We start from the raw sequence: 55727 nt of genomic DNA, 5'->3' as shown, positions 1-55727 counted from the left end.
CCGCCGAGCTATCTTGGCAATCTCGACCCCAATCTGATCTGGGAAGTCCTGATCGGCGGCATTGTCGTCTGCGCGTTCCTGGCCGCCATCGCGCTGTGGATCCATTCCGCGCTGCGCCGGAGCAAGCGTTCGCAGTTGCGGCGCAACGCCTTCGTCTCCTCCGCCATGAACAATCTCAACCAGGGCGTGGTGATGACGGATGCGCAGCGGCGCATCATCTTCTGCAACGACCGCTATCTCGAGATCTACGGCTTGACGCGCTCGGACCTGTGGACCGGCATGACCGGCTACGACATCCTCGAGCTGCGGCGCCAGCGCGGCGTCCTCGCCGTCTCCGACGACGACTTCTACGAGAAGGCGTCAAGCTCCAACGGCCTGATCAGCGAACTGCCGGACGGCCGCGCCATCCTGGTCAAATATTTCATTCTGCCGAACGGCGGCTCGGTGGGGACCCATCTCGACGTCAGCGAGCAGCGCAAGCTGTCGCGGCAGCTGGCCTCGACCAAGCAATTCCTGGAAACGGTGCTGGACAACGTGCCGGCCTGCGTGGCCGCGAAGAACATCGAGGACGGCCGCTACATCTTCGCCAACCGCGCCTATGAGCGGTTCTGGGGCTTTTCGCGCGACCAGGTCGTCGGCAAGAATGCGCGCGAGCTGTTCGGCCCGAAATCGGCGGCGAGCATCGAGGCGACCGACCGGGCCGCGCTGCTGGCGCCGGAAGGACAGTATCGCAACGAATTCGAGGTCGACGTCCAGCGCGATCAGGCCCGGCGCATGGTGGCCTCGATCCGCATTGTGGTCCGCAACGAGAGCAACAAGCCGGAATTCCTGCTGGTGGTGTTCGAGGACATCACCGATCGGCAATCGCTGTCGATGGAGCTGGAAAGCACCAAGAAATTCCTCGAGCTCGTGGTCGACAACATCCCGGTGGCGCTGATCGTGGAGCAGGTCAAGGATGGCCGCTATCTGCTCGCCAACCGCAGTGCCGAGACGATCCTCAACCGCAGGCGGGAGGAAGCCACCGGCCTGACCGCCTCCGATATCTTCAATGCCAAGGAAGCCAAGCTGATCATCGCGCGCGACGAGGCCGCGATCAAGAAGCGCGGGATGATCACCGAGGAGCATCCGATCTCCACCAAGGACGGCCTGCGCCTGTTCCTGACCCGGCGCGCCACGGTGCTCAACGACGCCGGCGAGCCGCAATATCTGATCAAGACCCACGAGGATGTCACCAACCGCCGGCAGACCGAGTCGCGGATGGCGCACATGGCCTATCATGACGGCCTCACCGATTTGCCGAACCGCGCCGCCTTCCTTCAGGCGCTGAACCAGATGATCGAGGCCTGCGAGGGGACCGACGAGGAATTTGCGGTCCTTTGCGTCGATCTCGACGGCCTCAAGGAAGTCAACGACGTGTTCGGCCATGCGCTTGGCGACAAGCTGCTGATCGAGGTGGCCCAGCGGTTCCAGGACACCGCGCGTGGCGGCCTGGTGGCGCGCCTCTCCGGCGACGAATTCGGCCTGATCATCGACGGCAAGCAGCCCGATGCCGGCCTCGCGCTGGCGCAGCAGCTCGGCGAGGCGCTCGCGCCCGAATTCCACATCGACGGCCGCGCGGTCCGCGCCGGCATCACCACCGGCATGTCGATCTTCCCGCACAACGGCCCCGACGGTGCCTCGCTGCTCGCCAATGCCGGCGCCGCCCTGTTCCGCGCCAAGCAGAAATCGCGCGGCACGATTAGCCTCTATCAGCCCGAGATGGACCAGCAGATCCGCGACCGCCGCGTGCTGCACCAGGATCTGTCGAAGGCGATCAAGAACGGCGAGCTGTCGCTGGCCTTCCAGCCCCAGGGCATCGCGCGCAACAGCGTCGCCGAGAGCGAGATCATCGGCTTCGAGGCCCTGGCGCGCTGGGCGCATCCGGTGCGTGGCCAGGTCTCGCCGGCCGAATTCATCCCGATCGCGGAAGAAAGCGGCCTGATCGTCGAGATGGGCGAATGGATCCTGCGCGAGGCCTGCCGCGAGGCTGCGTCGTGGCCGAAGCCGATGCAGGTTGCGGTCAATCTGTCGCCGGCGCAGTTCATGCACGGCGACGTGGTCGGGCTCGTCCATGCGATCCTGATCGAGACCGGGCTTGCCCCCGGCCGGCTCGAGCTCGAAATCACCGAGGGCGTGCTGATCGAGGACTTCGATCGCGGCCTGGCACTGCTGCGCCGCCTGAAGGCGCTGGGCGTCCGTATCTCGATGGACGATTTCGGCAGCGGCTATTCCTCGCTGAGCTATCTCCAGGCGTTCCCGTTCGACAAGATCAAGATCGACCGCACCTTCATCATGAATCTCGGTCGCAATCCGCAATCGGCCGCGATCGTTCGCGCCGTGATCGACCTCGGTCACGGCCTCGAAATGTCGATCATCGCCGAGGGCGTCGAGACCATCGACCAGCTCGCTTTCCTTGCCAGGGAAGGCTGTGACGGCGTGCAGGGCTATTTGCTCGGCAAGCCGTTGCCCATCGGGAAATATGCCGGCCTCGTCGGCCGCGTCGAGGCCATGGAGCTTGCGCTCAAGACCGGCTAGTGATGTGGCGCGTTTGCTTCGCTTCCACTCGACGGCTTCATGGCGGATTACGACCTCGCGATCATTGGTGGCGGCCTGAACGGTGTCAGCCTCGCGCGCGATGCCGCAGGCCGCGGGCTGCGGGTGATCCTGGTCGAGCAGGGCGATCTCGCCGGTGCTGCCTCGTCGGCGACACCGCGATTGATCCATGGCGATTTGTCCGTGCTGGAGCGGCGTCGCTTCTGGCGGGTGCGCCGGGCATTGGCAGAGCGGGCGACCTGGCTCCGGATCGCGCCGCATCTGGTGCGGCCGATGAGTTTCGTGATCCCCGCCCATTCCGACGAACGCCCGCCATGGCTGTTGCGCGCGGGCTTGTATATTTATGACGCTCTCACGAACCGCGGCGGCCTGCCCGGATCGACCACGCTAGACATCACGCATCATCCGGTCGGCAACGCGCTGAAACGGCCGTTCGGCGTCGCGTTCGAATATTCCGACTGCGTCGTCGACGATTCACGCCTGGTGGTGCTCACGGCGCTGGATGCCGCCGAGCGCGGCGCCGCGATCCGGACCGGGGCGCGTTGCGTGCGCGCCGACAGGACCGAGATCTGGCGGCTCGCGCTGGTTGATCGCGGCCATCGCCGCGTCGTCACGGCACGTGCGCTGGCCAATGCCACCGGCGGCTGGACGTCGATGGTCGCAGAGACCGTGCTGCGGCAGCCGCAGCCGGCCATGGCGGCCATGCAGATGAGCCAGATCGTCGTGCCCAGGCTGTTCGAGTCCGATAACGTCTATGTGTTCCAGAACAGCGACGGACGGCTGATTTTTGCCGGCCCGTTCGAGCGTGATTTCACGCTGGTCGGCACGGTCACGCACGATTTCACCGGCGATCCCGCAATCGTCGCGATGTCGGGCGCCGATGTCAGCTATCTCTGCGAGGCCGTGAGCCGCTATTTCCGCGAGCGCGTTGCTCCGACCGACGTGGTGCGCACGGTCTCGGGCGTCAATTTGACGCCCGCGTCCGCTCGGCGACGCGACGGCACGACGCTGTTCCACGCACGCCGCCGCAAGGCGCCGCTGCTCACGATGTTCGGCGGCGACGTCACCACCTCGCGGCTGCGCGCCGAGCAGGCGGTGACGCGGCTGACGCCGTTCTATCCAATGTCGCCGCGCTGGACCGCCAGAGCAGCGCTCCCCGGCGGAGATTTTGCCTGGGATCGTTTCGAGACCGAAATCGACCTCGCGCGCCACCGCTGGCGCTTTCTCTCCGAGCCGCAGGCCCGGCGCCTGGTTGCGGCCTATGGCTCGCGATTGCCGGCCGTGCTGGGCGACGCGAAGACGCGCGATGAGCTGGGACCGGCCTTTGGCCCCGACCTGACCGGCGCCGAGGTACGCTATCTCATGGGCCGCGAATGGGCGCGCTTCCCGGAGGACGTCCTGTGGCGCCGCTCCAAGCTCGGCCTGACCATGCCGGCCGCGGACCGTGAGGCGCTGGCTGCGTTCATGGACGATCCGCATCGAACCGGTTGAGCAAAGGCCGATCCGCCGCTAGCGTGCGGCGGCATTGGGGTTGGCAGGGACGATGACTGACGAGTTGCCCAGGACGGATACCGCGGCCAATGCGGCTGGAGATGCGCATCCGGCCGCCGGCGAACCGCTGCTGCGCATCGAGGGCGTGGCCAAGACGTTCGGGACGTTCCGCGCGGTCGACGGCGTATCGCTCGACATCAAGGCCGGTGAGTTTTTTGCGCTGCTTGGCCCCAGCGGTTGCGGCAAGACCACGTTGTTGCGCATGCTCGCGGGCTTCGAGGCGCCGGACGAGGGGCGCATCCTGCTCGGCGGCAAGGACATCGCGCAGGCGCTGCCGCATCAGCGCCCCATCAACATGATGTTCCAGAACTACGCGCTGTTTCCGCATCTCGCGGTGCGCGACAACATCGCCTTTGGCCTCAGGCGCGCCGGCATGGCGCGTGCCGACATCGCAACGCGCGTCGCGGAGATGGTTGCGCTGGTGAAGCTCGACGGGCTGGAGAAGCGCAAGCCCGACCAGCTCTCCGGCGGCCAGCGGCAGCGTGTCGCGCTGGCCCGCGCGCTGGCGCGGCGGCCGCAATTGTTGCTGCTCGACGAGCCGCTCGCAGCCCTCGACAAGAAGTTGCGCGAAAGCACGCAGGGCGAGCTGATGGAGCTGCAGCGCCGGCTCGGCATGACCTTCATCATCGTCACCCACGACCAGGAAGAAGCGATGACGATGGCTGATAGAATCGGCGTGATGAATGCCGGCAAGCTCGTCCAGGTCGCTGGCCCCCGCGAGCTCTACGAGGCGCCGCGTTCGCGCTGGATCGCGCAGTTCGTCGGCGACATCAATCTGTTCGACGCCGAGTCCAAATTGCGCGACGGTCATCGCCTGGTCATTGGCACGCGCGATGCAGGCACGCTGGTGGTGGCCGAGCCGCGCCAGCCCGTCGGCGAGAGCAGGTTTTCAGTCGCGATCCGGCCCGAGAAGGTCAAGCTGTCGCGTCGTGGTCCCGCGAGCGAGGCCGGCCATGAAACCGCGATCAACCGGCTGGACGGTGTGATCGCCGACATCTGCTATCTCGGCGGCACCACCACCTACAAGGTGAAGCTCGATGCCGGCGGCGTGGTGCAGGCGTCCGTCGCCAACAGCGCGCGCCTCGATGTCGATGCCTATAGCCTGAACCAGCAAATCGTCGCCTGGTTCTCGCCGGACGACTGCGTGGTGCTGCCGTCATGAGCGCGCGCCGGATTTTCGCGCGACCGGCGCGCTTCGCCGCGATCGCGCCCTACATCTGGATGCTGCTGTTCTTCCTGGTGCCGTTCGGCTTCGTGCTGAAGATCAGCCTGTCGCAGACGGCAATCGCGCAGCCGCCTTACGAGCCGGTGTTCGACCTGACGGCCGGGTGGACGGCGATCCGGGCGGCCTTTGCCGCGCTGGGGATCGACAATTTCAAGCTGCTCTCTTCCGACGACCTTTATGTGTTCGCCTATCTGCGCAGCCTCACCGTTGCGGTGACGGCGACCGCGTTGCTGCTGCTGATCGGCTATCCCATCGCGTACGGCATGGCGCGGCTGCCGAAGCGCCGGCAGGCGGTCGCGATGGTGCTGGTGATCGTGCCGTTCTGGACCTCGTTCCTGATCCGCATCTATGCCTGGATCAACATCCTCCAGCACGACGGCCTGCTCAACCGGATCCTGCTGGCGCTGCATCTGGTCAGTGAGCCGGTGGTGTGGCTGTCCACCGACACTGCGATGTATATCGGCATCGTCTATTCCTATCTGCCGTTCATGATCCTGCCGCTCTACGCCACGCTCGCCAAGATGGAGCCGGCGCTGGAGGAGGCGGCCAGCGATCTCGGCGCACCGCCATGGCAGGTGTTCTGGCTGGTGACTTTCCCGCTGTCGCTGCCCGGCGTCGGCGCCGGCGTGCTCTTGTGCTTCATCCCGATCGTCGGCGAGTTCGTGATCCCGGATCTTCTCGCCGGCTCCAATTCGCTGATGATCGGCCAGACGCTATGGCTCGAATTCTTCACCAACAAGGATTGGCCGGTTGCGTCCGCCGCGGCGATCATGTTGCTCGTGGTGCTGCTGCTGCCGCTCCTGCTCTATGAGCGGCTGCAGCGGCGGCAGCTGGAGGAGCGGTGAGATGCGCAAAATCTCTCGCCTGTCCCGCTTCAACATCGCCTCGCTCGGGCTCGGGCTCGCCTTCCTCTACCTGCCGATCCTCATTCTCGTCATCTATTCCTTCAACGCCTCGCGACTGGTGACCGTGTGGGGCGGCTGGTCGCTGCGCTGGTACCACGAGTTCTTTGGCGACCGGGCCATGATCGAGGCGTCCTGGATGAGCCTGCGGGTCGCGGTTGCGTCCGCGACGATCGCCACGCTGATCGGTACGCTCGCCGCGGTGGCGCTGTCGCGCGGCGAGGGCTTTCGCGGGCGTACGCTGTTCTCCGGCATGCTCTATGCGCCGCTGGTGATGCCGGAGGTGATCACGGGATTGTCGCTGCTGCTGCTGTTCGTCGCGCTGAACGCCGAGCGCGGCTTCTGGACGGTGACGATCGCCCATACCACGCTGACGATGTGCTTCGTCGCCGTCGTCGTGCAGTCGCGCCTGGGCTCGCTCGACCGCTCGCTGGAGGAGGCGGCGATGGACCTCGGCTGCGCCCCCGTCCGCGCCTTCCTGTCGGTGACATTGCCGTTGATCGCGCCGGCGATCGTTGCCGGATGGATGCTCGCCTTCACCCTCTCGCTCGACGATCTCGTGATTGCGAGCTTCACCACGGGGCCTGGATCGGCAACCTTGCCGATCCGGATCTATTCCGAGGTGCGACTGGGGGTGAAGCCCGAGATCAATGCGATCTGCACGCTGGTGATCGCCCTGATCGCGGTCGTCATCGTCATTGCCTCGCTCGCCTCAAAGCTGTCGAGCTCGCAGGGCGAGAGCGCGGCGCCGCTGTGAGCGGAGGTCGTCATGACGTTCGTCTATCAGATCCTGATCCACACCCCGCCCTGGGTCTGGATCCTGTTCGCCTATCTGGTCTGGCAGGGCATCAAGGCAATGCAGCCGCGCACGATTCCGATCTGGCGTGCGCTGATCGTGCCGGTCGTCTTCATCGCCTGGGGAATCTCGCGGATCGGATTCGGGCATCAGAGCAATGCGTGGCCGCTGGTCGCCTGGATCGTGGCAGCATTGGTGCTGTTGCCTCTTGGCGTGCTGACGCCGCGTCCGTTCGAGGTCGATCACACCAGCGGACTGATGATCCGTCCGGGGAGCGCGTCTGCCCTGATCCGCAACCTCATCGTATTCTCGGCGCAATATGCCGTCGGGGTGATCTCGGCGATCGACGCCAGCGATCGCGCGATGGCCATCATCGCCGGACGCGCCATCTCCGGCGCCACTGCCGGTTACTTCATCGGCTCGACGATCGCGCTGCTGCTCGCGTATCGGCGCAAGAGCGCGGAGAGCTGACTTGCGGTGCTCGGGCACCGCCTCAATCTAGGTTAACAATTCATATAGCTAATCTGGTTATCGTCGCCTCGTTTGGGGAGAGGGCGATGAAGCGGCTTTATATTGGTGTGGCCAGCACTGCGCTGGCATTGTTTTGTGTTGCCGTTCGGCCGTCGGCTGGCGCGACGCAGATGGTGTCGCTGCTGTACAACGGCGCGCCGCAGTCGCCGCAACAAATTGGCTCGGACGAATTTCGCCGCAAGCTCGTCGAGATAGCGCCGGGCCGCATCATCCTCGATGAACGTGGTGGCATCACGCTGGGCAGCGAGACAGCGATCCTTGCCGCAATGCGCAGTGGCGTCGTCGACATGGCGACGTTGTCTGGCTCGGTGGTCAGCTCCGCCGTGCCGGAATTCGGCGTATTCGACGTGCCGTTTCTGTTCCGCGATGCTGCGCAAGCCAAGGCGGTCGCGGAGGGGCCGGTCGGGGCTCTCTTCGCCAAGCATTTCGCCGACAAGGGGTTGGTCCTGCTCGCGATCGGCAAGCAGGGCTTTCGCAACGTCACCAATTCGAAGCGGCCGATTCATTCTCCCGCAGACCTCCAGGGATTGAAGATTCGGGTCCTGCCGAACGACGTCTATCAGATGACCTTCAAGGCGCTGGGTGCCGAGGTCGTGCCGATGGAGTTCACGCAGGTGTATTCCGCATTGAAGGATGGCCGAATCGACGGGCAGGAAAACCCGATCATGACGATCGCCACCAGCCATCTCGACGAGGTGCAGAAGTACGCCAGCCTGACCGGACATTTCTTCGCGCCCATCGCCTTCGTCGCCAATCGCGATGTGTTCCAGGCCCTCAAGCCTGCCGACCAGGCGGCCATCATTGCTGCAGCCAAGGCCGGTGCGGAAGCGACCTGGCAGAGCGGCGTCGCGGACGAGACGAAGAAGCTCGAGGAGCTGCGCAAGGGCGGCATGGAGATCATCGAAAAGGTCGATCGCCAGCCCTTCATCGATGCCGTTAAGCCCTTGGAGCCTGAATTCGAGAAGCGCTTCGGCAAGGATCTGCTCGCCCGGATCCGGGCTACGCCGTAATCTTCCAGGAAACATCATGAACCTGTCATTGCTTCTGTCGCGCATCGGCGTCCGCCCACGCATCTTCGGCGGCTTCGCGCTGGTTCTGGGTTTCCTCTGCGTATTGGCGCTGCTCGCCGTGCTGCGGCTGGCTGAGATCGGTGGCACCGTCGGCGAGCTCGTCACCAGCGCCGACGGCGATGCCGGCATGGCGAAGGTGCACGCCGCGCTGCTCTCGGCGAACGTCAACGTCGAGAAATTCATCCGGACGCGCAATCTCGGCGACCGCGATAGCGCAATGAAGGCGATCGACGGCTTTGGCGCGACGTTTGATCAGGTCGATCAGCAATTTTCTCGTCTGCCGGCGATCGCCTCCGGCCGAGGTGCGCTGGTGGATGCGCTTGGAACCTATCGAAAATCCTTCACGGCGGTCGCCGGCGCTGTCGATCGTCTGCGCAATGCGAGCACCAAGGCCGAGGCGCTTGGCGCTTCGGCTGGCCTCGACGTCGGTGCGATCAATGCGACGCTCGCCAACCAGCCCGACCGCCTGCTCCAGCCGCTGCGTCTGGCTGGCACGGTGGATGCGATGCGCGTCGCGGTGCTGCGTTTTACCATGACTCAGGTCCAGGGCGATGCTGATGATGCTGCGCTGACGGTCGGCTATGTGTTGACCGCGATTGCCGACAGCGAGGCTGAGATCGCCGAGGTCGAGGCGCCGCGATTGAAGAGCCTGATTGCAGCCTTGAAGAAGGTCATTGCCGACCAATCGGCGACGTTGACGGAACTTTCGGCGGCGATGGGCGAGCTTCGCAAGGCGCAAGCCGACCTCATCAAATCCAGCAGTGCAATCGACGCCAAGGCCGCCGAGATCAGCAAGGCCCTCGGTGCGATGCGCACCGAGCAGAGCCGGCTGACGGCGGAATCGGTCGATCATACGCGCAATCTCGTGTTCACCGTCGCCGCGTCCGCGCTGGCCTTGGGCGCATTGCTGGCCTGGCTGATCGGGCGCAGCGTGTCGCGGCCGATCGGCCAGATGACCTTGCGCATGCAGAGCCTCGCGGCGGGCGAGCTCGATGAGGCAATCCCGGGTGGCGAGCGCGGCGACGAAATTGGCCGCATGGCTGAAGCGGTCGAAGTGTTCCGCCAGAACGCGCAGACTGTCCGGCGGATGGAGCAGAGCACTGCCGCGCAGCGCGCCGCAGCCGAGACGGAACGTGCATCGATGATGGCTCAGCTTGCCGATCGCTTCGATAGCGGCATGGAGGGCGTTATTGGTGGCGTCTCGAGCCGCGCCGAGGAGATGGGGCATAGCGCCCAGAGTCTCGCCCGCGTCGCCGAGCGCGGCCGCTCGCTCGCCGAGCAGGTCGCCGCGACTTCGGCCCAGGCGTCCTCGAATGTGCAGACCGTTGCCGCCGCGACCCACCAACTCGCTGCCTCGATCAGGGAGATTTCGGGCCAGGTCGCGCGCTCCGTATCGGTCTCGGACAAGGCCAAAGAGGAAGCGTCCCGCACCGAGGCGTTGATGCGCGCGCTGTCGGATTCCGCCGAGCGGATCGGGACGGTGGTTCAGCTGATCCAGGCGATCGCGAGCCAGACCAACCTCCTGGCTCTCAATGCCACGATCGAGTCGGCACGCGCCGGCGATGCAGGCAAGGGTTTTGCCGTCGTCGCGAACGAGGTGAAGAGCCTTGCAACCCAGACCGCGCGCGCCACCGAGGAGATCGCAGGGCTCGTCGCCGAGATCCAGGGCTCGACCGGACAGTCCGTCGCCGCGATCGGTCAGATCGGAAAAACCATCTCCGAGATGACGGAGATCGCGACAACGATCGCCTCGGCCGTCGAGGAGCAGGGGGCCGCGACCAACGAGATCGCTCGCAATGTCGAGCAGGCGGCGAATGGCACAGCGGCGGTGACCGACCAGGTCGGTGCGGTCCGCACCGTGGCCGGAGAGACCGACGCCGGCGCCGAAGCCACGCTTTCAGCGGCCTCAGCATTGCAGGATCAAGCGCGCGCGCTCAAGCAAGCCGTCGCGGAGTTTCTGCAGACTGTACGCAAAGCGGCCTGAGGGCCTCTGCGCGCCGACGTCCTTCGTCAGGTGCAGCGCGCAGCCGGTGTTCAGGACTTCACGGCGCCCGCTGTCAGCCCGCCCACCATGTAGCGGCGGAAGGCGTAATAGACCGCAGCCGGCGGCAATGCGTAGATGAAGCCGGTGGTCATCAGCAGCTCCCAGGGCGAGTCGTCCGCAGCGAGGAAGTTGCCGAGTGCGACGGGGAGCGTGATCTCTTGGTCGTTCGAGAGCAGCAGGAACGCGTAGAGATATTCGTTCCACGCGAGCAGCACCGCATAGGTACCGATCGCGACCAGCGAGGGCATCATCAGCGGCAGGTAGACCAGGCGGAAGATCTGCAGCGTGGTGGCGCCGTCCATCACCGCGGCTTCATCCAGCTCAACCGGCAGCTTGTCGGAGGCCTGCTTCAGCACCCAGATCGCATACGGACTGGCGATCGTCACCATCGCCAGGATCAGCGCCCAGTGATTGTTGAGCAGGCCGTAATTGCCCATGGTGCGGTACATCGGCACGGCAAGGAACGCCGCCGGGATGAAATAGGTGAACAGCGCAAGGTTCAGCACCATGCGCCCGCCCGGCACCTTCAGCCGCGAGATCGAGAATGCCGCGGCCGTGGCGATGACCAGCGTCAGCGCGCCGACCGCCGCCGCGATCACCAGCGAATTCCAGAACTGGACGTAGAAGTCGCGCAGGAAATAATGCTGCTGCTTGAACACGATCTCGAAGTTGTGCAGCGTCGGATGGTCCGGCCACAGCTTGCCCGAGAACGCGTCCTCCTTCGGGGAAATCGCGAACAGGAACATGTGGTAGATCGGGATCATCGTCCACAGGAAGACGGGAATGCCGATCAGCAAGAGCCGCGCTTCGGTCGCGACGTCGCGCCAGGAAAATTCGCTTACGCCGGGGAGCTTCATCGCGACAACCGTTTCATCATGAAGTACACGAGCGGCAGGACGAACGGCATCGCGCAGACGATGGAGGCCATCGCGAGCGAGAGCTGGTCGAGCCGGAGATAGCGGATACCGAGCGTCGACAGCACATGCGTGAGGTCGGCAGGTCCCCCACCGGTGAGCAGATAGACGCTGTTGAAATCGCCGAGCGTCCAGATCATCGAGAGCAGCGTGCAGGTCACGTAGAGCGTCTGCATCGACGGCCAGGTGATGAAGCGGAATTTCTGCCACCAGCTCGCGCCGTCGACTTCGGCGGCCTCGAACAGATCGTGCGCGATCGCAAGCCGTCCGGTGATCAGGATCAGCGTCCAGAACGGCAGCGACTTCCAGATGTGGACAGCGATCGCCATGCTCAGCGCCACGGTCGGATCGTTCAGCCAGTTCGGGCCGTCGTCGCCTGTCAAGGTGAAGATCAAGTGGTTGACCATGCCCCATTCGGGATTGAGCATGAAGCGCACCGACAGGATGGTCGGGATCGACGGCACCGCCCAGGGCAGGATGAAGATCACCGAGAGCCATTTGATCCAGGTGCGCTGCTGGGCGAAGAAGCCGGACAGGAACAGCGCGATCAGCATCTTGATGTTGATGCCGATGACCAGGAAGATCAGCGTGTTGACCGCGGCGCGCGCGAAGATCGGGTCGTTATAGAGCGCGACATAGTTCGACGGGGCCCGCGCCAGCCACAGCCCGTAGCAGACGGGATAGACCACGAAGGCGAGGAAAACCAGCAGATAGGGCGCGAGCAGCACGATGCCCCAGACCTGCGCCGGGGTCAGCCGCGGCGACAGGGGCGGGGCGGGGATCGACTGATCGCGAGAGAGAGTGATCGCCATTCTTCTAGGACTCTTCTTGAACCTTAAACCTCTCCCCGCTTGCGGGGAGAGGTCGGATCGCTCTCGGGCGATCCGGGTGAGGGGGTACAGGACTCACCGCAAGCGCGACTCGCGGATAGAGCCCCTCACCCCGACCCTCTCCCCGTGAAGAACGCGGAGAGGGAGGGGATCGAACTTAGCCCGCAACCTGCTTGATGCGGGCGATCAGTTCGTCGACGGCCTTGTCGACCGGGACCTTCTCGCTGACGACCCGGTTCATCGCCTTGGCCCAGACGTTCTCGTTGTTGAGGATCGTGAACTTCCAGTTTTTGGTGAAGTCGAACGGTGCGGTGCCGCCGGTGAACTGAGCGTAGACCGCCTTGCGGTGCTTATCGGCCTGCCAGAACGGGCTCGCCTGGCTTTCCTTCGTCACCGGGAACCAGCGGCCGAGCGCGCCCTCGATATAGGGGCGGACGTTGTCTTCCTGCAGCAGGAAGCTGATGAACTGCTTGGCCTCGGCCTTGTTCTTGGCCGCGGTGAAGATCAGCCCGGTCTTGACGTCGGAGCGGTAGCGGATGGTCGAACCGTCCGGGGCCTTCGGGAAGGACGCCGTGATGATGTCCTGCTCATAGGCCTTCTTGCCGGCCTCGCGCTGCTCAGGCGTCAGGGCCTGATTCTGGGAGTCCTCGTACCACTTCGCTGCGATCGAAATCGTGAAGTTGTGGGTCATCACGATCGTCTTGTTGTGGAAGGCGACGTTGTTGTCCGGATCCTTCCAGGTCGTGGAGGACGGCGGGGTGCAGCCCTTGATGTAGGTGTCGGTGTAGTCCTTCAGCGCGTGAATCAGGCCGTCGCGGACCTTGGGATCGTCGACCAGCAACTTGCCGTCGTCGTCGACGAGCTTGACGTGGTAGGCGTCCATAAAAGTGTAGAACGACTGGAAGGCGTCGGTGGATTCCACGCCCATCGGCTGTCCGACAGCATAGATGCGCTGGCCGGTGGCTTTGCGGATCCCCGGCTGGACCTTGTCGCACCAGAACGTCCAATAGCCCGCCCAGTCGGTCGGGATGTCGCTCTGCTTGAAGCCGGCCTTCTCGAGCATGTCGTTCCAGATCTGGACGTGCATGCTCTGCTGCTTCAGCGGGAAGCCGTAATAGGCCTTCTTCTTGGTGACGTCATTATAGAGGATCGAGGCGTCCAGCGTGTTCTGCACGAACCGGCCCTTGATCGGCTCCATGACGTCGGTCAGGTCCTCGAGCTTGCCCTCATAGGCCCACTTGCCCTGCGCCTGCACGTCATAGGAATCGGAATAGGCGACATCGGGCACGGTGCCGGCGTCGAGTGCGGCGACCGTCTTCGGAATCATGTCCTGGATCGCGTACTGCGACAATTCGACCTTGATGCCGGTCTTGGCTTCGAACTTCTTGATCGTATCGAGCAGCGCGTCGTCTTCGGAGCGATAGAAGCCCTTGCCCCACCACACCGTAATCGTCTTTTGCTGCGCAAATGCGGGTGCAGCGGCTGCAAACAGCCCGGCCGCAGCGACCGCCAGTGATACTGCGCCAATTACCTTGAATTTCACGTTTTTCTCCCTCAAGCCGCCGGTGTTTTAACCGGTCGGATAAAACACTAGCGCATGGTCGCTATCCGATCTAGCGGCTTCTTGTCAGACATAGGTCGTGGGCTGAGGGCTGTGAAGATGCTTAATCCGGCATCGATCTAAACGCTGCATCAATTCGTGGCAATCAATTCGCCTTGTGCGCGCTTGCTTCGCCCCACCATCCGCCACACCACACGCCGGATTGCAGAAAGATCGGCTGTTGTAAGCGGTGTGAGGACCGAACGCAATGCAAGCGGCCGCGCCGCGGTGCTCCGGCGGAGATCTGGAAATCCTTTGAGAACACGACAGGGGGCAGGAACAGTCCGGCACCGCGACGGGCGAGTTGTCAGCGTTTCCGCTTCAGGCCTATCGAAGCGGCATTCGAGCTTGCCCCGGCGGATGAGGGGCGCGGCCTGCCTTGCCCGCTCGTTCGCAGGGGTGAGCGCCATGCCTCGAGAAGCATTTTCAGAAGTTGGCTTGCATGCGGAGATAGCGTTGCTCCGCGCCTGCGCACGATTCCGATCGTCCGCGATACCTCCGGCTCGATCAACCGAATGGTGTGAATGATCGGATGGCCGGCGGCTGGCGTCGCGAGCCTCGGTAGCACAGCAACGCCCAGTCCCGCTTCGACCAAGCCAAGCGAACCGGAGAGGTGAGCGACTTCGTAGGTCCAGTTGAGCTGCAAGCCGTGCCGCGCCATCGCATTGTCGATCAACGCGCGATTGCCGCTGTTGCGACCCACCGTGATGACACGGTGCGGCACAATCTCCGACCAGCTCACCTGTTTGCGCGATGCCAATGGATGGTCATGGCGGCAGGCCAGCACGAAAGGGTCTTCGACCAGTTTCTCGAATTCAATTTCGGCATGCGAAGCGCCAATGAAATTGATGCCGAAGTCGGCTTCTCCGCGCGCGACCGCTTCCAATCCTTCATTGGCGCCGATGTCGAGAATCCGGACGCGAATGCGCGGATATGCTTCGGCGAACCGGCCGATCGCCCGCGGCAGGAAATAGAATACCGCTGTCGGCACCGCAGCCACCGAGACCAAACCTGAACTTCGCGCGCCGATATCCTGGATCGCCAGCACCGAGGTTTCGAACTCGTCGATGAGGCGGCGCACTTTCGGCAGGAAGTCGCGGCCCGTCATGGTGAGATTGACGTGGCGCGTGGACCGCTCGAGCAACGGCGCGCCCAGGCTTTCCTCCAGCTTCTGAATGCGTCGGCTCAGCGCCGGCTGAGACAGGTTCAGCGCCTTCGCTGTTCGGACGAAGCTGCCCATCTCCGCGACGGTGATGAACGCCTTCAGGTCGAGAAGTTCGGCATTCATGGCTGGGCTCCCGTTATGTTGATAATCGGAATAATACATCAAATCTTTGCATTTTACAAAAGAGTGGGATCGCGGGATCGTGGGGCCGAGCGAAAATGTCGCCCGAAGGAAGAGCCCAGATGAACGATCAGATTGCTATTCCCTGCGTGGTGATGCGCGGGGGTACCTCGCGCGGGCCGTTCTTTCTGGCCAGCGACCTTCCGGCCGAACCCACGCTGCGCGATGCGATCCTGCTGTCCGTCATGGGAGGGGGACACGATCTTGGAATCGACGGCATCGGCGGTGGCAACGCCGTTATCAACAAGGTCGCGATCGTCGGACCGGCATCGGTAGCGGGTGCGGATGTCGACTACCTCTTCGCCCAGGTGCGGGTCCGTGAGGGGATCGTCGATACCGCGCCGAACTGCGGGAATATGCTGGCGGCGGTGGGGCCGTTCGCAATTGAAGCCGGCCTGGTCGCCGCTGCCGCGGATCGCACTCACGTGCGCATCCATAATGTCAACACCGGCAAACTGATCGATGCCACGGTTGCCACTCCCGGCGGCAGGGTGACCTACGAAGGCGAGGCGCGGATCGACGGTGTACCGGGAACGGCCGCGCCCATAGAATTGTCGTTCCCCAACGCGGCCGGCGCACGCACCGGTCGCCTGCTGCCGACAGGACGTCCGATCGATCGCATCGAAGGGATCGACGTCACCTGTATCGACGCAGCCATGCCCGTCATGCTTGTCCGCGCGGCCGATCTGGGATGGACCGGCCGTGAGGCACCCTCGGCTTTCGCCGAGGGCGGCTTCCGCGCGCGGCTCGAGAGGTTGCGCATCGAGACTGGCCGCCGGATGGGTTTTCCGGATTCCGCGTCAATGGTGATTCCGAAACCGATTCTGATTGCGACCGCGGTCGAGGCGACGTTGAACACCCGGTACTTCATGCCGCACGACTGCCATAGCGCGCTGGCGGTGACCGGCGCTGTCGCGATCGCGACTGCGTGTGTGACGCCCGGAACGATCGCCGCGGAAATGGTCGGACTGCTGGCGCCGCCCGTGACGATCACGCTTGCCCATCCTTCCGGCCAACTCGCGGTTCGGTTGGAGCCCGGCCCGGTTGCCCGGGTGCAGCGGACAGCCCGGCGAATTTTCGAGGGCCACGTCTTCGCCCGCCGATCGCACGAGCCCCATCCAGTCCTGGCGGCCTGAAGCCTGGCCGCCTCCGAAGCCATCAAGAAAAATCAGAGCCAAGAATCAATCAGAGCCATGAATCAGAGCCACGGGAGAAACGAGAATGCAGAAGGAAGCGCTGGCCGGGCACCCAACCACTGAGGTGCGAAAGCCATTCTACCGGATTCTCTATGTCCAGGTGCTGATCGGTCTCACGCTCGGTATCCTCACCGGCCATTTCTGGCCCGAATTCGGTGCCGCGCTAAAACCCTTCGGAGACGGCTTCGTAAAGCTGGTCAAGATGATGATCGCGCCGATCGTGTTCTGCACCATCGTGAGCGGCATCAGCAGCATCAGCGATTCCCGCGACATCGGCCGCACGCTGATGAAGTCGATGGCGCTGTTTTACCTGCTGACCGGGCTCGCATTGCTGGCTGGGCTGACCGCCGTGTCGCTGATCCAGCCGGGCGAGGGGATGCATGTCTCCGTCAGCACGCTGGATCCAACGGTGGCGGCGAAATTCAGCAAGCAGGCGGGGGCGTCCGGATTTGCCGATTTCGTGCTGCACATCATCCCGCATTCATTCTTCGGCGCCTTCGCCGATGGTGAAGTGCTGCCGGTGCTGCTGGTCTCGGTGCTGATCGCCTTCGGCCTTGGCCGTGCCGGCGACAGCGGTGCTGCGGTGACAAAGGCCATCGACTCGTTCTCACAGGTGCTGTTTGTGTCCTTCGGCTTCATCATGAAGCTTGCCCCGCTCGGCGCTTTTGGAGCGATGGCGTTCACGGTCGGCCGCTACGGCATCCGTTCGATCGGCTCGCTCGGACTGCTGATCCTGACCTTCTATGTCGCCTGCTCTGTCTTCGTGGTCGTCGTGCTCGGCACGCTGGCGCGGCTGAACGGCTTCAGCCTGTGGAAGACCATCCGCTACTTCAAGGAGGAGCTGCTGATCGTGCTCGGCACATCGTCCTCCGAGCCGGCCTTGCCCGGCGCGCTGCGCAAGCTGGAGCAGCTGGGTTGCCGGAAAGGCGTGTCAGGGCTCGTATTGCCGATGGGCTACTCTTTCAATCTGGACGGTAGCGCCATTTATCTCACGCTGGCGTCCATGTTCATCGCCCAGGCCTGCGACATTCACCTGTCCTGGGGACAGATCGCGGCGATGCTCGGCCTGATGCTGTTGACGTCCAAAGGGGCCGCGGGTGTTACCGGCAGTGGCTTCGTCGCGCTGGTCGCGACGCTTACCGTGATGCCGGATCTGCCGGTGACCGGCGTCGCACTGTTGGTGGGCATCGACCGCTTCATGTCCGAAGCGCGGGCGTTGACGAGCATGATCAGCAACTGTGTCGCAGCCATCACCATTTCGCTCTGGGAGGACGCATGTGACCGCGAGGTGCTGGCCCGTGAGCTGGGACAGAGTGGCGCTCACGAAGCGGCAGCGGGATCGAACGGCGTGGCAGCAGTTGCACGAGAGGACAAGAACTGGATTTCAGCGACGCAATCGGCAGCTTGATGCTGCCTTTCACGCTAGTTGGACTTCGCGCCCTCTTTGGCGTTCTCCGCCGTCGGCGAGCCCTCCGGCACCTGTCGCTTTCCGCCGGTGATGCGCTGCTTCAGCAGGTCGAGGAAAGGAGACGCCGCAGGCGACTGGCGGATCAGGGCCTCGGGATCTGGGAAGATCAGCGGATCGTCCCAGGGACCCTGCACCATGAAGGGCAGTTGAAAGCCGGACGTTGTGTTGAGGCTCGCCACGCCCTTCATGTCGTATTCGCGCGTCGGCACCGATGCGGTGCCGGTCAGCGTGATCTTCGCCGAAGGTCCCTCGATCCGGATGTCCTCGGCGGTGGCGATCCCGTCGGCGAATTTCACGGCAATTGTGAGATTGTCAAACGGCGTCGAGCCGTTGCGGAAATTGCCGCCGCCGGACAATGGCCGGCGCTCGAGCCGCTTCAAGAGCTGCTCGGCATTGAAGCCTGCAATCGCGCCGTCGTGGCCGGTCACAGTGGCGGTGCCGTCGAGCGACTGCACCAGGCCGAACGGGCTCGAGCCGGAAGCGAGCAGCGACACGTTGATATTGCCGCGGCCGGACAGCTTGTTGAGGCCGAACAGTTCGGAGGCGCAGGCCTGGAGGTCGACGTCGGTGAACTGGAATTGCGCCTTGATGTCGGCGACCGTGTCGGAGCGCGAGATGCCGAACGAGCCCTTGGCGATGCCGCCATAGACCTGGGCCTCGCCGACCGAGAGCGCCAGCGTGCCGTTGCGCAAGTTCGCGCCGATCGCGGTGCGGCCGAGCTTCGTGGGGCCGACCGTCAGCTTGGCGGCCGACAGGCGCATATCGAGGTCGGTGGTCGAGAGGCCATTAAGGTCGAACAGCTGCCTGTTCCAGTCGCGCGCGCCGCTCGCGAGCAGGCGGAAGGTGGAGATATAGGGCGTCAGGTCCAGCGCGTCGGCGGCGAGCGTCGCCTGCAGCGTCTGCCGGCCGTTATTGGCGTAGGTGATCACGCCTTCGGCGGTGTTGCCGTCGAGCTCGACATTGACATTCGTTAGCGCGATCGAGGCGCCGACGACATTGGCGCGCGCCTTCAGCGCGAAGCGGCCGAAGCCGCCGCTGCCGGGCTGCGGCTGGCCGGTCCAGCGCAACGCGTTGCGCAAGGAGGGGCTGTCGATGGTGAGCGTGCCCTCCATCATCGGGCTGGTGCGGTTGGCGACGCTGCCGTCGAAGGCGAGCTTGAGCGGTGCGCTGGCGATCCGCGCCTTCAAGCCCGAACGGTCGCCGGAGAGGGCCGCGACGAAATCGGCAATGCTGATGGAGCCGTCGACGCGCTCGCCGCGCCAGTCGAATTGTCCGGTCGCGGCAAAGGAGCGCGAGATCGAGGGCCAGGCTAGCGACAGGTCGATATCCTCGAACTTCTCGATGGCGTTGGTGGCAACGTCCTCGTAATTGAGCACGCCGTCCTGGATCCTGATCTCGGAGAACGAGACCTGGTTGTCGGCGCCGGGCTTCATCGTCCGTGCGATGGTCTGGATAAAGGGTGTCCAGTTGCTCTCGCCGTCCCGCTTCAGGCGGACATGGATGTGCGGCCGCAGCAGCGTCAGGTCGGCGATCTCGAACCGTTGCAGCAATAGCGGCAAGAGCCTGAGATTGGCGGTGAGCACGTCGACATGGAGCGCGGGGTCGGCGGTGCCGCCGCCCTTCAGGCCGACGTCATGGAAGGAGATGTAGCTTGCCGGCAGCACGAAAATGTCGATGTTGCCTGCCACGCTGAGCTCGAGCCCGGTGACGTCGCGGATCTGCGCTTCCACTGCCTTGCGCAGCGCGTCGCGGTTGATGAGCCAGGAGGTCGCGAGCAGGGCGATCAGCGCGAGGCCGAGCAGCGCCGCGATCGGCGTCCCGAGGCGCTTCATTCCTTGGGCCATGGTCAATGGCGTGTCCTGATCGGGTTGGTCGCTGGAGCCAGAAGGGCGGAGCGGGAAACCTGCGCGCCCCCACGCCCAACCCCCGCAACTTGATGGGTTTTCTTGTCGCTTTCAAGGCCGCGGGCGGGTCTGCCCACGGCGTGGGCAGCTTCTACCACCGGCTCTCCGAACGGAGAACCCCGTATCATTGACGGCTTCGGACGATTTCGCCTAATAATCGCCGCCAATAATGGCGCGACGCCTGCAGGCCGCAGCTTCAGTCGAGGGTTTTTGCATGAACAAGGTCTATCCCGACGCCAAGTCGGCGCTTGAGGGCGTTCTCAAGGACAATATGATGATCATGTCGGGTGGCTTCGGCCTCTGCGGCATCGCCGAGGTGCTGTCGGATGCGATTCGCGACTCCGGCGTCAAGGGTTTGACCGTTGTCTCGAACAATGCCGGCGTCGACGGCATCGGGCTCAGTCGCCTGCTGGAAACCCGCCAGATCAAGAAGATGATCTCGTCCTATGTCGGCGAGAACAAGCTGTTCGCCCAGCAATTCCTCGCCGGCGAGCTGGAGCTCGAATTCAATCCGCAGGGCACGCTGGCCGAGCGCATCCGCGCCGGCGGCGCCGGCATCCCGGCCTTCTACACCAAGACCGGCGTCGGCACGCTGATCGCCGAAGGCAAGGAAGTGAAGGAGTTCGACGGCGAGAAGTATCTGATGGAACGCGGCCTGTTCGCCGACCTCGCCATCGTGCACGCCTGGAAGGGTGATACCGCCGGCAACCTGATTTACCGCAAGACCGCGCGCAACTTTAATCCGATGATGGCGACTGCTGCCAAGATCACGGTGGCCGAGGTCGAGCATCTGGTTCCCGCCGGTGAACTCAACCCCGACCACATCCACACGCCCGGCATCTTCGTGAAGCGCATCGTCGAGGTCGGCACGGCCCAGAAGCGCATCGAATTCCGCAACACCCGCCCGCGCACCGCCGCCTAAGGAGAGTCACATGGCCTGGACCCGTGAACAGATGGCCGCGCGCGCCGCGAAGGAATTGCGCGACGGCTACTACGTCAATCTCGGCATCGGCATCCCGACGCTGGTCTCGAACTACATCCCCGACGGAGTCGATGTCAGCCTCCAGAGCGAGAACGGCATGCTCGGCATGGGCCCGTTCCCGTATGAGGGCGAGGAGGACGCCGACCTCATCAACGCCGGCAAGCAGACCGTGAGCGAGCTGCCCTCGACCTCGTATTTCTCGAGCGCGGATTCCTTCGGCATGATCCGCGGCGGCCATATGGATCTGTCGATCCTCGGCGCCATGCAGGTGGCCCAGAACGGCGATCTCGCCAACTGGATGATCCCCGGCAAGATGGTCAAGGGCATGGGCGGCGCGATGGACCTCGTCGCCGGCGTCAAGCGCGTCGTCGTGGTGATGGAGCATTCCGCCAAGGACGGCTCCAAGCTCTTGAAGAAGTGCAATCTGCCGCTGACCGGCGAGCGCGTGGTCGACATGGTCGTCACCGATCTCGCCGTCTTCACCATCGACAAGCACGGCGACGGCGGCATGGCGCTGATCGAGCTCGCCGACGGCGTCACGCTCGACGAGGTCAAGGCCAAGACCGAAGCCGAGTTTCGTGTCGCGCTGAAGAACACCTGAGACGGCGGAAAAGAATGATCGCGAAATGGCCGGGCTTCGTCCCGGCCCTTTTTCGTTTGGACGTACGTTGCACACTGCCTCGACACCGTCATTGCGAGGAGCTCTTGCGACGAAGCAATCCAGGCTGTCTCCGCGGAAAGACTCTGGTTGCTTCGCTGCGCCGCTGCGCTCGCAATGAAGTAGTATGAGGCGTGGCCGCGGCTCCTCCAATTCCACCGGCCCCGCGCGCACTGAGCCTTAAGCGGCTGATGCCGACGCTACCTCGGCCGGCTTCGCCTCAGGCCGCACGCCCTTGCGCCAGTCGGTGATAGTGCAGCCGAAGCGACCGCGGAACCAGCGGGCCATGGCGCTCTGCGCCGAGAAGCCGAGCTGTGCGGCGATATCCGCCAGCGGCCGGTCGGGGTCATCGATCAGCTGGATCACGAGATCGGCGCGTTGCGCGTCCAGAATGGCCGAGAAGCTGGTGCCCGCCTCGGCCAGGTGCCGATGGATGGTGCGGCGGGTGCAGGCGAGATGCTCGGCCACGCGTTCAACGGTGCAGTCGCCGCTCGCGAGCAGGATGCGCACGACCTCGTCGACCTTCCCCTCCCAGCTTGCCGGCCGGTTTTCGATCGCCTCGATCCGCTTGCGCAGATAGTTCGCGATGAGGGGATGCGCGCTCGGGATCCGGCGCTCCATGTCGTGCGCCGACAGCAGGATCGAATCCTCCTCCGCGTTGAAGATCACGCGGCAGCCGTAGAACTCGCGGTAGCGCTTGCGGTCGTGCGGCGGCGGGTAGTGCAGGTGAACTTCCTGCGGCCGCCAGTCACTGCCGAACAGCGACTGGATGATCCGATGGACGCTGCCGAGCGCCATGTCGATCGACTGGCGCGGGGCGGTCGGCTGCCGGCCGCGCAGATGCAATGTGACGGTCACAGTCTGCTTGGCTCTGACGATCTCGAGCTTCATGCCGTCGTGATGAACATGGATGAAGCGCGAGAATGCTTCGATGGCCTCGCCGACGGTCGCCTGTTCGCGCACGATCAGGCCGACCGCGCCGAAATTGGTCAGTCCTCCGCGCTCGGCCAGCCGCAAGCCGAAATCTTCGGCGCCGGATTCCTCTGCCGACAATTCGAGCAGGCGACGCAGACTTGCGACGGCGATGGGGGTATCGGGCTGATCGAGGACGGCCAACGGCAGCCTGGCCTTGCGCATCATTTTCCCGGGGTCGAGCCCGACCGACCGGGCGACCTCCGGATAACAGCTCAAGCCTGCGCTGCGAATGAGGTCGGTCATGCGACCTGTTCCTGTCAGCCATTCCCCGCAGATGTCCCGAAATGTAAAGTTTCTGTCCCGAGCCGTCAAATCCGGGAACAAGGTGGAACATACATAAGAGAAAGCGAAGCACCGGCGCCAATGCCGTGCTCATGACGGCGGGGCGCGATGGGGCCTCCGGCCGTCACGTGCCATTTGACCAAGACATTGCTGGATCGGGATTATGCCGGGAAACATGGTTTCCAAGGGTGAGGTATTCGTCATTGAAACCGACGCTGCCTCCCGCGAACAATTGTCCAACGCGCTCCAGCAGAGCGCTTATAACGTGATCTGCTTCGCCGACGGCGCATCGCTGCTGTCGGAAGCCAAGGCGCGGATGCCGGCCTGCGTATTGCTGGAGATGCCGCCGGATCGCTCCGCCCTCGACGTGCTCAAGCGCCTGCGCGAAGAAAATTGCATGGCGCCGGTCTTGGTGACCTCGGCGAATGGCAGCATCGCCATGGCGGTCGACGCCATCAAGAGCGGCGCGGCCGACTTCATCGAGAAACCGTTCCGCACCCACGACGTCGTCGGTCGGATCGATGCTGCGATCGACGAGTCTGCCCAGCCCGATTCGAGCCGGCAGCGCTGGCTGCCCGGCTGCGAACCCCTGACTGCGCGCGAAGGCGATGTGCTCGCGCATCTCGCTGCCGGCCGGACCAACAAGGAGGTCGCCCGGCGGATGCATCTGAGCGCACGCACGGTCGAAGGCTATCGCGCCAGCATCTTGAAGAAGGCCGGCGCCCGCAACGTGACGGATTTGCTCCGCCGCATTTATGGCCAGGGTACGCCCGGCCAAGCCTGACCTCGGCCTTTTACGACTCGGTTGTGCCGCGGCGCGGTGACGCGTTCCGCGGCCATGGTGCCGCCGCAACGGCGCCCAACGGAAACCCTAATCGAACCGGTTCCTTCCCTGCCGCGTCTCACCACGATGGCGTGGCACGTTTTTGCGCGTCCGGCTGGCGGCGCGGCGATATCGGCAGGGAGAAATTTGATGCGTACGATCGCAAGATGTCTGGCGACGACGAGCCTGGTCCTGGTGACCGCAGCGCTCGCCTCGCCCTCATGGGCCGCCGATGTGGACGCCACATCGGCGATCGACAACGTCACCGTCTATCCTGATGGCGCCACCGTCACCCGCGTGATCGCGATCGACCTCGCCACCGGCGACAGCACGCTGGTCGCCAGGGATTTTCCGCTCTCGCTCGACCCATCCTCTTTGCGCGTCGAGGGTGAGGCCGGCGCAAAACTCACCATCGGCACCATCGATGCGCGGCCGCCGCGTGCGGCGCCGCCGGTGAATCTTACCGAGCTCGAGAAGCGCATCGAGGCGCTCAAGGACGAGCGCGCCGACCTGCAAGGCGCGATCGATGCGGCGGCCGCCCGGCGCAAGTTCGCGCAGCGCTTTGCCGAAGCCTCTCCCGCCGGCCTCGGCGAGAAGGGCGAGGCGCGTCCGATCACCGAATGGCGCGCGGCCTTCACTGCCGTGGCTGAGGAGGTCGCGGCCGCTGAAACGGCGATCCGCGATGCCGCACGAAAACAGCGCGAGATCGATCGCCAGATCGCGCAACTCGAAGCCGACCGATCCGCCAAGCCGCCAAGCAAGCTGGAGGTGCGGATCGACGTCGCCTCGGCAGCGGCGACAAAGGCGACGCTGCGAGTGACTTACGCCGTGCGCAATGCGCGCTGGCTGCCGCTCTATGACGCCCGGCTCGACACTGGCGCCAAGGACCGCAAGCCGCAACTCGAGCTGGTTCGCCGCGCCGAGGTGACGCAATCGACCGGCGAGGACTGGTCGAACGTCACGCTCGGCGTTTCCACCGTCCGTATCGCCCGCGGCGGCAGCGCGCCGGAGCTGGGCACGCTGGTGGCGCAATATCCGCAGGTGCCGAAGCCGCGCGCACTGGGAGGGGCCGCTGACATGCCGGCGCCTGCGGCGGCGCCGATGCTGCGAAAGATGGAGGCGGCACGAAGCAGGGAGGAATTTGATCTGCCGGCCCAACGTGCCGACGAGCAGCAAGCCGTTGCGGAGATCGGCGACTTCCAGGCCACCTTCAAAATCCCTGGCCGCGTCAGCCTCGGCGCCGCCGAAGGCGCCAAGAGCCTGCGCATCGCCTCGATGAACGTGCCCGCCGATCTCGCGGTGCGCGCTGCGCCGGTGCTGGATCCCACTGCCTTCCTCGAGGCCAGCTTCAAGCAGACCGACGATACGACGTTGCTGCCGGGCAAGGTCGCGATCTACCGCGATGGCGTCTTCGTCGGCCGCGGCAAGCTCTCGGGCTCGGTCAAGGACGACATCGTACGGCTCGGCTTCGGCGCCGACGACAAGGTCAAGGTCGAGCGCGCGGTGCTCAAGCGCAACGAGGGCTCGGCCGGCTTGATCGTGACGACCTCGAAGACCGATGAGCGCACCTTCAAGACCACCATCCGCAACGGCCACGACTTCCCGATTCACGTCACGATCGAGGATCAGCTGCCGGTTAGCGAGAATGACGAGATCGCCGTCGAGATGCTGCCCGCGACCACGCCGCCCACGGCAAAAGATATCCGTGACAAGCGCGGCGTGCTGGAATGGTCGTTCGATGCCAAGCCCGGCGAGGTCAAGGACATCAACTTCGCCTGGCGCGTCCGCTGGCCGAAGGACAAGAGCATGGTGATCGTGCCGTCGGGCTAGATATCACCCGCTTCGCTCCTTCTCTCCCGTCATGCCCCGCGAAGGCGGGGCATCCAGTACTCCGCGGCATTTCCGTATCACACGGATGCCGCGGCATACTGGATCGCCCGGTCAAGCCGGGCGATGACCGTGTTGAGAGAGCTCCAGCTTACTTCGCCTTCAGGAAATCGGCGACGTCGAGCAGCACGAACTCGTCGTCGTCGGCCTTGTTGGGATCGCGGCTGGACGAGAACGGCAGATTGTTGTCGTTGCCGACGATGATGTGGGTGTCGTCGACGCGATCGACGTTCTCGATGGTGAAGAACGGGAAGGTGTAGACGCCGTCGTTGAGGGCTTTGCGCGCCTTCTTATCGGGATCCTGGATCTTCAAGAGGTCGATATAGCCGATCTTGCGCACGGGCTTGCCGACATTGGCCTCCGTCAGCTCAATCTTGTAGACGCGCTTGAACTTGGCGACGTCAGGGAAGCAGTTCTCGCCGCGGGTGCCCGCCGGGCAGGCCTTGTCGGGCGTGCCTTCGCCGTTGTCGCGCTCGATGACGAGGCCGGCGCTCGGGTCGATCATGTTGAAGTCGCCGATAGCATTGCCATTCTGCTCCAACACATACTGCCAGTAGCGGCCGGTGAACTTTTCGGCGGCGACGTCGAATTCGAGGATGCGGGACGCTTCCTTGCCGTCGACCCGCTCCCAATCCTTCTTGTCGGCATCCCACAGCGGACCTTCGAGCAGGCCGTAGAGGAATTTGCCGTCCTTGGAGGACGCGAAGCCCTCAAAGCCCTTGGAGCGGCGCAGGTTGACGTTGGTGTAGGTCGCGCCGGGCGCACCCGGGGTCGCCACCGCCCAGTGGTCGGGCGAGCGCACCGGCTTGCCGTCGGCGATGGTTTCGAACACGGCGAGGATCTTGCCTGATTTGTCGGCCTTCAGCACGTAGGGGCCGAACTCGTCGCCGATCCAGAAGGTGTCGCCGATGATCTGGAAACCTTCGGTGTCGAAGTCGGCGCCGGTGAGATAGCGCTTCTCGGTGTCCTCGTGGACGATGCGGAACGGCACGCGTCTGTCGGGATCGTGCAGGAAGACGGTCGCTTCGCGCTCGATCTTGCCGCCCGCCCAATCCATCTTGTAGTGGTTCAGGTACAGCATCGAGTCCGGCGAGTTGGCGCGCGCGCCCATGCCGTTGTCGGTGATGACCCAGAAGCTGCCGTCGGGCATCGTCTTGATGCCGGAATGGCCCTGCAGCGGCTGGCCCTTGAACGGCAGCGAGACGCCGGTCGAACGCTCAAACGACTTACCCATCACGGTGCCGAGCGCGTCGACGCGCTTGCCGGTGGTGTATTTGCCCGAGGTCTTGAGATCGGCCGGCGCATCGGCCGGGGCATCGATGAAGGTCGCGGCCGGCATCACCACGTGGCCGGCGAGCTTGGCCGGGAATTCACCCTCACTCTGTGCGAGCGCGGTGCTCGCGGTGAGAATGACCGTTGCGACGGTGCTGAAAAAAGTCGCGCGCATGTGCGTCTCCTGTTAACGGGAGGCCGTCTTATGCGGATCGCGTATTGCAGTTTTGTGAAACCGGGCCAAACGCCGCAGGCACAGCTATTCCTTGACCGCGCCGGTGAGCGAAGACACGTAGTAATCCACAAACAGCGAGTAGAAGATCGCGACCGGCAGCGAGCCGAGCAGCGAGCCCGCCATCAGCGCACCCCACTGGTAGACGTCGCCGGTGACGAGCTCGGTCAGGATCGCGACCGGCACGGTCTTGTTGGCGCCGCTCTGGATGAAGGCGAGCGCGTAAATGAACTCGTTCCAGGACAGCGTGAAGGAGAAGATGCCGGCCGAGATCAGGCCGGGCACCGCGAGCGGCAGCGTGATCCGCCGCAGGATCTGCAGCCGCGTCGCACCGTCGACCAGCGCGCATTCCTCGAGCTCGTAGGGGATCGACTTGAAATAGCCGATCAAGAGCCAGGTGCAGAATGGCACCAGGAAGGTCGGATAGACCAGGATCAGCGCCAGCGGCGAGTCGAACAGGCCAAACTGCACGACGACGGTGGCGAGCGGGATGAACAGGATCGACGGCGGCACGAGATAGGCGAGATAAATGCCGAGACCGACATACGGACTGCCGCGGAAGCGCAGGCGCTCGATGGCATAGGCAGCGAGTGTGCTCGCGATCAACGATAGCGTGGTCGAGCCGATCGCGACCAGCATTGTGGTCCACAGCCAGCGCGGATAGGCGGTGTCGAACAGCAGGTGCTTGATGTGGGCGAGCGTCGGCGAGGAGATCCAGAACGGGTTGTGCTCCCGGTAGTTCATCAGCTCCGCGTTCGGCTTGAACGACGTGATCGCCATCCAGTAGAACGGGAACAGTAGGATCAGCACGAAGCAGCCGAGCGGCAGATAGATCATCATCAGCCGCCGCAGCCCGGAATCCCAGGCCATGGTGTCGGGCGCCGCTTTCGCGTCGGCGACCGCGGAGGCTTGCGCGGTGTCAGTCATTGGCCTCTCCCTGCTGCCATTTGCGGCGCGCCAGGCCGAAATAGGAAAACAGCGTCGCGAACACCAGGAACGGGATCATCGACACCGCGATGGCCGCGCCTTCGCCGAGCTCGCCGCCGGCGATGCCGCGCTGGAACGCGAGCGTCGCCAGCAAATGGGTCGAGTTGCCGGGGCCGCCGCGGGTGATGGCATAGACCAGCTGGAAGTCGGTGAAGGTGAAGATGATCGAGAACGTCATGACGATGGCGAGGATCGGCATCATCATCGGGAAGGTGATGTAGCGGAAGCGCTGCCAGGCGCTGGCGCCGTCGAGCATGGCGGCCTCATAGAGCGAGGGCGAGATGGTCTGCAAGCCCGCCAGCAGCGAGATCGCGACGAAGGGAATACCGCGCCAGATGTTGGCGGCGATCAGCGAGAGCCGCGCCGGCCAGGGCGAGCCGAGGAAGTCGATGTTGGTCGTGCGCCAATGCAGCACGTCGACCAGCAGATAGGAGATGATCGAGAACTGTGGATCGTAGATCCACCAGAACGCCAGCGCCGAGAGCACCGTCGGCACGATCCAGGGCAGCAGGATGATCGCGCGCAGCAGGCTCTTGAACGGAAAATGGTTGTTGAGCAATAGCGCAAGCCAGAAGCCGAGCGCGAACTTCCCGAAGGTCGCGATGCCCGTGTAGACCACGCTGTAGAACACCGCGTTCCACCACAGGGAATCGGTGAGCAGGTACTGGAAGTTCTCCAGGCCTATGAACTCGCCCTTGCGGCCGATCGTGGTGTCGGTGAAGGCGAGCCAGAGGCCGAGCCCAAGCGGATAGGTCAGGAATACCCCGAGCAGCCCGATCGCGGGCGCAAGGCACATCACGACCAGGAACGGCTTGTAGTCGAACAGGCGCACCAGCCAGTTCGGTTGCCGCTGGACCAGCACGGATGAGGAAAGGGTGGTCACGGACATCGGTTCGTTGGTCCCGTCTGAAGTGTCACCACACCGTCATTGCGAGCGCAGCGAAGCAATCCAGTCTGGTTCTGCGGCTGGCAGTCTGGATTGCTTCGTCGCAAGGGCTCCTCGCAATGACGGTCGCTCCGTCTTACTTCTGCCGCCTGAAATACCGCTTGCAGCGCTGCTCGGCTTCTGCGGCGGCGGCCTCCGGCGTGGCCGCGCCGGTCGCAACCGACGCGAACATCTGGATCAGCACGTAGTCGGCGCTGACGGCGCCGGTCGCCGTCGAGATCGGGCCCGCATAGCCGTCGTAATAGGTGCTGTTCATGGTGTCCTTGAACAGCTTCACCTTCGGGTCCTGCGACCACACGGCGGCCTCGGCATAGGCCGCGAGCGGCTGCGCCCAGTAGCCGGAGTTGGCGTTGAGCCACGGCTCGTACTGGTCCTTCTCCAGCATGAATTGCAGGAAGGCCTTTGCGGCGTTGGGGTACTGGCTGTGCTTGAACACCATGGCGTTCAGCGTCAGGCCGGCCATCGGCGAGACCTTGGCCACGCCCTTCGGCAGCAGCTGATGCTCGCTGTCGTCGGCGATCGCCTTGGTCGCGGGATCGTTCTTCAGCGAGAAATACAGCGAGACGCCGTTGGCGGTCAGCGCGATCTCCTGCGCGGCATAGGCGCGGTTGTTGCTGACGTCGTTCCACGAGGTCGTGCCGGCGATGAAGGTCGGGTAGAGCTGCTTGACCCAGTTCAGCGCAGCGATCGTCTCCTTGCTGTTGATGATAACGTTGCCCTCCTCATCGAGCAGGGCCGCGTTGTGCGACCACAGCGCCCAGCTCGCAAAGCCGTTGCCGTCGCCCTTGGCGTTGCCGAGCGCGAAGCCGGCGGGCTTGCCGGCCTTTTGCAGCTTCTGGCAGAGATCGAGGATGCCGGCATGGTCTTCCGGCACCTTGTCGAAGCCGACCGATTGCAGGATCGACTTGCGGTAGATCAGCGGTCCCGCGGTCGCGCCGAACGGCAGGCCGATCCAGGTGTCGCTCTTGTTCTTCTTGCCATAGCGCTGCGCCAGCGGCAGCCAGCCACCGTAACGCTTGCCGGCATAGTCGGCGACGTCGGTCAGCTCGATCAGCTTGTCGATATAGATGTGCGGCGCATCGGAGAAGCCGATGATGATGTCGGGGCCGGCGCCGGAATTGGCGGTGACCGCGGTCTGCTGGTTGATGTCCTCCCAGCCGACGAAATCGACCTTGACCTCGACGCCGGTCTCCTTGGTGAACTTGGCCGCATTGGCGCGGAACACGTCCTCGTCGGCCTGAACGAAGCGTACCGGCCGCAACATGCGCAAGCTTGCGCCCTTCTCGATCGGCAATTTCGGTGCGGGGACGTCGGCGGCCTTGATCGCGGATTGAGCGTGCGCTGCAACACCAGTGGCAGCGACCGTTGCAGCGGACAGGCCCAGCGCCAAGGCATCACGACGTGTGATGTCGTTCCTCATCGGATCCTCCCTATGATGTCTCCCTTCCCGGCGTTGATCGCCGGTGAAGGGCCGTTTTGGTCTTTTGGCGCGCTTTGCGCCGGCCGCCTTAGCTGTTCGGGCCGCGGTCCATGCCGACGGGCTGCCAGCGGCGGAGCGCGGTGTCTTGCAGCACCGACGGGTTCACGCAGCTTACCGGCCACATGCCCTGAAGCACCAGTGACAATTCGTAGCCCACCCGGCGCTTGCGCGCCTCGTCGAACCGTGCCGAGGCCGAGGCGACATGGGCGGTCAGGGTCACGTTCTCCATGCTGAGGATGGGGTTGTTGTGCGACGGCGGTTCCTTCTCCAGCACGTCGAGGGCGGCATGCGCGATCCAGCCCTCCTGCAGCGCCTTGATCAGGCTCTCCTCGTCCACGGTGGCGCCGCGCCCGGTATTGATGAAGATCGAGCCCTTCTTCATCTGCCGAAAATGCTTCTCGGTCAGCATGTGATGCACTTCGGGCCGGGCAGGCGCATGCATCGAGACGAAGTCGGATTGCGACAGCACCTCGTTCAACGTCGCCGGGATGACGCCGTGGTCCCACATCAGCGTTTCCTGGATGAAGGGATCGTAGGCCATCATGCGCAGGCCGAACGGCGCGGCGCGCTTCGCAACGGCACGCGCGACGCGGCCGAACGAGACGAAGCCAAGCGTCTGGCCCATCAGCCGCGGGATCTTCAAGAGCGCCGGCCGCCCCTCGGCCCAGCGGCCGGTGCGCACCATCTTGTCCTGCTCGACCAGGCGGCGAAAGCCTGACAGCAGTAGCATCATGGCGTGGTCGGCGACTTCCTCGATGAAGGTGTCGGGGATGTTGGTGACGGGAATGCCGCGCGCGGTCGCCGCCTTCACGTCGACGCTGTCGACGCCGACCGAGCCGAGCGTGATGACCTTACAGCTCTCCAGCGCGTCGATGATGGTCTTGGTGATCGGGATGCCCTTGGCGTAGATCGCGTCGGCATTCCTGGCGGCGGCGATGAACTCCGCCTCGTTGGCCGGCGCCTCGACGATCTCGGCATCGATCGGATCGAGCGCCTCGCGCTCGTAAGAATAGTCGCTGCCCGCGACCGTGAAGCTCGCGCCCTTCGGCGTCACCACCCTGTATTTCGGCATTTCCTGCTCCCGATTTGGTTTGTCGGTTCTTGTTGTGGCCCGCACCCTTTCGGCGGGCTTTGCGTCTTTTACGCGAAATCGGCACGGTCGCGTACAATTCCCGGTTGTCGCCGTCGTGATTATTTGCCGGTTCTGCCGGCATCGTCGGGGCTTCTACGGAGGCACGTAAGTAACTTGCTAAGGGGTCTCACACTAAAAGTTGATTTAATTTCGATCGATTCACTCGCGCGCCCGCATCCCTTTTTTCCCCGGAGCCCACCCCGTGAAGTTGAGCAATCTGAAGATCGCGCCCAAGCTTGGCATCCTTGTCGGCGTCACCTTGTTCGGCCTCTGCGTCTCCGGAGTCCTGGCCGGTTATCTGATGAAGCGCGCCATGGTCGACGCGCGAATCGACCAGACCAGGTCGATCGCCGATCTTGGTCGTAACTACGCAGCCGCTCTGAAGAAGCGCGTCGATGCCGGCGAGCTGACGAAGGATGCGGCCATGGCCGACCTTCGCCGCTACGGCAATGCGATGACTTACGACAACGGCTCGGGCTATCTGTTCGGCACGTCCTATGACGGCATCACCCAGCTCGCGCCCGACCCGAAGCAGATCGGCGCCAACCGCATGGACGTCGTGACCAATGGCCGCAGGCTGTCGGTCGAGCTGATGGACGGCGTCAAGGCCAACGGCTCGATCCTGCTGTACTATGAATACGTGAAGCCCGGCCAGGAAACACCGATCCGCAAGATCGGTTACGCGGTGGCCGTTCCCGGCTTCGACATGTATCTCGGCACCGGCGCCTATCTCGACGACATCGACGCCAAGATGGTCCCCGTGTTCTGGTCGCTTGGTCTCGCCATGCTCGGCATCGTCATCGTCGCCGGCAGCGTTGCCTGGATGATCGGCCGCAGCATCAGCCGTCCGCTGGCCCTGCTCGGCACCCGCATGAAGGATCTCGCCGGCGGCAAGCTCGAGGGCGACATTCCCGGCGTCGGCCGCGGCGACGAGGTCGGCGCGATGGCCGCGACCGTCCAGATCTTCAAGGACAACGCGGTCCGCATCCGCGACCTCGAGCAGACCGACGCGGCGGCGAAGGAACGCGCCGCGACGGAACGCCGCAGCGCGATGGAAGATATCGCCAACGACTTCGAACGCAGCGTCAACGGCATCGTCCGCTCGGTCTCGTCGGCGGCTGCCGGCATGCAGTCGACCGCGCAGTCGATGACCGCGACCGCCAGCGACGCCTCGTCGCGGGCGGCAACGGTCGGTGCGGCCTCGCAGAGGGCGTCCGGCAATGTCGGCACGGTTGCTGCTGCCGCCGAAGAGCTGTCGAGCTCGGTTGCGGAAATCTCCCGCCAGGTGACGCGCTCGACCGAAGTGGCGAGCCGCGCCGTCAGCGACGCCGAGCGTACCAACGCCACGGTGCAGGAGCTCTCGACCGGCGCCGAGAAGATCGGCGAGGTGGTCAAGCTCATTCATTCGATCGCGGCGCAGACCAACCTGCTCGCGCTCAACGCCACCATCGAGGCGGCGCGTGCCGGTGAATCCGGCCGCGGCTTCGCCGTCGTCGCCTCCGAGGTCAAGGCGCTGGCCAACCAGACCGCCAAGGCCACCGAGGAAATCTCCGCCCAGGTCGCGGCGATGCAGACCTCGACCAGCGATGCGGTCGCAGCGATCGGCGGCATCACCCAGACCATCGCCGAGATGAGCGAGATCACCGCCGGCATTTCGTCCTCGATCGAGCAGCAGGGCGAAGCCACCCGCGAGATCGCCCGCAACATCCAGTCGGTCGCGGCCGGCTCGAGCGAGATCAACGCCAATATCGGCAGCGTCACCTCGGCCGCGGAAGCGACTGGCAGTGCGGCCAGCGACGTGCTCACCAACGCCCGCGAGCTCGACAGCCAATCCGGCGCGCTGCGCAGCGCGGTGGACGGCTTCCTCGCCAAGGTCCGCGCGGCATAACGCTTTGCGCTGAATTCGTAGGGTGGGCAAAGACGCGCAAGCGCCGTGCCCACCTTTTCTTTTTGAGTGCGTGGTGATCGCCGGCGGGCACGTGCCCCGGACGCAGTGCAGCGCTTCTTCAGCGGTGCGCTGCCGGGCCGGGGCCCATAATAGCGGCAGTCTGGGTCCCGGCTCTGCGCAGCAGCGTATCACGCTGCAGCGCGTCCGGGACACGAGAACCATCCCCTACTGCTTCTCGATTCCCGCATCCCGGATCAGCCGCTCCCACAGCACCAGCTGCTCATTCACGAACGTGCCGAGCTGCTCCGGCGTGCCGGAGAAGGCGTCCATGCCGAGGGTGGCGAGCTGGGCCTTGATCTCAGGCTTCTCGACGATCTTGCGGATCTCGGCGTTGAGCCGGGTCACGATCTCCTTCGGCATGCCTGCTGGGCCGAAATAGCCCTGCCATGACGAGATGTCGAAGTCCGGCACGCCGGCCTCCTGCATCGAGGGAAGAGTGGGGATCAGCGGCGTGCGGTCCTTGGTGGTGACGGCGAGCGCCCGCAATGCGTTGCCCTGGACATGCGGCAGTCCGGTCAGGATGTCCACGAACATCATCGAGACGCGGCCGCCCATGACATCGTTGAGCGCCGGCGGCGAGCTCTTGTAGGGCACATGCAGGAGGTCGAGCCCCGCATTGTGGGCGAAGGTCGCGCCCGACACGATCGCCGAGGACGAGCCTGAGGCGTAGCTCAGCTTGCCCGGATTGGCCTTGCCGTAAGCGACAAGCTCGGCGACTGTCCTGGCCGGCACGTCCGGGTGGATCACCAGCATGAAGGGCAGGTCGCCGGTGCGCGCGATCGGGGTGAAATCCTTCACAGGATCGTAGGTCAGGCTTTTGAGCAGATAGGGATTGGCCGAATGCGTGGTGTTGGTCGTCACCAACAGCGTGTAGCCGTCGGGCGCGGAGCGCGCGACATAGGTCGCCGCGATCATGCCGTTGGCGCCCGCCTTGTTCTCGATGACGATGCCGACGCCGAGCGCCTGCGACAGATGCTGCGAGATCAGCCGCGTCGTGGTGTCTGTGCCGCTGCCCGCCGCAAACGGCAGCACCAGCGTGATGTTGCGGCTCGGCCAATTGTCGGCCTGCGCGGCGGATGCGGCGGCGAGACACAGCACGGCGGCGGTGCGCAGGACGCGCATGAGCGATAACGGCATGTTCGGACGTTCCCTCTTTTTTCGTTGGCGGGGAACCTAGCGTCTCCTCGTTGAAATCGGAAGGCAGGAGTTTGTCTCGTGCCCCGGGCGCAGTGCAGCGCGCCGCACTTCGCGGCGTGATGCGCTGCTGAACCGGGGCCCATGCGGCAGACTGGGTCCCGGCTCTGCGATGCAGCGCTTGAGCGCTGCATCTTGTCCGGGACCCGAGGGCGCGCGTGTCCGCGGTGCGGAATTACTTGACCGCGGAGCCCTGGCGCGAGGCGATGACGACGCCGGCGAGCACCAGCGCGTAACCGATCAGGTGGAACGGCTGGAGCTTTTCGCCGAGCAGCAGGATCGCCATCGCCGAGCCGAACACCGGCACCAGATGGAAGAACGGCGCGGCGCGGTTCGGCCCGATCAGCGCGACGCCGCGGTTGAAGAACAGATAGGCGAGCGTCGAGGGGAAGATCAGGATGTAGCCGAGCGTCAGCAGCGTCACGGTGTCGAATTGCATGACATTGCCGCTCCACACCTCCCAGATCGCCGTCGGCAGCAGCATCATGGCGCCGCAGCAGGTGGTGAAGGACAGGAACGATAGCTGATGAACCTTCGGCCGGCGCGGGATGAAGGCGGAGTAGAGCCCGAACGCCACCAGCGAGGAGGCGAACATGATGTCGCCCCTGTTGAACGAGATGCTCGCCAGCGCCGCGAGGTCGCCGCGCAGGATGATGACCAGCACGCCGAGCAGCGAGATCGCGATGCCGGCGAGCTGCCCGCGGGTCAGCCGTACGCCGAACAGCACCAGCGACCACAGCGCCACGAACAGGGGACCTGCCGACTGGATCAAGAGCGCGTTCAGCGCCTCGGTGTATTGCAGGGCCCAGTAGGAGATCGCGTTGTTGAAGGCGAAGCCGACCAGCGACAGGAACAGCATCAGCGGCAGGCTTTTGCGCAAGGCCGGCCAGTCGCGCTTCAGATGCGGCCATGAAAACGGCAGCAGGATCAGGAACACGCCAAACCAGCGGATCGTCGTCACCGTCAGCGGCGGCACATGCGCGCCGACATGGCGCGCAAGCACGATGTTGCCGGCCCAGAACAGCGAGCTCAGGCTGAGCAGCAGATAAGGCTGGTTGTTGAGCCAGCCGGCCGGACTCGAGGCAGGTGGCGCGGGCGAAGCGATCGTCATTGGCGTCAGGTGCGAGCTTGCGCCGGATTGGCGTCGTGACACAAGGCACGCCGCCGCAATGCTACAATGCAGGCACGACCCGAAGAGGCGCCATGGGCGGTCAATATGTTGGACGCATTCTTCATATGGCGGGCGCTGTTTCGCTCCGCGCACGAACCTCTCGCGTTGAGTTCATTGAAGGAAGAGTCTACGTCGCCTGCTTCCTCGACGCCACGAACACGCCTGACAGCACCAACGCGAAGCCGAGGAAGTGGAAGGCCTGCGGGTGTTCGCCCAAAAAGGCCATCGCCATGATCGAGCCGAACACCGGCACGACGTGGAAGAACGGCGCTGCGCGGTTGGCGCCGATCAGCCTGACACCGCGGTTGAAGCAGAGATAGGCGAGCGTCGACGGAAACACTGACACATAGAACAGGGTCAGCAGGTTCGGTCCGTCGAGCTTCATCACGGGACGCGCAGACAGCTCCCAGATCTCGAGCGGAATGAGACAGGCGGCGCCGGCGCCGAAGGTGAAGGCGAGGAACGACAGGCCGTGCATCGGCGGCCGCTTCAAGGTCAGCACCGAATAGAGCGCGAAGATGATGAGCGCGACGATGAAGATCAGGTCGCCCTTGTTGAAGGCGATGTTCGACAGCGTGGTGAAATCGCCGTGCAGCAGGATGATCAGCACGCCGCACATCGAGAGAGCCACGCCGAAGGCCTGCGCCGCGGTGAGGCGGATGCCGAGGATGGCCAGCGACCACAGAGCGACGATCAAAGGCGCGGCCGACTGCAGCAGCAGGGTGTTAAGCGCCTGGGTATGCTCCAGCGCCCAATATTGCAAGGTGTTGAAGGCGCCGATGCCGGTGATCGACAGCACGACCATCAGGCCGAGCTTTGCGCGGATCGCGGGCCAGTCCCGGGCGAGATGCTTCCAGGCGAACGGCAGCACCAGCAGGAAGGCGAAGCTCCAGCGCAGGAAGGACAATGTCACCGGCGGGATGTGGCCGGCGGCGAGGCGCCCGACGACCGCATTGCCGGCCCAGCACAGCGCGGTGATGCCAAGCAGCAGATAAGGCTGGTTGGCAATCCAGTGCTGGCCGGATGTTTCGGTGCTGGTGGTCTGGCCGGTGGCGGACATTGTGATTGTTATGGCCCCGCGTGCAACAACGCCAAGGCCTCCGGCCCGGCGACGTCCGGGCCGGTCGAGACCCGGCCCGGTTCAAAGACACGGAAATCGAGGTCGCAGCAACGGGGCGGATGCATCGCCACCATGCAGCGGCCGGGGCTGCCCCTCACGCTTTGGTCGAAGGGAGAGCATTGCCCTGGAAGGTTTCCGGATTTTCCGGGGATATCAAAGGCTTGGATCGGGCGTTGGGTCCTCAAAAAGCCCGGTTCTTGCTTGCCTAGAGAGGCTGCTTCCTTTATCCGGTTGGTGCCTCGCGTACGAACGGCTCCGGGCCGGGAATTGGGCTGGGCGCATCTAAATTCTTCGAAGGATTACCCGCGAATGGCCAATGTTGTCGTCGTCGGCGCCCAATGGGGCGACGAAGGAAAGGGCAAGATCGTCGACTGGTTGTCGGAGCAGGCGGACATCGTCGCGCGCTTCCAGGGCGGCCATAATGCCGGCCATACGCTGGTGATCAATGGCGAGACCTACAAGCTCGCGCTGCTGCCCTCCGGCGTGCTGCGCCCGTCAAAATTGTCGGTGATCGGCAACGGCGTCGTGTTCGATCCGCAGGCCTTCCTCGACGAGGTCGCCAAGCTGCGCAGCCAGGGCGTCGCGGTCGGCCCGGAGAATCTGCGCGTCGCGGAGAACGTCACGCTTATCCTGCCACTGCACCGTGAGCTCGACGCCTTGCGCGAATCCTCCAATTCCGCGACCGCGATCGGCACCACCCGCCGCGGCATCGGACCGGCCTATGAGGACAAGGTCGGCCGCCGCGCGATCCGGCTGATGGATCTCGCCGACCTCGACACGCTCCCGCACAAGATCGACCGGCTCCTTGCGCATCACAATGCGCTGCGTCGTGGCCTCAACCTGCCGGAGTTCGACGGCAACGAGATCCTGAAGGAGCTGAGCGCGCTGGCGCCGCAGCTGCTGCCCTATGCAGAGACCGTGTGGCGCCTGCTCGATATCGAGCGGCGTGCCGGCAAGCGCATCCTGTTCGAGGGTGCGCAAGGAGCGCTGCTCGACGTCGACCACGGCACCTATCCATACGTCACCTCGTCCAACACGGTGGCGGGGCAGGCCGCGACCGGAACGGGTATCGGTCCGGGTGGCGTCGGCTACGTGCTCGGCATCTGCAAGGCCTATACGACCCGCGTCGGGCAGGGACCGTTCCCGACCGAGCTGCTGAACGAGATCGGCGAGGAGATCGGCCGTCGCGGCCGCGAGTTCGGGGTCAATACCGGACGCAAGCGCCGCTGCGGCTGGTTCGACGCCGTGCTGGTCCGCCAGACCGTGCGAACCTGCGGCATCAACGGGCTGGCGTTGACCAAGCTCGACATTCTCGACGGCTTCGATTCGATCGATGTCTGCGTCGGCTACAAGCTCGACGGCAAGGAGATCGACCATCTGCCGGCCGGCGAGGGCGCCCAGGCCCGGGTCGAGCCGATCTGGGAGACCATCGAGGGCTGGAAGGAGCCGACCGCCGGCGCGCGGTCCTGGGCCGATCTGCCCGCCCAGGCCATCAAATATGTCCGCCGGATCGAGGAATTGGTTGGATGCCCGGTGGCGCTGCTTTCCACCAGCCCCGAACGCGAGGATACTATCCTCGTACAAAACCCGTTTGAGGCTTAACGATCTCTTACCAGGACGCGCGTATAGTTGAGTAGAAATGGCTGATTACTATCCGCTGATCGCCCGCGCTATTGCCGCCCTGGACCCCAATGCTCCCGGCGAAAGCCGGCGCGCGCTCTATGAGCGGGCGCGCACGGCCCTGATCGCGCAGCTCCGCAGCGTCCAGCCGCCGCTCTCCGAATCCGAGATCACCCGCGAGCGGCTGTCGCTGGAGGAGGCCGTCCGCAAGGTCGAATCGGAGGCCGCCCAGCGTGCCCGCGAGGCCTCGCGCCCCGGTGGTGGCGGCCGCAGCGGGAGCGGCAGCGGCGATGCGTTCCGACGGGCCAGCGCCCGTGCGGCCGACAACAACCCGCCCGCATCTCCTCAGTCGGCCGCGCCGCCGCGGGCCCGTCCCGCCGCACCGCCGTCGCGCAGCGATCGCCCGCCGCTCGGCGGCGACGACCAGAACGACGCGCCGCGTCCGCCCCGCGCCCCGCGTTTCGATGCGCCGCGCCAGCCGGCTGCGCCGGAGCCGCCGGCCGGGCGCGATCGCTCGCCCTCGCGCCGCCCGCCGGATGGCGGACCGCCGCCACCGCCGGCGCCAGGCGTACGCGGCTTCCGCGACATCACCGCCGACGTCAACGATCTCGGCGGCGCCGCCGCGCAGGCCAACCGCGCCGCGCGCCGCACTTACGCCAACGTGCCGTCGCCCTCGCCGGAATTCGACCGGCTCGAGCCGAGCCTGGAGAACCGCGCCGCCGAACCCGACGCGCCCTATTCCTATGACGAGTCGATGGAGGAGGCCGAGCGCTACGCGCCGCAGTCGTCGTCGCCGCGTCCGCGCATCGCAGCCGACCGCGGCGCCAGGAAGCCCAAGCGCGCCGGCTCTATCTTCCCGTTCAAGAGTGCGATCGCCATCGGCATCGTGCTGATCCTGGTCGGCGCCGGCATCCTGTGGGGCAAGTCGCTGGTGCAGACCGCGACCAATCTGTTCAAGCCCTCGCCCACCCAGGTGGTGGAGGCGCCGAAGGATGCCGCGCAGCCGCAGAGCAAGCCGAAGATTCCGGATCGCGTCGGCCAGCCCTCGGCGAGCGACCAGCCGGCTGCGCCGGTGGCGCAGAAGGTCGTGCTCTATGACGAGGATCCGTCCGACCCGAAGGGCAAGCAATATGTCGGCTCGGTGGTGTGGCGGCTCGAGCCGATCAAGGCCTCGGGCAACCAGAAGGCCGACGTCGCCGTGCGCGCCGACATCGATATCCCCGACCGCAAGTTCAAGATGACGATGTCGTTCCGCCGCAACACCGACTCGTCGCTGCCGGCGAGCCACACGGCCGAGCTGACCTTCATCCTGCCGCCGGACTTTCCGGGCGGCAGCGTCTCCAACGTGCCGGGCATCCTGATGAAGTCGAACGAGCAGGCGCGCGGCACGCCGCTCGCGGGCCTCGCGGTCAAGGTCACCGACGGCTTCTTCCTGGTCGGCCTCTCCAATGTCGACGCCGACCGCTCCCGCAACGTCCAGCTTCTGAAGGAGCGCTCGTGGTTTGACGTGCCGCTGGTCTACGCCAACCAGCGCCGCGCCATCATCGCCATCGAGAAGGGCGCCCCCGGCGAACGCGCCTTCAACGACGCCTTCGCGCAGTGGGGCGATTAGGCCGGGCCTAGTTCTCTTCCGTCATTCCGGGGCGCGCGACGCGCGAGCCCGGAATCCATCGTGCCGCGCGCTGTGCAGCGAGATGGATTCCGGGTTCGACGCTGCGCGCCGCCCCGGAATGACTTGCAGATGGGTTACTGCGCGGTCGCTTCCCGCTTGCGTGCCGCAGTGGCGGCTGCGTGCTCGCGGTCCATCACGGCGCGGCAGCCGGGGCTGACCTGCGCTTTTTTCTGGACCATGCAGGCCCTTATCCGCGTGATGTCGGGGATCTCACTGGAGCACAGCCGCATCGCATCGCCCGTGCACATCTGCTGTGCTTCGGACGAGAAGGCGAGGCCGGGTGATGTCTGGAGGGCGATCGCGGTGGCGGTGAGAGCGAACAGCGAAGCGGCGGTCTTCAAGAGCGAAGCGATGGTTTGGTAGCGTGTCATGAACAATGCGTCCCCGAGTTCCGTGGGTCGAACCACTTGGTTTTGGGGCGCTGCACGCGACTTGATCTGCCGCATGTCACAGTCTTCACGCCGGGAACCTTGGTCCCGCATGTGGTCGCTCGATCTGTTGATGTTCGAATCGAAAAGTGCTGCGCCGCCCGAGCGAAGTATGCGCGATTGTCAAAGAGCTGCAATGGGCGGCGCGAATGAATTCGCAATTGTTGCGCGACCGTCACGCAAAATGTGAGACGTTCACATGCCGTGAGTCTGGAACACCTTGCTGCACGACCTCGACAGCTTGGCCCGGTTCGCCTGCAGGCAGCCCTGCACCGCATTGTCATTGCCGAGATCCTTGCGGCACAGCCGCGAGGCGTCGCGCGAGCAGGCATTCTGCTCCTGCGGCGTGCCCATATGGCCTTGCGCAAAGGCGGGCGCATTCGACAGGCCGCCGAGAGCCGAGAGAGTGATCGTCGCCAGCAATACCAGTTTACGAGACATCGGCGGCTCCAGATCTGACAGATGAATCTCAACCTCCAGTCTGAACTCGTCGCTTTGCTGCTTGTTCCCCCAAACAGCGCGCAACCGCGCTATCCAAGGTTCCCGCCGCGCTGCTATAAAAGCTCGTGCGTATGAGGAGTTCTTGATGAAACGCTATCTGGTGTTTGCGCTCGTCGGTCCGTTCGTGGGCGGCTTCCTGCTGCTGCTGACGACGACCTACCAGTCCGGCTACTGGGCCCAGACCAGTCTCGGCGAGGTCGGCAAGCTGTTCGTCGTATTCTTCAAGACGCTGCAATACAGCTATCTGTTCGGCTTCCTGCCCTCGCTGATGATCGGCGCGGTCGACGACATCCTGATCCATGTCAGGCGCGTCGGGCCGGTGCTGCGGATGCTGCTGGTCGGCCTGTTCGCCTTCATCCTGGCATCGCTGACCTACGGCTCGCGCGGGTCGGATTCCGGCGCGGTGCAGTTCATCCTGTACGGCCTGGTTGGCTTCGTGCCGGCGGTGCTGTCCTCCTGGTTCGTGCATCGCTATGTCGAGGAGCCGCGGCCCGCGGCGGCGGCGAGCTGAGCGCGCGACCTTCGGACGCGGCGCAGCAACCTCTGTTGTGCTCGTGCGTTTCCTGATGGACATGACCATGCCCGACGACGACATTCTCGCGCCACGCAAGTCCCGCTCAGGAACGCAGTCGCGCGCCGATGTTTCGGACCGCGCGGCGCGCGGACCGATCATCGACCAGGAAGGCCACGAGATCCCTCCCGAAACCCTGGAGCAGGGGTTCCGCGAGTTTCGCTTTGAGTTCGGCCAAGGCAATCCGTTCGGCAACCTGACGCGCGAGCAGCGGATCGCGCGGCTTGAGGCGCTCGCCAAGCTGCTCGACGTCGCCTTCGTCCTGCCCGGCACCAATATCCGCTACGGCATCGATGGGTTGATCGGATTGATCCCTGTCGTCGGCGATATCATCACCACCGCGATCTCGCTCTGGCTCGTGCGCGAGGCCCGCGCGCTCGGCGCGCCCTGGTATCTTACGGCCCGCATGCTCGGCAATGTCGCCCTCGACGGCGTGGTCGGCATCGTGCCGTTCGCGGGCGACGCCTTCGACGTCATGTTCCGCGCCAACATGCGCAACGTGCGCCTCTTGCGCCGCTGGCTCGACAAGCAGCCGCGCCTCTGAAGCCCGCCCTTTAAGAAAAGCGAAAAGCGCGACAGCCGTTCGGCCATCGCGCTTTGCGCACATCGGAGACTTTAAGAAAATTTACGCCGCGTCGGCGTCGGCTTCCGCGACCGGCTCCGGCTTGCGGTGGCGCGGCAGCGGGAAGGCCTCGCTCTCATAGAGCGAGCGGATGCCGTTCTGGTCGAAACGGGCTTCCTCGACCTGGAGATACGCGCCATTCAGCGAATCCGTCGGCAACTGCTCCATCGCGAACTGCACGGCTTCGGCCGCGGTGCCGAACCGCCGATAGGTGAAGCCCGCGCGCTTCTTCTTGCGGATGGCGGCGGGGAAGAGCTCGGCGGAGGTGTTGAAGTTGAACGGACGCAGTGGACGCATGGTCAAAGACCTCGTGATCTTGTCTGGGGCTTTAAGCGCGTGGGGTTGGGGAGGCGGAGGCCACAATCAGGCGAGCCCGCCGCACATCATTTTCGTCCACTAATATAGGCTGTTTTCACAGAAATGCGACCCCTGCGATGGGAGATGATGAATCCGCGCATGGCAGCCCCGCAGAGGCTATAACAAAAGTAGTTTCAATGAGTTATATGGTTTACAGCTTGCCAAGAAGCAGCAGCACGACCAGCACGACCAGAACGACGCCGCCGATCCCCATGCCGGAATGGCCCATGCCGTAGCCATAGCCGCCGATCCGGCCAGACCAGCCGCCCAAGAGATAGATGATCACCAGGATGATCAGGATGGTCCCGAGTGACATGGCGTCCTCCCTGGCGGCGGCCGGATTAGGCTCATCGGCTGCACGCCAGACAAGAAAAGCATATCGCGCCGCCGGGTTCCACCGGGGAACCGGCGGCGCGCAACCTTATTTCGGCTCCAGCTTGAGCGCAGCCGAGTTAATGCAATAGCGCAGGCCGGTCGGTCCCGGTCCGTCGGGGAAGACGTGGCCGAGATGGCCACTGCATTTGGCGCAGAGCACCTCGGTGCGGACCATGCCGTGCGTCGTATCCCGCTCCTCGTCGACATGGCTCTCGACCGCAGGCGCGGTGAAGCTGGGCCAGCCGCAGCCGGAGTCGAACTTGGCGTCGGACTCGAACAGCACGTTGCCACAGCCGGCGCAGACATAGGTGCCGGCACGGTGATCGTGCTCATATTCGCCGGAGAAGGGACGCTCGGTCGCCTTCTCGCGCAGCACGGCGTACTGCATCGGCGACAATTCCTGCCGCCACTGCTGTTCGCTCTTGATGATCTTGTCGTCGGTGATTTTCGTCTTGGTGTCGGGCATGGGTCTCCCGTTTTCTGATGATCTTGTTTTCGGTGATCTCGCGATCAGTTGGTGGCCTTGCTGGCGCTCACCAGCGTCGGCTTCTCGATGTAGTTATCCGCGAACAGTTTTTTCAGGTTCTCGACCTTCGGGATGTCGTTATAGGCGATGTAGGGCTGGCTCGGGTGCAGCGTCAGATAGTCCTGATGATAGGACTCGGCCGGGTAGAACGCCTCCAGCGCGCCGACCTTGGTCACGATCGGCTTGCTGAACACCTTGGCGCCGTCGAGCTGGGCGATATAGGCCTCCGCGACCTTCTTCTGCTCGTCTGAGGTGGTGAAGATCGCCGAGCGATATTGCGTGCCGCTGTCGGGGCCCTGGCGGTTGAGCTGGGTCGGGTCGTGCGCCACCGAGAAGTAGATCTGGAGGATCTTGCCGTAGGAGATCTTCTTCGGGTCGAACTTGATCTCGACCGACTCGGCGTGGCCGGTCCGGCCGCCCGAGACAGTCTGGTAATCGGCGGTCGCCTTGCTGCCGCCGGCATAGCCGGAGACCGCGTTGACGACGCCGGCCGTGTGCTGGAATACGCCTTGCACGCCCCAGAAGCAGCCGCCGGCAATCACCGCGGTCTGGATGCCGCTTGCGGGTGCTGTGTCCATTGCGGGGGCAGGGATCACGACGGCGTCTTCCGCGGCCCGGGCCGGTGCGGCAAAGGCCAGCGTCAAGGCGGTGGTGGCGGCGAGCAGGGACAGGACGGAGCGGCGCATGGCGGATCCTCTTTCGGAAGGCCTGACAGTTTAGGGCGGTTGAGGGCGGGCGAACAGCCTGCCCGGCGTTTTCAGACATCGGAGATACGGGCGGACCGGGCGATTGTTACGGCTTTGGAGACACGAACCCGTGAAATCCTTGGCCCGGCTTGGCGCGGTGGGGAACTCCGGGCTAGATGAACCGGCGCGATCGCCGATCGACTTAAGATGTGGTGGCTGGAGCTGATCCGACAACATGCTGCGCGTCGTCCCCCTGATATCAGTCATGCTCGTCTCCAGCTTTGCGATCGCCGCGGCGGAGCCGCAAGCCGGCGACGACCTCGCCACCTGCCGCGACCGCCAGGCTGACCTTCAGGCGCGGACGACGGCCTGCGAGAACCTGCTCAACGCCGATCGTGTCACCGGCAAGGACAAGGCGGTCGCGCTCTCGGTGCGCGGCAATAATCTGATCAACAAGCGCGACTACGATCGCGCGATCGATGTCCTGTCCACGGCCGCGGGCCTCGACCCGGACAATGCCGTCATCCTCAACCTGCGCGGCCTCGCCTATGAGCGCACCGGCAAGGACGACCTTGCGATGGCCGACTACAACCTCGCGCTCCAGAAGCGACCGACCTACGGCGTTCCCTACAACAATCGCGGCGTTATCCAGCTGCGCCGCGGCGCGCTGCAAAGCGCGCTCGATGATTTCAGCCTGTCGATCAAATACACGCCAAAATTCATCCTCGGCTGGACCAACCGTGCCCGCGTGCGCACGCTGATGAAGGATTATGACGGCGCGCTCGCCGATTTCGCGGAGGCCGAGAAGATCGATCCGGCCGCGCAACAGATTGCCGGAAACCGCTGCACCACCTACGGCATGATGGGCAAGTACGATCAGGCTTTTGCCGATTGCAACGGCCTGATCGAGAAGCAGCCGAGGAATGTCTACGCAATCAACAACCGCGCCGACGTCTATTTCATGAAGGGCGATTTCGACGCCGCGCTGAAGGACTACAACACTGCGCTTCAGCTCAACCCGAACAATATCCGCGCGCATTCCGGCCGCGGCCAGGTCTACGAGCGCAAGAAGGATCTCGCCCAGGCCCGCGCCGATTATCGCTCGGCCGCCTATTCGCTGACGAAGTTCGACGAGCTCGATGTTGCCCGCGCCCGCACCATCGCGCAGGAGCGGCTCGCCGCGCTGACGCCGCAAACGCCGGGCGGCGCGCCCAGCGGGCGCCGCGTTGCGCTGGTGATCGGCAACGGCGCCTACAAGAACGTCCACGCTCTGCCCAATCCGCAGCGCGACTCGAAGCTGATCGCGAGCGTGCTGAAGGACGTCGGCTTCCAGACCGTGATCTCCGTCAGTGACCTCACCCGCGACAAGTTCTTCGACGCGCTGAAGACCTTTGCCGACGAAGCGGAGAAGGCCGATTGGGCGGTGGTCTATTATGCCGGCCACGGTTTCGAGATTGGCGGGGTGAACTATCTCGTCCCAATCGACGCCAAGCTCGCCGTCGACCGGGATGCCGAGACTCAAGCCGTCGCCCTGGAGCAGGTGATCGCAGCGGTGGGCGCGGCAAGAAAAGTGCGTCTGGTGATCCTGGATGCCTGCCGCGACAATCCGTTCGCGCCGACCATGCAGCACACGCTGTCGCTGAAGCTGGTCGACAAGGGCTTTTCCAACATCGAGCCCGGTGCCGGCTTCATGGTGGTCTACGCCGCCAAGCACGGCGAGACCGCGATCGACGGCGACAACGGTGCCGACAGCCCGTTCTCCAGCGCGCTCGCCCGCGAGATCAAGGTGCCGAAAATCGAGATCCGAAAGCTGTTCGACATCGTGCGCGACGACGTCTGGACCGTCACCAAGCACGAGCAGCAACCGTTTTCGTATGGCTCGCCGCCGGGCCGGGAAGATTTTTATTTCGTGGCGGGGAAGTGAGGCAATCGCCGGAGCGGGGTTTTAGACGACGATACTCAGCCGCTTCGCCGCGCGCGTGATGCCCGTGTACAGCCACCTTGCGCGGCTCTCCCCGAACGCAAAGCTCTCGTCGAACAGCACGACGTCGTCCCATTGCGAGCCCTGCGACTTGTGCACGGTCAGCACGTAGCCGTAGTCGAACTCGTCATAAGGCTTGCGCTGCTCCCAGGCGATCTGCTCGATGCCGCCCTCGAAGCAATCGGCGCGCACGGAGACCTTTGTGACCTTGTGGCCGAAATCCTCGTCGGGCGAGAGCCGCATGCTGAGGATGCGCGATTTCGAGCGCGAGGTGTTGCGCGACTTCACGCGCCACAGGCCGCCGTTGAACAGGCCCTTCTTGCGGTTGTTGCGCAGGCAGACCAGCTTGTCGCCGGCGACCGGAAAGACATCCTCGATGTTCTGGCGCTGCCGCACCCGCATGTTGTAGGCGCGTCGGGTGTTGTTGCGGCCGACCAGGACCTGGTCGGCGCCCATGACGCGATCGGGATCGAGCTCCTTGCGCGATACCACCTCGCTCTCGCCGTAGCGGCCGATGTCGAGCTCGCGGCCCTCGCGGACGTCCATCGACATCCGCACGATCGGATCGTCCTGGGCCTGGCGGTGCACCTCGGTGAGCATCGCGTCCGGCTCGGTATTGGTGAAGAAGCCGCCGCCCTGGATCGGCGGCAGCTGCGCAGGGTCGCCGAGCACCAGCAGCGGGCACTCGAACGACATCAGGTCGCGGCCCAATTCGGCATCGACCATCGAGCATTCGTCGATCACGATCAGCTTGGCCTTGGAGGCCGGCGCGTCGTCCCACAATTCAAAGCTCGGCTGCTCCTCGCCGGATTCGCGGGCGCGGTAGATCAGCGAATGGATGGTGGAGGCATCGTCGCACCCCTTGTTGCGCATCACCAGCGCCGCCTTGCCGGTGAAGGCGGCGAACTTCACCTCGCCGTCGACGCCGTCGGCGATGTGCCGCGCCAGCGTGGTCTTGCCGGTGCCGGCAAAGCCGAACAGGCGGAACACCGGCGGCGTGCCGTTGCGGCCGGGTTTTGCCTTGAGCCAGTCGCCGACGGCTTTCAGCGCGGCATCCTGATGCGGGGTGAATGTGGCCATGACTGTCTTGAAAGGTGCGAAACGAGGCGATTCGCTGGTCCCCAAAACTAACCATTCGCCCCGCCGGTTCAAGCGCTGGGCAATCGCATTTCAAGGCTGTTTCTCTGCAGCCATCCTTCGAGACGCCCGCCTTTGGCGGGCGTAGACAGCGCCGTCCCACACATTAAGATGCCCTCAACAAAAATAAAGCGGGAGAGATGGCGCCATGAAGTTCGGCATCTTCTATGAGCTGCAACTGCCGCGACCCTGGGTGGCCGGCGACGAGCTCAGGCTCTATCAAGACGCGCTCTCGCAGCTGGAGCTCGCCGACAGGCTCGGCTACGACCATGCCTGGGTGGTCGAGCATCACTTCCTTGAAGAATATTCGCACTCGCCCTCGCCTGAATCCTTCCTCGCTGCTGCGAGCCAGCGCACCAGGAACATCCGGCTCGGCCACGGCATCCTCCAGCTCACCACCAACCATCCGGCGCGCGTTGCCGAGCGTGTCGCGGTGCTCGACCTGCTCTCCAACGGCCGCTGCGAATTCGGCATGGGCGAGAGCGCGTCCATCACCGAGCTGACGCCGTTCGGCCGCGACATGGAGACCAAGAAGGAGGTCTTTGAAGAGGCCGTCGCCGCGATCTTCCCGATGTTCGGGGATGCGGGAAGCGAGCATCACGGCAAGTACTTTGACATCCCTTTGCGCAATGTCGTGCCGAAGCCGGTGCAGAAGCCGCATCCGCCGCTGTGGATGGCGTGCTCGCAGCTGTCGACCATCGAGCGCGCGGGTCGTCATGGTTTTGGCGCGCTCGGCTTCCAGTTCGTCAGCGCCGATGCCGCGCATGCCTGGGTGCACGCCTATTACAACGCGATGACCAAGCGGTTGCACAAGCTCGCCGACTACGAGATCAACCCGAACATGGCGCTGGTGTCGTTCTTCATGTGCGCCAAGACCGACGAGGAGGCGCGTGCGCGTGCCGACGGCGCCACCTTCTTCCAGTTCGCGCTGCGCTTCTACGGCGCCTCGCAGAACCGCCAGCGTCCGGCGCCCTACACCGTCAACATGTGGGACGAGTACAACAAGTGGAAGCGCGACAATCCGGAAGCGCAGGAGGCGGCCTTGCGCGGCGGCCTGATCGGCTCGCCGGAGACGATCCGCAGGAAGCTGAAGCGCTTCCAGTCGTCGCATATCGACCAGGTCATCCTGCTCAACCAGGCCGGCAAGAACAGCCACGAGCACATCTGCGAATCGCTGGAGCTGTTCGGCCGCGAGGTGATGCCGGAGTTCCAGAGCGATCCGGCGCAGGCGGCCTGGAAGAGGAGCGTCATGAGCGGCGAGATCAAGCTCGAAGAGATTGAAACCGAGGCTTTTACCGACCGCTACGGCAAGCTCGCCATCAACGTCGCGCCGGCGAAGGTGGCGGCGGGGTAGGGGCGGCTTCCGGCGCGCCGCCCTTGCTGATATCGTCCGCCAAAACAACCTTGGCGGAGGAAACCCATGCGGCCCCACGCGATGGCCTCGACCCCGGCGGCTGGCGACGTCACGCCCGCGGTGCTCGCCATCGGCCGTCCCGACTTTCCAAACATCCTCATCGACACGCTGCGCCGGCAGGCCGGCGTCGGCCATTGCATGGTGTTCGCGCTGACGCGCGCCGGAGCGGCGAGCTGTCTGCTCGATGCCGGCAACATCCCGACCGGCGGCGATCTCGGCGCGGCCTATGCCGGTCAGTTCCACGAATCCGATCCCAATCGCGATGCGCTGTTCGAAGCCGAGGGCAGCGCGCCGATCATGCTGCCGTCGTTCGCGCCGCGCATGTATGGCGCGCGCTACCGCAAGATCTTTTTTCACGATTCCGGCATCGTCGACAAATGCGCGACCGCGATCTGGGCTGATGACACCTGCTTCTATGTCAACTTCTATCGTATCGCCGTGCAGGGCCGCTTTGGCGACGTCGATCGTGCGCGGCTGCACGCGATTGCGCCGGCGATTGGCGCCAGCGTCGCGCGCCATTTCCGGCAGGCCGCGACTGCGCCGCTCGACCAGAACCTCGCCGCGTTGTTTGCGGCGTGCGCACCACTTTCCGCGCTGACGCCGCGCGAGCAGGAGGTGTGCCGGCACATCCTGCTCGGTCTCAGCTCGGAGGCGATCTCGCAAGCGCTCGGCATCAGCCTGCATTCGACCCAGACCTATCGCAAGCGTGCCTATGAGCGGCTCGGCATTTCCGCGCAGAACGAATTGTTTGGAATCGTGCTGGGCCTGCTCGTGGGGCCCGGTCGCCTGAACTGAGGGGTACTCTAAGTTCTGCTCTCCAAAAGCAAAGCGGACACGCGGTCCGCGCTCCGGGACGGTCGCATTTTGGCCCCGAGCCGACGTCCGCGTTCTCATAATGAGCAGTTGGTGATAAGCATGCGGCGGGAATTCATGCCTGTCGGGGGACGCGAGAGTGGCAGCAAAGCTTGGCCAGATCATTCTTCTTGGTGCATTCGGGGTGCTCTCCGCGCTTGGCGCCGCTCACGCTGCAACCGTTGTGGCCCTCGGGGCCAGCAACACCTTCGGTAAGGGTGTGTCGCGTAGCCAAGCCTATCCCGCACAGCTTGAAACGCTTCTCCGTTCGAAGGGTCTTAACGTCCGTGTCATCAATGCCGGCGTCAACGGTGACACCACGGGAGGCATGTTGGCCCGACTGGATCGCGTGGTCCCGAAAGGAACGAGCGTTGTGATCCTTCAGCCCGGCGGTAACGACCGGAGGAAGCTAGCCGCCGACAATACCCCTGCCATCCAAAGTCGGCTAAGCGCGATGGGAATCAAGGTTGTCATGCTCCCGAATGGGATGCTGCACGGACTGCCGCGTCAGCCTGACGGGCAACATCTCACGCCAGAGGGCTATCACACGCTGGCAGAGAATCTGGTTGGCGAAGTCGCCGCGGTACTGGGGAAATAGCGTCAAGCCGCCTCCGCATGGCTCGAAATCCCTCGAGCCATGCGATGCTGTGTCTCGGGCGCAGCCGACGGGCCGGCGCGGACTAGCGGCGGCCCTTGATTTCGGCGACTTGATTTTCGCCGGCCAACTTGCCTCCGGCTAGCAGGCTGCTGCAAAGCCACCGAGCCTCTCTGGAGGTCGAGCCCAGGAAGGTTTTGGTGTCGACGCACTGCGCGTAGGTGTTGTAGGTCAGCGTGTCTCGGCACGTCGGCGAGAAATTGCTGATATCGCGATCCCCACTTATACTACATCCAACCCAGGGCGCGTTGCCGACCCTGTAACTTGTTTCGCAACCACCGTTGCAAGTGCTGGCGGATCTCTCCAGCCTGGCAAGCCGCCCCAATGCCGTATTCGGCGCGAACACTGGCGTTTGAGCGGTTGACGAGCCGGATGTCCGGTGGGCTGTCGCTGTCGTTGACCTCCGCGGCGACGTAACCGTTGGTCTTGCCATCTGCTTCGGCGCTTCGACCGAGACGGCGGGAAGCGAGGAGTCGGAGCCTGTTGTGGTTTGCGACATTGCCGTACCGTTTGTGCTGCACAGCAAGAGAGTTGACAAAATAACGACGGCTGACGGCACGGCGAAGCCTGATGACAATTTCATAAGACATCTCCCCAAATGCGGGACGGAAATGCCGTCCCGACAACTGCAGATTGTACCATGGTATTCGGAAACCGGCAATCGCGAAGGGCGAAAGGGCGTCTCACGATTTGTCGTAAAGGCCGCGACGGCAACGCCCGGCCAGAACCTCGCCGCGTTGTTTGCGACGTGCGCGCCACTTTCCACGTTGACGCCACGCGGGCAGGAGGTGGGCCGGCACATCCTGCTCGGTCTCAGCTCGGAGGCGATCTCGCAAGCGCTCGGCATCAGCTTGCATTCGGCCCTGACCTATCGCAAGCGTGCCTATGAGCGGCTCGGCATTTCCGCGCAGAACGAATTGTTTTCGATCGTGCTGGGCCTGCTCGCGGGGCCCGGTCGCCTGAATTGAGGGGATACGTGAGTGCGGCGAGGAGAATGAATGGTCCGGCGCCGAAGCCAATTCTCCTAGTTCCTTTTAGATCCCGGAATTTTCCCAAGAACCGCTCCTCGGAAGTCCTGGACTGACACCGTGCGGCCCGTCTGATCCGCGATCCGCTTTGCGAGCTCCAGCGCCTCCGCTTCGTCGACGTGGTCGGCAACCGACATCGAGAGAGCTCCGGCGCCGGCGCCGATGAGGACGATGTTGTTGCGCTTTCGGGAATGTCTCTTATCGGTCACGGCGTGACTCCCCCGATCGACCCGGATGTCACGATGGTGGCTGAAGGTGGCTGGCCAGACGTCTGATGTCGTTGGAGGTCAGAGGATCGGCGATCATCCTGGTCTCGATGAAACGGCACTTCGGGCATTCAAAGATGCGCTTTTCGCAATTGTCGGGTTTGGGAGATGCGCTCAGCAGCCCCATCCGCGTCTGGCATCTCCGGCAACGCGGCCGTTCGATAGCGATCAATGAACGCACTGTCGGTACAGACATCGCATCTCACCAAAAAGGAAAAGCATCTCGCCGAAAACGAAAAAGTTAACAAGGCGCAAGAAGCCTGTCCGTCCGGAATCCGACATTTGGGTCGGAAAAATCCGACTTGAGCAGCCACGTGGCGGGACTAAAATCACGTCGATAAAAGAGCTTGCCGATGACCGCAAAGCGAAGACGATTCAAGCAGACGCTTTCGCTCGATGAGCGCCTCAGGAAAACTGCGGAAGAATGCCGTGCCAAAGCAAAGCTTCTTCGAGGAACGGAGGCGCAGGCGCTTTTGGAAAAGGCGCGTGAGTTCGAGGCACAGGTCTCGATCAACAGGCTGTTCGATTAAAGCATTTTCGCGCGAAGCTGATGCCGGTTCGCGAAGAGAGCATGTCAAGGCAAAAACCTGGAGCCATGTTCCGATTCCATCGGAATGGAAACGGCTCTAGATCACATTCTGCTCGCGAAGCGTTTCAAAGCACTCGCAGGACCGTGCTTTCAAGGCATTGAGGTCGAGGATGTTGATAACGCCGCGCGAGTAATTGATGAGCCCGGCCTCTTGAAGCTTTTGCGCGACCTCGGTGACCGACGTCCGGCGGACGCCGAGCATTTCAGACAGGAATTCCTGGGTGAGGTGAATGGTCATGTTTTGCGTCACCGAGCTGGTCTGCAACAGCCATCTGCAAAATCGCTCTTCAATCAAATGCAGGGCATTGCAGGCGGCTGTCACGCGGGCCTGGGCAAGCAGGTTCTCGTTGGACCGCAGGCACATCAGCTGAAGCGCTTTGCTGGTCTCGCCGTGCCGTCTCATGGACGCGGCGGGAATGACGGCCGCGGTCGTCGAGATTTGAATGATCGCCCGAACCTGCGACTTGTGCAGGCCGAACGTCGCAGAAGCGCCAAACGCTCCGTCCTTGCCGATCGTCGCCGTCTCGACGGCCTTGCCATTTCTCATGATCGTGAGGAGCGAGATCATGCCGCCGAAGGGAAAGTAGACCTGGTCGATTTCGTCGCCGACCTCGGCGAGCACCTTGCCTTGCGCAAGGGATAGCACCGTCATTTGGGGCCGAAGTTGCTCAAATTCGGCCCGCGGCAGACTGGCCAGCAGGGAGTTGGCGAGTGGTGCGGTCGGCATGGTGTATCCCGCCCGGTCGGTCTGGGCCGTCTTCCGCGGGGATTGACGTAGCGTTCCGAGTTGACGCCTCCACGGGAATTTCTAGGTAGGCTACAAACCGGCATTTCGTCGGTACGGTTTCCGACTTATACCAGGAGCTGAATTCCACGAGCGCGGTTTAACTAGGCGCCCGATTCCGATGCATTACTAGGGCAAACGCAACATTTAATGTTCGGAACCGGACTCACGAGGGAAAGATGCCGAGATTCTTCTTTGTCGTCGCCGATGGTCGAAACATGGAAATCCAGAACGACGGGCTGGAGCTGCCCGACCGCGACGCTGCCTGGGTGGAAGCAACGACCGCATGCGGAGAGCTGCTCCGCGATCTCGATGGCAAGCTCCTGCCCGGAGATCAGTGGTGCATGAAGGTCAAGGATGCGACCGGCGCGGATATCTACCTGCTGGAGTTCAAGACCAGCGCGGTCTGACGCGACGACGTGCTGAAGGACCTTGGAACTGCATCATCCCAGGGAACCGAACGCCTGCCGTTGTGTCCGGTATCCGACATAATATAGTCTCCCTCATCACCGTCCCGTCCGCGGCTTCGACCGGTGACTGAGAGAGGATCGTGCTCCCGCCGGGTTCATGGTGGCGCCGATGCACGACTCCCAGCCCGCAACGACGTCCTACCGGCTCCGGATTTGGGCCAACGGGATCGAGGAGGAATGGTCGGTTCCCCATGACGGCAATGATGCAAGCGCACTTTGGGACGAAGCCGCCGTGACCGCGTGCGACATGATCCGCGACATCAAGTTTGGCGGCATCAGGCCAGACCTCGACTGGCATTTCGAGGTCTGCGATCCGGCCGGCACTGTGATCAGCCGATTTTCGTTTAGGGCGGAGCGCCTCACGTGAAAATGGCTCGGCGCTCTCACGCGCTCAAATCGATCGCGGACGGAAGTCATTGAGCTTCCGGCCCGAGGCGGAAGTTCGACAACGAGGAGCGACCGCCAGCGAGATCAAGTTGTCTCGACCCAGGCGATCGGGTTGACGCGCCGCCCGCAGGCGGCCTCTCGCGCGCCGCCTGGACCAGGAAGGATATTGGAGACTCATCGGCTGTCGCGCCAGGCGTCCACATACAAGGAGCACCTTCGTACTTCTTCAACGTCCGTCCTCGATAGGCCCATGTCGGCGAGCAATCGGTCGTCCAGTTCGAGAAGTTCCCTGTATTGACGGCGTCGCTCCAACCCCAGTGCTATTCCGGTCAAGAGCGCGAGGGGGAGTTGCCAGGACCATCGAAGATCTGGAAACGCGGGCAGACTTGGGCGGGATGTATCGGGTGAGCCGCGGGTGGTGCTGCTGCAAGACATGTTTCACCTCCGTAAGGGAGCGAAACAACCTTGGCTCGGGAGCTGATCGGGCGGTTGTCGAAGGCCCGAACGGGAACACTATCATGTCCCTCTTCGGCTCACAAGCTGAAGCCAAATACCACAAGCCTGCCGTTTGGCTTGCAGGGCCTGCTTCGAAGTCATCCGCCAATGTGGTTTCGCCTGTCGCGAGCCGACTTGAGAGCGCCAACTGCGCCGGCAAGCGAGGCTGCGAATTAATTTGTCCTGAACATGTCGTCTTGGCGGCCGCCGGTTCGACTGGATGTCGGCAACCCAGCCGAACAACTAGGAGAAGTGCAATGGCTCACGATCCTGGAATGAGAGGCGAGAAGATATACGAATGCGATCTCGCTCTCACGGGCGTAACGGACTACGGCGTAAGCATGGACGATATCCTTGCCGGCAAGCAAGCGGTCCCACTGCAAGGAGCACGCTTCGACCTTCATATCGATGGACCCTGTCAGGGCCGCCTTTCGGGGCGCCAGCATGGCGTCGACTATTTGCGAATGCGCGCTGATGGGCGCATCGACCTGGACCTGCACGTTATTGTCGACACCGACGATGGGCATCGGATTGCGTTGTCGGGCGATGGCCAGGCGGCACTGCGAAACGGCGAGCCGGTGGTCGATATCTTTGCAAACATCCGGCTCACCACCGCCTCCAAAGAGTATGCATGGGTCAATCAGCGGCAGATCTGGAGCGTAGGAACTGGAGACCTGGCCACGCGGAGGATTCGTGTCACAGCGTATATGCAATGATGGCGACACTCCGAACAGCACCGAGTCTGGCAAGGGGCATCGCGAAGCAAGCAACCTTGCCAGCCTTCCAGGCGACGAAATTCGATTGCGGTTGGCTAACCGCTCTTGGTCCATCGCTTCGGTTGACGTGAAGGCGCTACATGAAGGTTGATTGGGGGAGGCCGGAAACTTGCCGTCGGTAGCCCGACACTTGACCCTAAGCACATGAGTGTCTCCTACGGTCAACTGGAGTTCTCTCCTACGAACATCTTGTAAATGAGCTGAAATTTACCAGACTCTGAATAGATGCCCGTCCCCCGCTGCGCCTCCAAGAGTGCCGGGTACCAAGGCAGCTTCTTTGCGATATCCACCACGATTGGACCGTGTGTGATTTCCACGAAGGCATCCGTGAAGCGGGCCGTGGGATCGACAATGCTCGCAACATTCCCGATCGTCACCTTGCGAGCGGATTTGGGATCGGCCGGGTTCGAGAACCAGACCAACCGTGGAAAGCTATCCGGCGAAAGTGAGCGACGTCCCGTAAGATGTGGGAGCTTCG

The 55727-nt window shown here is 64.1% G+C and carries 53 protein-coding genes and 1 pseudogene (2 of these 54 cut by a window edge); 28 read left to right on the top strand and 26 right to left on the bottom strand.

The window, feature by feature from the left end:
• The 8 genes from ABIC09_RS14925 to ABIC09_RS14890 all read left to right on the top strand — a co-directional run.
• Positions 1 to 2574, top strand: the 3' portion of a protein-coding gene (locus ABIC09_RS14925) for a sensor domain-containing protein (RefSeq protein WP_354109727.1). Its footprint begins 111 nt before the window's first position; only the last 2574 of its 2685 coding nucleotides appear in the window; its start codon lies beyond the left edge, outside the window; its stop codon occupies positions 2572 to 2574.
• Between the two features lie 39 nt (positions 2575 to 2613).
• On the top strand, positions 2614 to 4083 hold the full coding sequence (locus ABIC09_RS14920) for a glycerol-3-phosphate dehydrogenase (RefSeq protein WP_354109726.1): 1470 nt from the start codon (positions 2614 to 2616) through the stop codon (positions 4081 to 4083).
• A gap of 52 nt (positions 4084 to 4135) precedes the next feature.
• On the top strand, positions 4136 to 5305 hold the full coding sequence (locus ABIC09_RS14915) for an ABC transporter ATP-binding protein (protein WP_354109725.1): 1170 nt from the start codon (positions 4136 to 4138) through the stop codon (positions 5303 to 5305).
• Complete coding sequence (locus ABIC09_RS14910) at positions 5302 to 6213, top strand: ABC transporter permease (RefSeq protein WP_354109724.1); 912 nt, start codon at positions 5302 to 5304, stop codon at positions 6211 to 6213. Before ABIC09_RS14915 ends, ABIC09_RS14910 begins: the two co-directional genes overlap by 4 nt.
• 1 nt (position 6214) lies before the next feature.
• The gene (locus ABIC09_RS14905) at positions 6215 to 7027 is read left to right on the top strand and encodes an ABC transporter permease (protein ID WP_354109723.1); all 813 of its coding nucleotides are present in this window, start codon (positions 6215 to 6217) and stop codon (positions 7025 to 7027) included.
• Positions 7028 to 7039: 12 nt separating this feature from the next.
• On the top strand, positions 7040 to 7537 hold the full coding sequence (locus tag ABIC09_RS14900; protein ID WP_354109722.1) for a DUF6622 family protein: 498 nt from the start codon (positions 7040 to 7042) through the stop codon (positions 7535 to 7537).
• 86 nt (positions 7538 to 7623) lie between these two features.
• Positions 7624 to 8607, top strand: coding sequence for a TRAP transporter substrate-binding protein (locus ABIC09_RS14895; RefSeq protein WP_354109721.1), 984 nt, complete (start codon positions 7624 to 7626; stop codon positions 8605 to 8607).
• Between the two features lie 16 nt (positions 8608 to 8623).
• A complete protein-coding gene (locus tag ABIC09_RS14890; RefSeq protein ID WP_354109720.1) occupies positions 8624 to 10651 on the top strand; it encodes a methyl-accepting chemotaxis protein in 2028 nt (675 codons plus the stop codon).
• Between the two features lie 50 nt (positions 10652 to 10701).
• Here the strand turns inward: ABIC09_RS14890 and ABIC09_RS14885 are convergent, their stop codons facing one another.
• The 4 genes from ABIC09_RS14885 to ABIC09_RS14870 all read right to left on the bottom strand — a co-directional run bounded on the left by ABIC09_RS14885 (position 10702) and on the right by ABIC09_RS14870 (position 15382).
• A complete protein-coding gene (locus tag ABIC09_RS14885; RefSeq protein ID WP_354032275.1) occupies positions 10702 to 11568 on the bottom strand; it encodes a carbohydrate ABC transporter permease in 867 nt (288 codons plus the stop codon).
• Positions 11565 to 12437: a carbohydrate ABC transporter permease gene (locus ABIC09_RS14880; RefSeq protein WP_354109719.1), complete on the bottom strand. Its 873-nt coding sequence runs from the start codon at positions 12435 to 12437 to the stop codon at positions 11565 to 11567. The genes ABIC09_RS14885 and ABIC09_RS14880 overlap by 4 nt, the downstream gene beginning before the upstream one ends.
• A gap of 175 nt (positions 12438 to 12612) precedes the next feature.
• Positions 12613 to 13998 carry an ABC transporter substrate-binding protein gene (locus tag ABIC09_RS14875; protein ID WP_354109718.1) on the bottom strand — a complete coding sequence of 462 codons (1386 nt, stop codon included), beginning with the start codon at positions 13996 to 13998 and terminating at the stop codon, positions 12613 to 12615.
• A gap of 364 nt (positions 13999 to 14362) precedes the next feature.
• On the bottom strand, positions 14363 to 15382 hold the full coding sequence (locus ABIC09_RS14870; RefSeq protein ID WP_502917671.1) for a LysR family transcriptional regulator: 1020 nt from the start codon (positions 15380 to 15382) through the stop codon (positions 14363 to 14365).
• A gap of 80 nt (positions 15383 to 15462) precedes the next feature.
• Here ABIC09_RS14870 and ABIC09_RS14865 point away from each other — a divergent pair, with 80 nt between their 5' ends.
• Positions 15463 to 16536 carry a 4-oxalomesaconate tautomerase gene (locus ABIC09_RS14865; RefSeq protein WP_354109717.1) on the top strand — a complete coding sequence of 358 codons (1074 nt, stop codon included), beginning with the start codon at positions 15463 to 15465 and terminating at the stop codon, positions 16534 to 16536.
• Positions 16537 to 16621: 85 nt separating this feature from the next.
• Complete coding sequence (dctA, locus tag ABIC09_RS14860) at positions 16622 to 18004, top strand: C4-dicarboxylate transporter DctA (RefSeq protein ID WP_148756293.1); 1383 nt, start codon at positions 16622 to 16624, stop codon at positions 18002 to 18004.
• 14 nt (positions 18005 to 18018) lie between these two features.
• Here dctA and ABIC09_RS14855 read toward each other — a convergent pair whose 3' ends face one another.
• Positions 18019 to 19908, bottom strand: a complete 1890-nt coding sequence (locus ABIC09_RS14855) for an AsmA family protein (protein ID WP_354109847.1) — start codon at positions 19906 to 19908, stop codon at positions 18019 to 18021.
• Between the two features lie 274 nt (positions 19909 to 20182).
• Here ABIC09_RS14855 and ABIC09_RS14850 point away from each other — a divergent pair, with 274 nt between their 5' ends.
• Together ABIC09_RS14850 and ABIC09_RS14845 are read left to right on the top strand one after the other, a co-directional pair.
• Positions 20183 to 20890 (top strand): CoA transferase subunit A, encoded by a 708-nt coding sequence (locus tag ABIC09_RS14850; RefSeq protein ID WP_148756292.1) that lies wholly within the window; start codon positions 20183 to 20185, stop codon positions 20888 to 20890.
• Positions 20891 to 20900: 10 nt separating this feature from the next.
• Positions 20901 to 21551 (top strand): CoA transferase subunit B, encoded by a 651-nt coding sequence (locus ABIC09_RS14845; RefSeq protein ID WP_100176475.1) that lies wholly within the window; start codon positions 20901 to 20903, stop codon positions 21549 to 21551.
• A gap of 237 nt (positions 21552 to 21788) precedes the next feature.
• Here the strand turns inward: ABIC09_RS14845 and ABIC09_RS14840 are convergent, their stop codons facing one another.
• Positions 21789 to 22826, bottom strand: coding sequence for an AraC family transcriptional regulator (locus tag ABIC09_RS14840; RefSeq protein WP_354109716.1), 1038 nt, complete (start codon positions 22824 to 22826; stop codon positions 21789 to 21791).
• A gap of 202 nt (positions 22827 to 23028) precedes the next feature.
• Here ABIC09_RS14840 and ABIC09_RS14835 point away from each other — a divergent pair, with 202 nt between their 5' ends.
• Together ABIC09_RS14835 and ABIC09_RS14830 are read left to right on the top strand one after the other, a co-directional pair.
• The gene (locus tag ABIC09_RS14835; protein WP_354109715.1) at positions 23029 to 23649 is read left to right on the top strand and encodes a response regulator transcription factor; all 621 of its coding nucleotides are present in this window, start codon (positions 23029 to 23031) and stop codon (positions 23647 to 23649) included.
• A gap of 189 nt (positions 23650 to 23838) precedes the next feature.
• The gene (locus ABIC09_RS14830) at positions 23839 to 25518 is read left to right on the top strand and encodes a mucoidy inhibitor MuiA family protein (protein WP_354109714.1); all 1680 of its coding nucleotides are present in this window, start codon (positions 23839 to 23841) and stop codon (positions 25516 to 25518) included.
• 148 nt (positions 25519 to 25666) lie between these two features.
• Here ABIC09_RS14830 and ABIC09_RS14825 read toward each other — a convergent pair whose 3' ends face one another.
• From ABIC09_RS14825 to ABIC09_RS14805, 5 genes are all read right to left on the bottom strand, one after another.
• Positions 25667 to 27022, bottom strand: coding sequence for an esterase-like activity of phytase family protein (locus ABIC09_RS14825; protein WP_354109713.1), 1356 nt, complete (start codon positions 27020 to 27022; stop codon positions 25667 to 25669).
• 84 nt (positions 27023 to 27106) lie between these two features.
• Positions 27107 to 28006, bottom strand: coding sequence for a carbohydrate ABC transporter permease (locus tag ABIC09_RS14820; protein ID WP_502916390.1), 900 nt, complete (start codon positions 28004 to 28006; stop codon positions 27107 to 27109).
• On the bottom strand, positions 27999 to 28955 hold the full coding sequence (locus tag ABIC09_RS14815; RefSeq protein ID WP_354082201.1) for a carbohydrate ABC transporter permease: 957 nt from the start codon (positions 28953 to 28955) through the stop codon (positions 27999 to 28001). The genes ABIC09_RS14820 and ABIC09_RS14815 overlap by 8 nt, the downstream gene beginning before the upstream one ends.
• Positions 28956 to 29088: 133 nt before the next feature.
• On the bottom strand, positions 29089 to 30432 hold the full coding sequence (locus ABIC09_RS14810; RefSeq protein WP_354082200.1) for an ABC transporter substrate-binding protein: 1344 nt from the start codon (positions 30430 to 30432) through the stop codon (positions 29089 to 29091).
• Between the two features lie 88 nt (positions 30433 to 30520).
• Positions 30521 to 31564 carry a C-terminal binding protein gene (locus tag ABIC09_RS14805; protein ID WP_354082199.1) on the bottom strand — a complete coding sequence of 348 codons (1044 nt, stop codon included), beginning with the start codon at positions 31562 to 31564 and terminating at the stop codon, positions 30521 to 30523.
• Positions 31565 to 31826: 262 nt separating this feature from the next.
• On the opposite strand from ABIC09_RS14805, the gene ABIC09_RS14800 reads away from it, so the two are divergent.
• Complete coding sequence (locus tag ABIC09_RS14800) at positions 31827 to 33512, top strand: methyl-accepting chemotaxis protein (protein ID WP_354109712.1); 1686 nt, start codon at positions 31827 to 31829, stop codon at positions 33510 to 33512.
• A gap of 225 nt (positions 33513 to 33737) precedes the next feature.
• On the opposite strand, the gene ABIC09_RS14795 is transcribed toward ABIC09_RS14800, so the two are convergent.
• The 3 genes from ABIC09_RS14795 to ABIC09_RS14785 all read right to left on the bottom strand — a co-directional run bounded on the left by ABIC09_RS14795 (position 33738) and on the right by ABIC09_RS14785 (position 36997).
• Positions 33738 to 34709, bottom strand: a complete 972-nt coding sequence (locus tag ABIC09_RS14795) for a Bug family tripartite tricarboxylate transporter substrate binding protein (RefSeq protein ID WP_148756282.1) — start codon at positions 34707 to 34709, stop codon at positions 33738 to 33740.
• Between the two features lie 232 nt (positions 34710 to 34941).
• On the bottom strand, positions 34942 to 35877 hold the full coding sequence (locus ABIC09_RS14790) for a DMT family transporter (protein WP_354032261.1): 936 nt from the start codon (positions 35875 to 35877) through the stop codon (positions 34942 to 34944).
• A gap of 187 nt (positions 35878 to 36064) precedes the next feature.
• Entirely contained in the window at positions 36065 to 36997 is a 933-nt protein-coding gene (locus ABIC09_RS14785) for a DMT family transporter (protein WP_354109711.1), read from the bottom strand.
• A 369-nt stretch (positions 36998 to 37366) separates the two neighbouring features.
• On the opposite strand from ABIC09_RS14785, the gene ABIC09_RS14780 reads away from it, so the two are divergent.
• Complete coding sequence (locus tag ABIC09_RS14780; protein ID WP_148756580.1) at positions 37367 to 38659, top strand: adenylosuccinate synthase; 1293 nt, start codon at positions 37367 to 37369, stop codon at positions 38657 to 38659.
• 37 nt (positions 38660 to 38696) lie between these two features.
• A complete protein-coding gene (locus ABIC09_RS14775; RefSeq protein ID WP_354109710.1) occupies positions 38697 to 40289 on the top strand; it encodes a hypothetical protein in 1593 nt (530 codons plus the stop codon).
• 134 nt (positions 40290 to 40423) lie between these two features.
• Here ABIC09_RS14775 and ABIC09_RS14770 read toward each other — a convergent pair whose 3' ends face one another.
• Both ABIC09_RS14770 and ABIC09_RS14765 read right to left on the bottom strand, forming a co-directional pair.
• Entirely contained in the window at positions 40424 to 40720 is a 297-nt protein-coding gene (locus tag ABIC09_RS14770) for a hypothetical protein (protein WP_354032257.1), read from the bottom strand.
• Positions 40721 to 40972: 252 nt separating this feature from the next.
• The gene (locus ABIC09_RS14765) at positions 40973 to 41218 is read right to left on the bottom strand and encodes a hypothetical protein (RefSeq protein WP_187435237.1); all 246 of its coding nucleotides are present in this window, start codon (positions 41216 to 41218) and stop codon (positions 40973 to 40975) included.
• Positions 41219 to 41363: 145 nt separating this feature from the next.
• Here ABIC09_RS14765 and ABIC09_RS14760 point away from each other — a divergent pair, with 145 nt between their 5' ends.
• Together ABIC09_RS14760 and ABIC09_RS14755 are read left to right on the top strand one after the other, a co-directional pair.
• Complete coding sequence (locus tag ABIC09_RS14760) at positions 41364 to 41789, top strand: DUF5413 family protein (protein WP_148754536.1); 426 nt, start codon at positions 41364 to 41366, stop codon at positions 41787 to 41789.
• 61 nt (positions 41790 to 41850) lie between these two features.
• Complete coding sequence (locus ABIC09_RS14755) at positions 41851 to 42393, top strand: DUF4112 domain-containing protein (protein WP_148754563.1); 543 nt, start codon at positions 41851 to 41853, stop codon at positions 42391 to 42393.
• A gap of 81 nt (positions 42394 to 42474) precedes the next feature.
• Here ABIC09_RS14755 and ABIC09_RS14750 read toward each other — a convergent pair whose 3' ends face one another.
• The 4 genes from ABIC09_RS14750 to msrA all read right to left on the bottom strand — a co-directional run bounded on the left by ABIC09_RS14750 (position 42475) and on the right by msrA (position 44415).
• Positions 42475 to 42768 carry a hypothetical protein gene (locus ABIC09_RS14750; RefSeq protein ID WP_148754538.1) on the bottom strand — a complete coding sequence of 98 codons (294 nt, stop codon included), beginning with the start codon at positions 42766 to 42768 and terminating at the stop codon, positions 42475 to 42477.
• A gap of 211 nt (positions 42769 to 42979) precedes the next feature.
• Positions 42980 to 43144: a DUF3309 family protein gene (locus ABIC09_RS14745; RefSeq protein WP_148754539.1), complete on the bottom strand. Its 165-nt coding sequence runs from the start codon at positions 43142 to 43144 to the stop codon at positions 42980 to 42982.
• Between the two features lie 105 nt (positions 43145 to 43249).
• Positions 43250 to 43669, bottom strand: a complete 420-nt coding sequence (gene msrB / locus ABIC09_RS14740; protein ID WP_148754541.1) for a peptide-methionine (R)-S-oxide reductase MsrB — start codon at positions 43667 to 43669, stop codon at positions 43250 to 43252.
• Positions 43670 to 43713: 44 nt separating this feature from the next.
• Positions 43714 to 44415: a peptide-methionine (S)-S-oxide reductase MsrA gene (gene msrA, locus ABIC09_RS14735; RefSeq protein WP_148754543.1), complete on the bottom strand. Its 702-nt coding sequence runs from the start codon at positions 44413 to 44415 to the stop codon at positions 43714 to 43716.
• Positions 44416 to 44650: 235 nt separating this feature from the next.
• On the opposite strand from msrA, the gene ABIC09_RS14730 reads away from it, so the two are divergent.
• Positions 44651 to 46339, top strand: a complete 1689-nt coding sequence (locus ABIC09_RS14730; protein ID WP_354109709.1) for a tetratricopeptide repeat protein — start codon at positions 44651 to 44653, stop codon at positions 46337 to 46339.
• 21 nt (positions 46340 to 46360) lie between these two features.
• On the opposite strand, the gene ABIC09_RS14725 is transcribed toward ABIC09_RS14730, so the two are convergent.
• Positions 46361 to 47476 carry an ATP-dependent DNA helicase gene (locus ABIC09_RS14725; protein ID WP_354032252.1) on the bottom strand — a complete coding sequence of 372 codons (1116 nt, stop codon included), beginning with the start codon at positions 47474 to 47476 and terminating at the stop codon, positions 46361 to 46363.
• Between the two features lie 205 nt (positions 47477 to 47681).
• Here ABIC09_RS14725 and ABIC09_RS14720 point away from each other — a divergent pair, with 205 nt between their 5' ends.
• From ABIC09_RS14720 to ABIC09_RS14710, 3 genes are all read left to right on the top strand, one after another.
• Positions 47682 to 48887, top strand: coding sequence for an LLM class flavin-dependent oxidoreductase (locus tag ABIC09_RS14720; RefSeq protein ID WP_354109708.1), 1206 nt, complete (start codon positions 47682 to 47684; stop codon positions 48885 to 48887).
• Positions 48888 to 48953: 66 nt separating this feature from the next.
• Positions 48954 to 49742: a helix-turn-helix transcriptional regulator gene (locus ABIC09_RS14715; RefSeq protein ID WP_148754550.1), complete on the top strand. Its 789-nt coding sequence runs from the start codon at positions 48954 to 48956 to the stop codon at positions 49740 to 49742.
• Between the two features lie 157 nt (positions 49743 to 49899).
• Positions 49900 to 50397, top strand: a complete 498-nt coding sequence (locus ABIC09_RS14710) for a GDSL-type esterase/lipase family protein (RefSeq protein WP_354109707.1) — start codon at positions 49900 to 49902, stop codon at positions 50395 to 50397.
• Between the two features lie 284 nt (positions 50398 to 50681).
• On the opposite strand, the gene ABIC09_RS14705 is transcribed toward ABIC09_RS14710, so the two are convergent.
• Complete coding sequence (locus ABIC09_RS14705) at positions 50682 to 51044, bottom strand: hypothetical protein (protein WP_354082190.1); 363 nt, start codon at positions 51042 to 51044, stop codon at positions 50682 to 50684.
• Between the two features lie 120 nt (positions 51045 to 51164).
• Here ABIC09_RS14705 and ABIC09_RS14700 point away from each other — a divergent pair.
• Positions 51165 to 51422 (top strand): annotated as a pseudogene (locus ABIC09_RS14700) (LuxR C-terminal-related transcriptional regulator); the annotation flags it as partial.
• A 56-nt stretch (positions 51423 to 51478) separates the two neighbouring features.
• On the opposite strand, the gene ABIC09_RS14695 reads toward ABIC09_RS14700, so the two are convergent.
• Complete coding sequence (locus ABIC09_RS14695; protein ID WP_354109706.1) at positions 51479 to 51691, bottom strand: hypothetical protein; 213 nt, start codon at positions 51689 to 51691, stop codon at positions 51479 to 51481.
• A gap of 410 nt (positions 51692 to 52101) precedes the next feature.
• Here ABIC09_RS14695 and ABIC09_RS14690 point away from each other — a divergent pair, with 410 nt between their 5' ends.
• Positions 52102 to 52278, top strand: coding sequence for a hypothetical protein (locus tag ABIC09_RS14690; RefSeq protein ID WP_354032245.1), 177 nt, complete (start codon positions 52102 to 52104; stop codon positions 52276 to 52278).
• Between the two features lie 96 nt (positions 52279 to 52374).
• On the opposite strand, the gene ABIC09_RS14685 is transcribed toward ABIC09_RS14690, so the two are convergent.
• Positions 52375 to 52989, bottom strand: coding sequence for a Crp/Fnr family transcriptional regulator (locus tag ABIC09_RS14685; RefSeq protein ID WP_354082188.1), 615 nt, complete (start codon positions 52987 to 52989; stop codon positions 52375 to 52377).
• Positions 52990 to 53300: 311 nt separating this feature from the next.
• Between ABIC09_RS14685 and ABIC09_RS14680 the strand changes: the two genes are divergently transcribed.
• A complete protein-coding gene (locus ABIC09_RS14680; RefSeq protein WP_148754555.1) occupies positions 53301 to 53531 on the top strand; it encodes a DUF6894 family protein in 231 nt (76 codons plus the stop codon).
• A 169-nt stretch (positions 53532 to 53700) separates the two neighbouring features.
• Positions 53701 to 53958, top strand: a complete 258-nt coding sequence (locus ABIC09_RS14675) for a DUF6894 family protein (protein ID WP_354109705.1) — start codon at positions 53701 to 53703, stop codon at positions 53956 to 53958.
• 194 nt (positions 53959 to 54152) lie between these two features.
• Here ABIC09_RS14675 and ABIC09_RS14670 read toward each other — a convergent pair whose 3' ends face one another.
• The gene (locus ABIC09_RS14670) at positions 54153 to 54413 is read right to left on the bottom strand and encodes a YjiS-like domain-containing protein (protein WP_148755352.1); all 261 of its coding nucleotides are present in this window, start codon (positions 54411 to 54413) and stop codon (positions 54153 to 54155) included.
• Between the two features lie 317 nt (positions 54414 to 54730).
• On the opposite strand from ABIC09_RS14670, the gene ABIC09_RS14665 reads away from it, so the two are divergent.
• Positions 54731 to 55189 (top strand): DUF3237 family protein, encoded by a 459-nt coding sequence (locus ABIC09_RS14665; protein WP_354109704.1) that lies wholly within the window; start codon positions 54731 to 54733, stop codon positions 55187 to 55189.
• A 221-nt stretch (positions 55190 to 55410) separates the two neighbouring features.
• On the opposite strand, the gene ABIC09_RS14660 is transcribed toward ABIC09_RS14665, so the two are convergent.
• Positions 55411 to 55727 carry the 3' end of a hypothetical protein gene (locus ABIC09_RS14660; RefSeq protein ID WP_354109703.1) on the bottom strand. The gene runs 340 nt beyond the window's last position, so the window shows 317 of its 657 coding nt (coding positions 341-657); the start codon falls outside the window, past its right edge — the gene reads right to left on this strand; the stop codon is at positions 55411 to 55413.

The sequence above is a fragment of the Bradyrhizobium sp. S3.12.5 genome (genome assembly GCF_040548225.1).
Classification (GTDB): Bacteria; Pseudomonadota; Alphaproteobacteria; order Rhizobiales; family Xanthobacteraceae; genus Bradyrhizobium; species Bradyrhizobium cytisi.
The sequence above is the reverse complement of the archived record's forward strand: the minus strand, read 5'-3'. Positions and strand labels throughout refer to the sequence as shown.

Coding starts and splice junctions, on each gene's coding strand:
- ABIC09_RS14715 (WP_148754550.1), top strand. CDS start 48,954: ATGCGGCCCCACGCGATGGCCTCGACCCCGGCGGCTGGCGACGTCACG.
- msrB (WP_148754541.1), bottom strand. CDS start 43,669: ATGCCCGACACCAAGACGAAAATCACCGACGACAAGATCATCAAGAGC.
- ABIC09_RS14785 (WP_354109711.1), bottom strand. CDS start 36,997: ATGTCCGCCACCGGCCAGACCACCAGCACCGAAACATCCGGCCAGCAC.
- ABIC09_RS14905 (WP_354109723.1), top strand. CDS start 6,215: ATGCGCAAAATCTCTCGCCTGTCCCGCTTCAACATCGCCTCGCTCGGG.
- msrA (WP_148754543.1), bottom strand. CDS start 44,415: ATGCGCCGCTCCGTCCTGTCCCTGCTCGCCGCCACCACCGCCTTGACG.
- ABIC09_RS14795 (WP_148756282.1), bottom strand. CDS start 34,709: ATGCCGTTATCGCTCATGCGCGTCCTGCGCACCGCCGCCGTGCTGTGT.
- ABIC09_RS14680 (WP_148754555.1), top strand. CDS start 53,301: ATGCCGAGATTCTTCTTTGTCGTCGCCGATGGTCGAAACATGGAAATC.
- ABIC09_RS14870 (WP_502917671.1), bottom strand. CDS start 15,382: ATGTATTATTCCGATTATCAACATAACGGGAGCCCAGCCATGAATGCC.
- ABIC09_RS14760 (WP_148754536.1), top strand. CDS start 41,364: ATGAAACGCTATCTGGTGTTTGCGCTCGTCGGTCCGTTCGTGGGCGGC.
- ABIC09_RS14885 (WP_354032275.1), bottom strand. CDS start 11,568: ATGAAGCTCCCCGGCGTAAGCGAATTTTCCTGGCGCGACGTCGCGACC.
- ABIC09_RS14665 (WP_354109704.1), top strand. CDS start 54,731: ATGGCTCACGATCCTGGAATGAGAGGCGAGAAGATATACGAATGCGAT.
- ABIC09_RS14770 (WP_354032257.1), bottom strand. CDS start 40,720: ATGACACGCTACCAAACCATCGCTTCGCTCTTGAAGACCGCCGCTTCG.
- ABIC09_RS14880 (WP_354109719.1), bottom strand. CDS start 12,437: ATGGCGATCACTCTCTCTCGCGATCAGTCGATCCCCGCCCCGCCCCTG.
- ABIC09_RS14670 (WP_148755352.1), bottom strand. CDS start 54,413: ATGTCTTGCAGCAGCACCACCCGCGGCTCACCCGATACATCCCGCCCA.
- ABIC09_RS14815 (WP_354082201.1), bottom strand. CDS start 28,955: ATGTCCGTGACCACCCTTTCCTCATCCGTGCTGGTCCAGCGGCAACCG.
- ABIC09_RS14850 (WP_148756292.1), top strand. CDS start 20,183: ATGAACAAGGTCTATCCCGACGCCAAGTCGGCGCTTGAGGGCGTTCTC.
- ABIC09_RS14920 (WP_354109726.1), top strand. CDS start 2,614: ATGGCGGATTACGACCTCGCGATCATTGGTGGCGGCCTGAACGGTGTC.
- ABIC09_RS14725 (WP_354032252.1), bottom strand. CDS start 47,476: ATGGCCACATTCACCCCGCATCAGGATGCCGCGCTGAAAGCCGTCGGC.
- ABIC09_RS14845 (WP_100176475.1), top strand. CDS start 20,901: ATGGCCTGGACCCGTGAACAGATGGCCGCGCGCGCCGCGAAGGAATTG.
- ABIC09_RS14835 (WP_354109715.1), top strand. CDS start 23,029: ATGCCGGGAAACATGGTTTCCAAGGGTGAGGTATTCGTCATTGAAACC.
- ABIC09_RS14750 (WP_148754538.1), bottom strand. CDS start 42,768: ATGCGTCCACTGCGTCCGTTCAACTTCAACACCTCCGCCGAGCTCTTC.
- ABIC09_RS14810 (WP_354082200.1), bottom strand. CDS start 30,432: ATGAGGAACGACATCACACGTCGTGATGCCTTGGCGCTGGGCCTGTCC.
- ABIC09_RS14830 (WP_354109714.1), top strand. CDS start 23,839: ATGCGTACGATCGCAAGATGTCTGGCGACGACGAGCCTGGTCCTGGTG.
- ABIC09_RS14915 (WP_354109725.1), top strand. CDS start 4,136: ATGACTGACGAGTTGCCCAGGACGGATACCGCGGCCAATGCGGCTGGA.
- ABIC09_RS14780 (WP_148756580.1), top strand. CDS start 37,367: ATGGCCAATGTTGTCGTCGTCGGCGCCCAATGGGGCGACGAAGGAAAG.
- dctA (WP_148756293.1), top strand. CDS start 16,622: ATGCAGAAGGAAGCGCTGGCCGGGCACCCAACCACTGAGGTGCGAAAG.
- ABIC09_RS14895 (WP_354109721.1), top strand. CDS start 7,624: ATGAAGCGGCTTTATATTGGTGTGGCCAGCACTGCGCTGGCATTGTTT.
- ABIC09_RS14840 (WP_354109716.1), bottom strand. CDS start 22,826: ATGACCGACCTCATTCGCAGCGCAGGCTTGAGCTGTTATCCGGAGGTC.
- ABIC09_RS14720 (WP_354109708.1), top strand. CDS start 47,682: ATGAAGTTCGGCATCTTCTATGAGCTGCAACTGCCGCGACCCTGGGTG.
- ABIC09_RS14865 (WP_354109717.1), top strand. CDS start 15,463: ATGAACGATCAGATTGCTATTCCCTGCGTGGTGATGCGCGGGGGTACC.
- ABIC09_RS14910 (WP_354109724.1), top strand. CDS start 5,302: ATGAGCGCGCGCCGGATTTTCGCGCGACCGGCGCGCTTCGCCGCGATC.
- ABIC09_RS14825 (WP_354109713.1), bottom strand. CDS start 27,022: ATGCGCGCGACTTTTTTCAGCACCGTCGCAACGGTCATTCTCACCGCG.
- ABIC09_RS14775 (WP_354109710.1), top strand. CDS start 38,697: ATGGCTGATTACTATCCGCTGATCGCCCGCGCTATTGCCGCCCTGGAC.
- ABIC09_RS14685 (WP_354082188.1), bottom strand. CDS start 52,989: ATGACGGTGCTATCCCTTGCGCAAGGCAAGGTGCTCGCCGAGGTCGGC.
- ABIC09_RS14705 (WP_354082190.1), bottom strand. CDS start 51,044: ATGTCTTATGAAATTGTCATCAGGCTTCGCCGTGCCGTCAGCCGTCGT.
- ABIC09_RS14805 (WP_354082199.1), bottom strand. CDS start 31,564: ATGCCGAAATACAGGGTGGTGACGCCGAAGGGCGCGAGCTTCACGGTC.
- ABIC09_RS14890 (WP_354109720.1), top strand. CDS start 8,624: ATGAACCTGTCATTGCTTCTGTCGCGCATCGGCGTCCGCCCACGCATC.
- ABIC09_RS14755 (WP_148754563.1), top strand. CDS start 41,851: ATGACCATGCCCGACGACGACATTCTCGCGCCACGCAAGTCCCGCTCA.
- ABIC09_RS14765 (WP_187435237.1), bottom strand. CDS start 41,218: ATGTCTCGTAAACTGGTATTGCTGGCGACGATCACTCTCTCGGCTCTC.
- ABIC09_RS14855 (WP_354109847.1), bottom strand. CDS start 19,908: ATGGCCCAAGGAATGAAGCGCCTCGGGACGCCGATCGCGGCGCTGCTC.
- ABIC09_RS14675 (WP_354109705.1), top strand. CDS start 53,701: ATGCACGACTCCCAGCCCGCAACGACGTCCTACCGGCTCCGGATTTGG.
- ABIC09_RS14820 (WP_502916390.1), bottom strand. CDS start 28,006: ATGACTGACACCGCGCAAGCCTCCGCGGTCGCCGACGCGAAAGCGGCG.
- ABIC09_RS14730 (WP_354109709.1), top strand. CDS start 44,651: ATGCTGCGCGTCGTCCCCCTGATATCAGTCATGCTCGTCTCCAGCTTT.
- ABIC09_RS14745 (WP_148754539.1), bottom strand. CDS start 43,144: ATGTCACTCGGGACCATCCTGATCATCCTGGTGATCATCTATCTCTTG.
- ABIC09_RS14790 (WP_354032261.1), bottom strand. CDS start 35,877: ATGACGATCGCTTCGCCCGCGCCACCTGCCTCGAGTCCGGCCGGCTGG.
- ABIC09_RS14900 (WP_354109722.1), top strand. CDS start 7,040: ATGACGTTCGTCTATCAGATCCTGATCCACACCCCGCCCTGGGTCTGG.
- ABIC09_RS14690 (WP_354032245.1), top strand. CDS start 52,102: ATGACCGCAAAGCGAAGACGATTCAAGCAGACGCTTTCGCTCGATGAG.